The 57,671-nt window shown below is 39.8% G+C and carries 49 protein-coding genes (2 of these 49 cut by a window edge); 45 read left to right on the top strand and 4 right to left on the bottom strand.

The window, feature by feature from the left end; genetic code table 11:
- Nucleotides 1–748, top strand: partial view of a methionine--tRNA ligase gene (gene metG / locus LG375_RS04830; protein WP_225745414.1) — the 3' portion only. The gene continues 1,256 nt to the left of window position 1, outside the view; only the last 748 of its 2,004 coding nucleotides appear in the window; the start codon falls outside the window, past its left edge; it ends in the stop codon at nucleotides 746–748.
- Nucleotides 749–983: 235 nt separating this feature from the next.
- Here metG and LG375_RS04825 read toward each other — a convergent pair whose 3' ends face one another.
- The 3 genes from LG375_RS04825 to LG375_RS04815 form a co-directional block, all read right to left on the bottom strand.
- Nucleotides 984–1,829: an aldo/keto reductase gene (locus LG375_RS04825; protein WP_225745413.1), complete on the bottom strand. Its 846-nt coding sequence runs from the start codon at nucleotides 1,827–1,829 to the stop codon at nucleotides 984–986.
- A gap of 10 nt (nucleotides 1,830–1,839) precedes the next feature.
- A complete protein-coding gene (locus LG375_RS04820) occupies nucleotides 1,840–2,736 on the bottom strand; it encodes a LysR family transcriptional regulator (protein ID WP_002885507.1) in 897 nt (298 codons plus the stop codon).
- 237 nt (nucleotides 2,737–2,973) lie between these two features.
- On the bottom strand, nucleotides 2,974–3,714 hold the full coding sequence (locus tag LG375_RS04815; protein WP_064520601.1) for a CPBP family intramembrane glutamic endopeptidase: 741 nt from the start codon (nucleotides 3,712–3,714) through the stop codon (nucleotides 2,974–2,976).
- Nucleotides 3,715–4,124: 410 nt separating this feature from the next.
- On the opposite strand from LG375_RS04815, the gene LG375_RS04810 reads away from it, so the two are divergent.
- The 26 genes from LG375_RS04810 to LG375_RS04685 all read left to right on the top strand — a co-directional run bounded on the left by LG375_RS04810 (nucleotide 4,125) and on the right by LG375_RS04685 (nucleotide 39,498).
- Entirely contained in the window at nucleotides 4,125–6,062 is a 1,938-nt protein-coding gene (locus LG375_RS04810; RefSeq protein ID WP_064520602.1) for a GbpC/Spa domain-containing protein, read from the top strand.
- A gap of 1,302 nt (nucleotides 6,063–7,364) precedes the next feature.
- On the top strand, nucleotides 7,365–8,324 hold the full coding sequence (locus LG375_RS04805) for a competence protein CoiA (protein ID WP_061652405.1): 960 nt from the start codon (nucleotides 7,365–7,367) through the stop codon (nucleotides 8,322–8,324).
- Between the two features lie 10 nt (nucleotides 8,325–8,334).
- Nucleotides 8,335–10,140, top strand: coding sequence for an oligoendopeptidase F (pepF, locus tag LG375_RS04800; protein WP_014633984.1), 1,806 nt, complete (start codon nucleotides 8,335–8,337; stop codon nucleotides 10,138–10,140).
- Nucleotides 10,141–10,351: 211 nt separating this feature from the next.
- Complete coding sequence (locus LG375_RS04795) at nucleotides 10,352–11,572, top strand: OFA family MFS transporter (protein ID WP_225745412.1); 1,221 nt, start codon at nucleotides 10,352–10,354, stop codon at nucleotides 11,570–11,572.
- A gap of 71 nt (nucleotides 11,573–11,643) precedes the next feature.
- Nucleotides 11,644–12,351, top strand: a complete 708-nt coding sequence (locus LG375_RS04790; RefSeq protein WP_225745411.1) for an O-methyltransferase — start codon at nucleotides 11,644–11,646, stop codon at nucleotides 12,349–12,351.
- Between the two features lie 61 nt (nucleotides 12,352–12,412).
- Nucleotides 12,413–13,555 carry a peptidyl-prolyl cis-trans isomerase gene (locus tag LG375_RS04785; protein ID WP_225745410.1) on the top strand — a complete coding sequence of 381 codons (1,143 nt, stop codon included), beginning with the start codon at nucleotides 12,413–12,415 and terminating at the stop codon, nucleotides 13,553–13,555.
- 337 nt (nucleotides 13,556–13,892) lie between these two features.
- On the top strand, nucleotides 13,893–14,378 hold the full coding sequence (locus LG375_RS04780; protein WP_002885497.1) for an LURP-one-related/scramblase family protein: 486 nt from the start codon (nucleotides 13,893–13,895) through the stop codon (nucleotides 14,376–14,378).
- Between the two features lie 24 nt (nucleotides 14,379–14,402).
- A complete protein-coding gene (alaS, locus tag LG375_RS04775; protein ID WP_225745409.1) occupies nucleotides 14,403–17,021 on the top strand; it encodes an alanine--tRNA ligase in 2,619 nt (872 codons plus the stop codon).
- 82 nt (nucleotides 17,022–17,103) lie between these two features.
- Nucleotides 17,104–17,502, top strand: a complete 399-nt coding sequence (locus LG375_RS04770; protein WP_225745408.1) for a hypothetical protein — start codon at nucleotides 17,104–17,106, stop codon at nucleotides 17,500–17,502.
- Between the two features lie 399 nt (nucleotides 17,503–17,901).
- A complete protein-coding gene (locus tag LG375_RS04765) occupies nucleotides 17,902–18,798 on the top strand; it encodes a hypothetical protein (protein ID WP_225745407.1) in 897 nt (298 codons plus the stop codon).
- Nucleotides 18,799–19,740, top strand: a complete 942-nt coding sequence (locus LG375_RS04760; protein ID WP_225745406.1) for a hypothetical protein — start codon at nucleotides 18,799–18,801, stop codon at nucleotides 19,738–19,740.
- 142 nt (nucleotides 19,741–19,882) lie between these two features.
- The gene (gene tnpA, locus LG375_RS04755) at nucleotides 19,883–20,356 is read left to right on the top strand and encodes an IS200/IS605 family transposase (RefSeq protein WP_201061769.1); all 474 of its coding nucleotides are present in this window, start codon (nucleotides 19,883–19,885) and stop codon (nucleotides 20,354–20,356) included.
- A gap of 259 nt (nucleotides 20,357–20,615) precedes the next feature.
- On the top strand, nucleotides 20,616–21,539 hold the full coding sequence (locus LG375_RS04750; RefSeq protein ID WP_225745405.1) for a helix-turn-helix domain-containing protein: 924 nt from the start codon (nucleotides 20,616–20,618) through the stop codon (nucleotides 21,537–21,539).
- Nucleotides 21,540–21,677: 138 nt separating this feature from the next.
- Nucleotides 21,678–22,370, top strand: a complete 693-nt coding sequence (locus LG375_RS04745) for a DUF6287 domain-containing protein (RefSeq protein WP_225745404.1) — start codon at nucleotides 21,678–21,680, stop codon at nucleotides 22,368–22,370.
- A 65-nt stretch (nucleotides 22,371–22,435) separates the two neighbouring features.
- Nucleotides 22,436–22,735, top strand: a complete 300-nt coding sequence (locus tag LG375_RS04740; protein WP_225745403.1) for a hypothetical protein — start codon at nucleotides 22,436–22,438, stop codon at nucleotides 22,733–22,735.
- Between the two features lie 276 nt (nucleotides 22,736–23,011).
- The gene (locus LG375_RS04735; RefSeq protein ID WP_225745402.1) at nucleotides 23,012–25,567 is read left to right on the top strand and encodes an SH3 domain-containing protein; all 2,556 of its coding nucleotides are present in this window, start codon (nucleotides 23,012–23,014) and stop codon (nucleotides 25,565–25,567) included.
- Nucleotides 25,568–25,777: 210 nt separating this feature from the next.
- Nucleotides 25,778–26,512 carry a response regulator transcription factor gene (locus LG375_RS04730; protein ID WP_048676267.1) on the top strand — a complete coding sequence of 245 codons (735 nt, stop codon included), beginning with the start codon at nucleotides 25,778–25,780 and terminating at the stop codon, nucleotides 26,510–26,512.
- The gene (locus LG375_RS04725) at nucleotides 26,509–27,828 is read left to right on the top strand and encodes a sensor histidine kinase (protein ID WP_225745401.1); all 1,320 of its coding nucleotides are present in this window, start codon (nucleotides 26,509–26,511) and stop codon (nucleotides 27,826–27,828) included. Before LG375_RS04730 ends, LG375_RS04725 begins: the two co-directional genes overlap by 4 nt.
- Before the next feature lie 97 nt (nucleotides 27,829–27,925).
- On the top strand, nucleotides 27,926–28,483 hold the full coding sequence (locus LG375_RS04720; protein ID WP_070576508.1) for a transcriptional regulator: 558 nt from the start codon (nucleotides 27,926–27,928) through the stop codon (nucleotides 28,481–28,483).
- A gap of 284 nt (nucleotides 28,484–28,767) precedes the next feature.
- Entirely contained in the window at nucleotides 28,768–33,123 is a 4,356-nt protein-coding gene (gene ldcB, locus LG375_RS04715; protein WP_225745400.1) for an LD-carboxypeptidase LdcB/DacB, read from the top strand.
- Between the two features lie 131 nt (nucleotides 33,124–33,254).
- Nucleotides 33,255–34,037 carry a carbon-nitrogen family hydrolase gene (locus LG375_RS04710; RefSeq protein ID WP_225745399.1) on the top strand — a complete coding sequence of 261 codons (783 nt, stop codon included), beginning with the start codon at nucleotides 33,255–33,257 and terminating at the stop codon, nucleotides 34,035–34,037.
- Between the two features lie 9 nt (nucleotides 34,038–34,046).
- The gene (locus tag LG375_RS04705; protein ID WP_225745398.1) at nucleotides 34,047–35,228 is read left to right on the top strand and encodes a pyridoxal phosphate-dependent aminotransferase; all 1,182 of its coding nucleotides are present in this window, start codon (nucleotides 34,047–34,049) and stop codon (nucleotides 35,226–35,228) included.
- A 127-nt stretch (nucleotides 35,229–35,355) separates the two neighbouring features.
- Nucleotides 35,356–36,378: an N-acetyl-gamma-glutamyl-phosphate reductase gene (argC, locus tag LG375_RS04700; RefSeq protein ID WP_225745397.1), complete on the top strand. Its 1,023-nt coding sequence runs from the start codon at nucleotides 35,356–35,358 to the stop codon at nucleotides 36,376–36,378.
- Nucleotides 36,379–36,406: 28 nt separating this feature from the next.
- Nucleotides 36,407–37,600: a bifunctional glutamate N-acetyltransferase/amino-acid acetyltransferase ArgJ gene (gene argJ / locus LG375_RS04695; RefSeq protein ID WP_225745396.1), complete on the top strand. Its 1,194-nt coding sequence runs from the start codon at nucleotides 36,407–36,409 to the stop codon at nucleotides 37,598–37,600.
- A gap of 26 nt (nucleotides 37,601–37,626) precedes the next feature.
- A complete protein-coding gene (gene argB, locus LG375_RS04690) occupies nucleotides 37,627–38,364 on the top strand; it encodes an acetylglutamate kinase (protein ID WP_225745395.1) in 738 nt (245 codons plus the stop codon).
- A gap of 3 nt (nucleotides 38,365–38,367) precedes the next feature.
- Nucleotides 38,368–39,498 carry an acetylornithine transaminase gene (locus LG375_RS04685; RefSeq protein ID WP_225745394.1) on the top strand — a complete coding sequence of 377 codons (1,131 nt, stop codon included), beginning with the start codon at nucleotides 38,368–38,370 and terminating at the stop codon, nucleotides 39,496–39,498.
- Between the two features lie 40 nt (nucleotides 39,499–39,538).
- Here LG375_RS04685 and LG375_RS04680 read toward each other — a convergent pair whose 3' ends face one another.
- Nucleotides 39,539–40,417, bottom strand: a complete 879-nt coding sequence (locus tag LG375_RS04680; protein ID WP_225745393.1) for a polysaccharide deacetylase family protein — start codon at nucleotides 40,415–40,417, stop codon at nucleotides 39,539–39,541.
- Between the two features lie 172 nt (nucleotides 40,418–40,589).
- Between LG375_RS04680 and LG375_RS04675 the strand changes: the two genes are divergently transcribed.
- From LG375_RS04675 to atpD, 18 genes are all read left to right on the top strand, one after another.
- Nucleotides 40,590–41,876, top strand: coding sequence for a homoserine dehydrogenase (locus tag LG375_RS04675; protein WP_002890168.1), 1,287 nt, complete (start codon nucleotides 40,590–40,592; stop codon nucleotides 41,874–41,876).
- A gap of 83 nt (nucleotides 41,877–41,959) precedes the next feature.
- A complete protein-coding gene (thrB, locus tag LG375_RS04670) occupies nucleotides 41,960–42,820 on the top strand; it encodes a homoserine kinase (RefSeq protein WP_225745392.1) in 861 nt (286 codons plus the stop codon).
- Nucleotides 42,813–43,697, top strand: a complete 885-nt coding sequence (gene rarD, locus LG375_RS04665; RefSeq protein ID WP_225745391.1) for an EamA family transporter RarD — start codon at nucleotides 42,813–42,815, stop codon at nucleotides 43,695–43,697. The genes thrB and rarD overlap by 8 nt, the downstream gene beginning before the upstream one ends.
- A 112-nt stretch (nucleotides 43,698–43,809) precedes the next feature.
- Nucleotides 43,810–44,427: a PepSY domain-containing protein gene (locus LG375_RS04660; protein ID WP_155198051.1), complete on the top strand. Its 618-nt coding sequence runs from the start codon at nucleotides 43,810–43,812 to the stop codon at nucleotides 44,425–44,427.
- 132 nt (nucleotides 44,428–44,559) lie between these two features.
- Nucleotides 44,560–44,763 carry a hypothetical protein gene (locus LG375_RS04655; RefSeq protein WP_002886082.1) on the top strand — a complete coding sequence of 68 codons (204 nt, stop codon included), beginning with the start codon at nucleotides 44,560–44,562 and terminating at the stop codon, nucleotides 44,761–44,763.
- Nucleotides 44,764–45,217: 454 nt separating this feature from the next.
- Nucleotides 45,218–45,496 carry a hypothetical protein gene (locus LG375_RS04650; protein WP_142390731.1) on the top strand — a complete coding sequence of 93 codons (279 nt, stop codon included), beginning with the start codon at nucleotides 45,218–45,220 and terminating at the stop codon, nucleotides 45,494–45,496.
- A gap of 396 nt (nucleotides 45,497–45,892) precedes the next feature.
- Nucleotides 45,893–46,471, top strand: coding sequence for a flavin reductase family protein (locus tag LG375_RS04645; RefSeq protein WP_155198052.1), 579 nt, complete (start codon nucleotides 45,893–45,895; stop codon nucleotides 46,469–46,471).
- Nucleotides 46,458–47,015, top strand: coding sequence for a GNAT family N-acetyltransferase (locus LG375_RS04640; RefSeq protein ID WP_155198053.1), 558 nt, complete (start codon nucleotides 46,458–46,460; stop codon nucleotides 47,013–47,015). The genes LG375_RS04645 and LG375_RS04640 overlap by 14 nt, the downstream gene beginning before the upstream one ends.
- Nucleotides 47,016–47,021: 6 nt before the next feature.
- Nucleotides 47,022–47,723: a hypothetical protein gene (locus tag LG375_RS04635; RefSeq protein ID WP_064523840.1), complete on the top strand. Its 702-nt coding sequence runs from the start codon at nucleotides 47,022–47,024 to the stop codon at nucleotides 47,721–47,723.
- Nucleotides 47,724–47,736: 13 nt separating this feature from the next.
- Nucleotides 47,737–50,385 carry a valine--tRNA ligase gene (locus LG375_RS04630; protein WP_225745390.1) on the top strand — a complete coding sequence of 883 codons (2,649 nt, stop codon included), beginning with the start codon at nucleotides 47,737–47,739 and terminating at the stop codon, nucleotides 50,383–50,385.
- A gap of 133 nt (nucleotides 50,386–50,518) precedes the next feature.
- Nucleotides 50,519–52,255, top strand: a complete 1,737-nt coding sequence (locus tag LG375_RS04625) for an ATP-dependent nuclease (protein ID WP_080610307.1) — start codon at nucleotides 50,519–50,521, stop codon at nucleotides 52,253–52,255.
- 759 nt (nucleotides 52,256–53,014) lie between these two features.
- Complete coding sequence (locus LG375_RS04620) at nucleotides 53,015–53,212, top strand: F0F1 ATP synthase subunit C (protein ID WP_002890193.1); 198 nt, start codon at nucleotides 53,015–53,017, stop codon at nucleotides 53,210–53,212.
- 32 nt (nucleotides 53,213–53,244) lie between these two features.
- Nucleotides 53,245–53,952: a F0F1 ATP synthase subunit A gene (gene atpB, locus LG375_RS04615; protein WP_002885921.1), complete on the top strand. Its 708-nt coding sequence runs from the start codon at nucleotides 53,245–53,247 to the stop codon at nucleotides 53,950–53,952.
- Nucleotides 53,953–53,972: 20 nt separating this feature from the next.
- Complete coding sequence (gene atpF / locus LG375_RS04610; RefSeq protein WP_225745389.1) at nucleotides 53,973–54,470, top strand: F0F1 ATP synthase subunit B; 498 nt, start codon at nucleotides 53,973–53,975, stop codon at nucleotides 54,468–54,470.
- Nucleotides 54,470–55,006 (top strand): F0F1 ATP synthase subunit delta, encoded by a 537-nt coding sequence (locus LG375_RS04605; RefSeq protein WP_002885901.1) that lies wholly within the window; start codon nucleotides 54,470–54,472, stop codon nucleotides 55,004–55,006. The genes atpF and LG375_RS04605 overlap by 1 nt, the downstream gene beginning before the upstream one ends.
- A 15-nt stretch (nucleotides 55,007–55,021) precedes the next feature.
- Nucleotides 55,022–56,527 (top strand): F0F1 ATP synthase subunit alpha, encoded by a 1,506-nt coding sequence (gene atpA / locus LG375_RS04600; protein ID WP_155198056.1) that lies wholly within the window; start codon nucleotides 55,022–55,024, stop codon nucleotides 56,525–56,527.
- A gap of 18 nt (nucleotides 56,528–56,545) precedes the next feature.
- Nucleotides 56,546–57,424 carry a F0F1 ATP synthase subunit gamma gene (locus tag LG375_RS04595; RefSeq protein WP_002890208.1) on the top strand — a complete coding sequence of 293 codons (879 nt, stop codon included), beginning with the start codon at nucleotides 56,546–56,548 and terminating at the stop codon, nucleotides 57,422–57,424.
- Nucleotides 57,425–57,500: 76 nt separating this feature from the next.
- Nucleotides 57,501–57,671, top strand: partial view of a F0F1 ATP synthase subunit beta gene (atpD, locus tag LG375_RS04590; RefSeq protein ID WP_002890209.1) — the 5' portion only. Its footprint extends 1,236 nt past the window's final position; only the first 171 of its 1,407 coding nucleotides appear in the window; its start codon is at nucleotides 57,501–57,503; its stop codon lies off the right edge, out of view.

Genomic DNA, 57,671 nt, shown 5'->3' with positions numbered 1-57,671 from the left:
AGATTTCCCACGTGCCTTGGACGCCGTTTGGAACATCATTTCACGTACCAATAAGTATATTGATGAAACAGCTCCTTGGGTACTTGCCAAAGAGGATGGTGACAAGGAACAATTGGCAGCGGTTATGGCTCACTTGGCGGCTAGCCTTCGTGTGGTAGCCCACCTCATCCAACCATTCATGATGACAACTTCAAATGCCATTATGGAACAACTTGGATTGCCAGTAGTATTTGACCTTGAAAATCTTGAACTTTCTGGCTTCCCAGAAAATGTGACAGTCGTTTCAAAAGGAACTCCAATCTTCCCACGTCTTGACATGGACGAAGAAATTGCTTACATCCAATCTCAAATGAACGCAGGCAAACCTCAAGAGAAAGAATGGAACCCAGAAGAGGTCGAACTTAAGTCTGAAAAAGACCAAATCAAATTTGACGACTTTGACAAGGTTGAAATCCGTGTCGCTGAAGTTAAAGAAGTGGAAAAAGTCGAAGGTTCAGATAAATTGCTTCGCTTCCGTCTTGACGCTGGCGACAGAGAAGACCGCCAAATCCTCTCAGGTATTGCTAAATTCTATCCAAATGAACAAGAATTGGTCGGCAAAAAACTCCAAATCGTGGCTAACCTTAAACCACGTAAGATGATGAAGAAATATGTCAGCCAAGGTATGATTCTTTCCGCAGAACATGATGGCAAACTCACTGTCTTGACAGTAGATCCATCTGTTCCAAATGGAAGTGTGATTGGGTAAAATATCATATAAAAACAGTTTTCCAATTCGTAGAATTGCTAAACTGTTTTTTTACTAATCTTCGGTTGTGAGTAAAGCGCTTGAAACACATCTAAGTCTAGCACTTAGGAGTTCTGATTCCTTAAAACTGAAAATTATTTACTGGAGAATGTCACCTAAGCTCCGTCACTACTTAAGGAAAGCCACAAGAGGAGCTAGTGTATAAGAAAAACGAGTTCAGTCGAACTCGTTTTTCTTATACACTATATTTCAATAAATGCTTAATGCGTTCCACGCTTTCATCGGGTCCATAGGCGTCTGGGTATCGGTCCAGTCTACTAATAGCATCAAGATCTGCTTGGTCTAGGTGGAAGTCAAAACTATTAAAGTTTTCCTTCATCCGTTCGATATGAGTACTTTTAGGAATGGTCAGAATGCCTTGTTGGGTTTGCCATCTGAGGATGACCTGGGCAACTGTCTTGCCATGTTTTTCAGCAATAGCAGTTAGAGTTGGGTCCTGAAAAATACCATCCTCTCCTCTATGAAAAGGAGCCCAGGCTTGCGTTAGGGTGCCAAATTCCTTATCAGCTTTCTGGATCAGTTTGTGTTGTTTATAGGGATGCAACTCGATTTGATTGACCGCTGGAATTACAGGTGTCTGTAAGGCAAAATCCGCCAAACGCCCTGTTGAGAAGTTAGAAACACCAATGGCTCTAATAAGTTCTTCATGCTTAAGCTCAATCATAGCACGCCAGGCACCATGTAAGTCGCCAAAAGGTTGATGAATCAAATATAAATCAAGATAGTCAGTATCTAGTTTGCGAAGTGTTTCTTTTAGGGCTAATTTGGTATCTTCGTAGCCAAGCTGGCTAATCCAGGCCTTACTAGTCAGGAAAATCTCCTCGCGAGGGATACCAGTTGCCTTAATGGCACGTCCCACGGCTTCCTCATTTCGATAAAGGCTAGCAGTATCAATTAATCGATAGCCTACAGAAAGAGCATCTTCAACGGCTTTTTGACATTCTTTTTGATCGAAAATTTGCCAGACACCAAAACCAAGCACGGGTATTTTGATGCCATTATTAAGTGTTTGAAATTCCATTTTCTTCTCCTTAGTGGTGGGGTAGTAAGCTATCCTGAATTTCCTCGATAAATGCTTGAATAATTGCGGATTGTTTCTGTTTATTATTGGTCACAAAACCCAAGGTGTGCTTTGGACTGTTCTTTAGTGGAAGTAAAACAATTTGGTCCTTAATGAAACTATTAACAATACCGAGACCAGAAGCGTAACTATCTGAGGCACAGAGCAAATTCATGACACTGCCTCGGTCATTACTGTAAATCACTTGTTGGTCAGGTAGAACCTCGAGAGGATCTTCGTCAAAATGGATACCAGAGCTTTCTTGACGAAAGCGGACCTGTGGGTATCCCTCTAAATCTTTGAGGTTGAGGGATTTTTTGTGAGCTAGGGGGTGTTGGCGACCTAAGAAAATCTTGGTTTCAAACTCTCCAAGTGGGGTGAAAGTCAGATCCATGTGTTGGAAACTGCGTTCAAGGATATGGTCATTGTCTTCATCTAGATAAATAATCCCCAGGTCACTTTCGAAGCTCTCAACGCTTTTGAGAATCTTCCTAGTCGTTGTTTCAATCAGTTGAAATTCTTGATAATCACTACGAAAACGTTGGGCAATGTGAGCCATTGGAAGTGATAAGAAATCGTAGTGGTGACTGGCAACAGTGAATGATTTCTTGAATGATTTACGGTAACGTCCTTCTAGGAGATCTAACTCTCCAAGAATACGTTTGGCGTATTTGAGAAAATCATGACCGTCATCAGTTAGTTTAGCTCCTGTATTGGAACGCTCAAAGAGTTGGACACCAAGTTCTTCCTCTAAGTCACGGATGGATGCTGAGAGATTAGGCTGAGTCAAAAAGAGTTTTTTAGCGGCCTTACTAAAAGACCCTGTTTCAGCGATAGTCTGAACATAGCGACATTGTTGAAAATTCATAAGCATCCCCTTTAAAAAATATGATTGTAGGTCATATTATAACAAAATGAGAAGTCTAAAATCAGCAAAATTCTGATAGGAATAGATGAAGACATGATATGAAATTTCTATGATTAAGTCGTTTTAGAAATAATAATGGAAAGTGATCTAAGTCCTAAGAAAACAGTTCTGATAAATGAAAACTGCATCCACAGGTTAGACACCAAAAATCTAACTTGGAGGATACAGTTTTAAATATTAGTCATTAAGATATCTAATGGCTTTCAATTTTTTAGGACGAATGAGGAAGAGCCCTATAGCAATCAGTGGTAACCAAAAAATGAAATTCCAGACACTTGTAGCTGGAGCAGCCTGTGTTGATTGTGAGAGAAGTACACTAGCAAAATCAATCAAACAGTGCAGGACAATAGTCCACCACAGGCTACCAGTACGTAAGTAAATAGCCGCATAGAATATACCTATAGCTGTCGCATAATAAACCTGAAACAGAGTAGCATTCAAGGGTTGATGAGTGAGATTTACAAGATGAGCCAACCCAAAGGATAAGGCAGATAGGAGAACGACACCTAAAACCTGTTTTGAAGATTTAACACCATCTTGGAAGGCGATTTTAAGGAAGAGTCCGCGAGAAACATATTCCTCGAAAAAACCAGCCCCTAAGGCAATAGTCAAGGCAGTTCCTATCATGTGAGGTGCCTTAATGATACCAAAAGCACCCGCAGAAAGATAGAAGAAATCTGCTAAAAGAACCAACCAACATACACTTAAGGTTTCAGACCAACTGATCTTTTTAGTTGATTTTATTTTTAATCCTAGTCGCTTATGGACTAGGAAATAGTAGCCACACCCTAGGCCTAGTGTCTTAATGAGAAAGGCTATCTCCTCTGGCAGTGGCTTAAGAAGCAAACGAAGTACAAGGTTCGCAAAAATAATACTAACCCCAAAAAGGATCAGTGTCCTAGTTTCTTTTTTTGTCATTGAAAAGTCCCCCAACTTTCTTAACATTTTTTTCAAGCATACGACGAAAAACGACTAAAGTCAAGGACTTGAAGGTGTTTTTTATGTATTTTTAGTTATGAAGAGGCCGGTTCTTGATGACTTACTTCTAATAGAAAGCCTATTCTATCGTTGAAACAGTTTATTATGAGAAATAAATGAACAGATATAAGAAAGTATTAAGTAAAAACTCTGTAAAATCCTTACGAATTACCCTTCATTGTAAAGAAATGATTAAAATATAACAAAAGTGTGTCAAATTTTAAAAACATGTAGCAAATATATAATATTTTTTTCAGAAAACTATTGCCAAATTTTGAAAATCACGGTAGTATATTAAACGGTGAAGAAAATAGGTTAATAAAATGTTAACCAAGAAGGAGAAAGTGTAAATGAAAGTCAATCCATTTAAAACAACATTGTATTCAAGCGTATTGCTTGCAGGACTCGCGGCTACAAGCGTAGCAGCTGCGGATGAAGCTAAAGATGTAACAACAACTACTGATACTGATGCAACCGTATCAAATACAGCTACAGAATCAAGTGCTAATCTTGTTAAAACAACAGGTGATGCAGCAGTTGTCACTACAGTACCTGGAACAGAAGAAAAAACTACTACTGAAACAGATACTACTGTAAAAACAACAACTAAAGCTATTGCTGAAGTTTCAAATCCTGACTTCGATAACGCTGTTGAAGCTGCAACAACGACTGCAGCATCATCAAAAGATTCTGCTGATGTTAAAGCTGTTCAAGATCAAGCAGCTAAAGATGCTCAAGAAGCTTCAAATACAGTTGTTTCTGAAAATAAATTGACTCGTGAAGAAGCTGACGCCGCTCTTACATCTGCTAAAGCAAATGTTGTAGCTACAGGTGGATTCACGGCTACAGAAGAAGCAGGTGTTAAACACACTAGTGTAGAAGCTGCTAACAATGACAACAAAGTTCAAACAACAGCTTTGACAACTGCGGTTTCAGACTACAAACAAAAACTTGCAGACTACAAGACACAATTGGATAAATACTACCAAGACGTTCTTGCTTATGCTGCTTGGGAAAAAGCTTATAAAGAATACACTGGTGGAACAACTGCTCGTCTTTTGACAAAAGGATTGGCTGAAAATGCTACTGGTTTAATCTATAAAACAGAATCTGATGCTACAATGACTGTTGAAAATTCAGCAGGTTCTGTTGACTACTTGGATAAAACAATCCAATCAGGTCACTCAGTAGATGACATTCTTGAACAATTCAATACATCACGTTACATTCCAAGTGACTTCAGTGCCGCTAATGGTTCACAATACACTATCAATGCTGACGGTGAATACACTGAAGATGTATGGTTGAAGATGGCTACAGGTCAAACATTGACTGTAACATACAACAACCTTAACGGAACTTCATACAATGGTACTCCAGTTAAGAAAATCGTTGCAACTTACACTTTGGTAGAAACACCAAGTGCAGATGGTTCAGCCATTGTTAAGTTGTACCACGATCCAACTAAGACACTTTTCATTGGTTCACAAACTGACGACACTAACAAAAAACTTCACGTTAAGATGAACTTGAACTTCTTTGATTCTGAGTCATCAGTGACACCACTTGATTTGTCTAAGAACGGATCAGTTTTGAGTATCTCATCACTTAACCACTGGAACACTGAACTTGGAAACCACATTGAAAAAGTTGGTTTGAATGGTAATGAATACGTTCAAATTCCTGGTTCATCTATCACTTTGCATGAAGATGGTTATGCTTATGCAACAAACGATAACGAATTTGTGGCTAACGGTTCACGCTTTAACAGTGACCCAACAGTGGATCCAACAACTGGTGAAGTTACAGATGAAGGTTGGGATGCGATTAACCCAGACGGAACACCTCGTACGAAGAATGCCTACTATGGCGCTGCTGCAACAATCTTCAAGGGTGAACCAATGGACTTCATCGTAAGCGGAAATAACCTTAACGTTCCAACTGCTTACTGGTTCGCAACTAACTCAACAGTAGTTGTTCCTGAATTGCCAGAAGAACCAAACAAACCAGTTCTTCCAAACACTGTTTCAGCAAAAGTTACTTACCACAAAAACTTTGTATCTGTTGAAGAAACAACTGAGAAACCAAAACCTCAAGTACCAACAACTCCAACAGAACCTACACCAGGTAAACCTGTAACACCAACATCAGTACCTGTAAAAGAAGAAGCTCCAGCTCTTCCATCTACTGGTGAAAAATCAACAGCAGCTTCTGCAGCAGCAGGTGCAGCTATGGTGACATCAGCTTTGGCCTTGTTCGGTATTTCAACTTACAAACGTAAACACTAAGATAATACATAAAAAATCTAGGAAAATTTCCTAGTTTTTTTAGTTTGGAAAAATCAAGTTAACCAGAAATAATAAAGATGAAATTTTCTGACATTTCCTGGAATTGCTTGATTTAGACTGAAAAAAGAAAAATAGACATACATTTTCTAATTTTTTCAAAATCGCAACTAAAGCCTATATTATAAGCTTTTTTCTATAGTTAACTATGTATAAAACAAGGGTGTAAATATTATTTTCAAAAAATATGAAATAAATTAATTGACAAAAAATTATAATACAGTATAATAGATTGTGTTAGGAAGAGTTTGTTTTTTTGGCAGGGTGACTCCCTAGTCAAAAAGGACTAGCTTAGAATCTGGAATTCTAAGTTATCAAATTCCAATGTTTCATTGTGATGATTTAAAAAAGAGAAGATTTAAACAGCAAAAAAATTAGATTAATCGATTTAAAACATCAGCATCATCGTAGCGGGAGCTAGCGGTATTTTTAATCCGTGTAGAGCAAACGACAGATTCAAAAACAGCAGAATCGGTAGAGACTAATCGTCAAAAGCGAAGAGGGAAAGAAAATAAAGCAGTAACTGCTAATATACCTATCAGAAGGTGGACTAAACCTAATGACTGATAGGTGGTATGTTTTGAGAGTGGCATTTTTAGCCAATACTCTTCTAGAAAATAGTATCTTGTAAGCAGTGCGAAGTTCTGCGTAAAGAAGCTAGAGGGAAAGTTCTTCAGATTGACTGACTATCAATCACAAGATACTCTTAACTAGAAACCATTTTGGACCAACACGGTTTTGCGTTTGTTGGTATTGAACTGCACCTAGGGAAATGGTGGTTCAATGTTAGTAAATAAAGACTTTAACTTGTAAAAGTCTGAAAATTGTTTTATCTCATTATCAACTCAAGGATTAAGTTTTTAGTGGGATTGCGGAACAAAAGGGTGATAAGCATATTGGGATGATGCTTCAGTGACGGAATTTGACCAGATGTTTGTGAGAGCATCTGTCTATGCTACAATAGCTATTTTTAATGCTTATGTGGGATAGAAACTGTTTTCAAAATCTTGATTCCTAGGAAAATTGGGGGATTTTCCTTGAGGAATTGAGATTGTTGAAAAGAGATCAAATGGACTGAGCGGCACTTGTATCCCAAGGTAAGCAATACACCTATAAACCTAAGTTTACATACAGCAGGGAGCAAGTTTCAGTTTGAATGGGGGACGCATCTAGAGTAATCTAGATGTTTTTTTATTTTGTGAATTCTTTTACGAATAAGTAAGAGAGTGCACGAAGGAGAGAGTCATGTTAATTGCAAAAAATCAGGAGGGAAAGCTCGTTTCAGCTCTAGAAACCAGTTTGCAACGTAAGGAATCCTATAGCTGTCCTGGTTGCCAGGGAGTTGTCCTTCTGAGACATGGTCAGGTAATGTGTCCACATTTTGCTCATAAGTCTTTGCAAGATTGTCAGTTCTTCTCGGAGAATGAATCGGCCCAACATTTATCCCTTAAGGCAGCTTTGTATAAATCTTTGGTTAATCATGGTGAAAAAGTAAGTATTGAAAAGGTTTTGTCTGAGATGGGGCAAATTGCAGATTTATTTGTTGGAGATTCCCTGGCTCTAGAAGTTCAGTGTTCTCGGTTATCCCAGCAACGTTTGAGAGAGAGGACACGTGCCTATCACCAAGCAGGTTACGAAGTGCGTTGGCTTTTGGGTGAGGAACTCTGGTTGAATGGACGTTTAACAGACTTACAGCGGGACTTTCTCTATTTTACGGCTAAGATAGGATTTCACCTATGGGAGCTTGATTTGAAGCGTGAGGAAATTAGACTTAAGTATCTCATCTATGAGGATATTTTTGGGAAAGTCTATTATTTAACTAAGGCCTGGTCGTTAACCGAAAATCTCATGACAGTTTTACGTTTTCCTTATCAAGCAGAGCAGGTTGAGACTTATCAAGTAACTCAGCGAAAGAAGGTCTCACATGTGATTCAACGAGAATTAATAGGGAAAAATCCAAGGTGGATGAGAAGGCAGGAAGAAGCCTATCTTAAGGGAATGAATTTGTTATGCCTGTCTGATCAGGATTTTTTTCCACAAGTAAGATTTCCTGAATCTAAGCAGGGGTTTGTACAAATTAGACAGTCACTTGAAGGTTTTGAAAAGCTTTTTATGCAATATTATCGAAAAAGGCATTTTTCTTATCGACAAACTCTCTACCCTCCCACCTTTTATGCTAAAATAGTAAAGAATAGATACAATTAAGGAGAATATTATGTCAGACAATCGTGCTCATTTAGAAGAGAAATACACATGGGATTTGACGACCATTTTTGCGACAGATGCAGATTGGGAGACTGAATATGAAAGTACTGTTCAGGATTTGAAGAAGGCTAGTGCTTATGCAGGTCATCTCTTAGATTCTGCTAAGAACTTGCTTGAGGCAACGGAACTTTATATGAGCCTTATGCGTCGCTTGGAGAAAATCTATGTCTATGCGTCAATGAAAAATGACCAAGACACAACAGTAGGGCTTTACCAAGAGTATCAAGCTAAGGCCTCAAACCTTTACTCACAGTTGAGTGAAGCCTTTGCTTACTTTGAGCCTGAATTTATGGCCTTGGATGATAAGAAGTTAGCTGAATTTAAAGAACAAGAGCCAGGTCTTGGACTTTATGACCACTATTTCGAACGCCTTTTGGCGAACAAGGATCACGTTCTTTCTCAAGAAGCTGAGGAGCTCTTGGCAGCAGCAGGTGATATCTTCAACGGTCCAACGGATACCTTCAATGTCTTGGATAATGCTGATATCCTCTTCCCATGGGTATCAGATGGCCAAGGGGATGTGGTTGAGTTGACGCATGGTAACTTTATCACTCTCATGGAATCTAAGGACCGTGACATTCGTAAGGGAGCTTATGAAGCGATGTATGGGACTTACGAGCAGTTTCAACATACTTATGCACAAACACTACAAGGCGTTGTCAAGGTTCACAATTACCAAGCCAAAGTTCGTCACTATAATTCAGCACGTCATGCAGCACTTGCGGCTAACTTTATTCCAGAGAGTGTTTATGACTCACTCTTGGAATCAGTGAACAAGCATTTGCCACTTTTGCACCGTTACCTTGATTTGCGTAAGAAGGTCTTGGGGCTTGATGAGCTTAAGATGTATGACGTCTATACACCACTTTCTGAGACTGAAACTGCTCTTACTTATGAAGAATCCCTCAAGAAAGCAGAAGAAGTCTTGGCAATCTTTGGTGAAGAGTATAGTAAAGGGGTTCATGCAGCCTTTACGGAACGTTGGATTGACGTTCACCCTAACAAAGGAAAACGTTCAGGTGCCTACTCAGGTGGTGCCTATGATACCAATGCTTTCATGCTTTTGAACTGGCAAGATACTTTGGACAATCTCTTTACCTTGGTTCACGAGACTGGTCATAGTTTGCATTCAACTTTCACACGTCAGACTCAACCATATGTTTACGGAGATTACCCAATCTTCTTGGCGGAAATTGCGTCTACAACCAATGAAAATATCTTGACAGAAACGCTTCTTAAAGAGGTCAAAGATGACAAGACACGTTTTGCTATTCTTAACCACTATTTGGATGGATTCAAAGGAACTGTCTTCCGTCAAACACAATTTGCTGAGTTTGAGCATGCTATCCATGAGGCAGATGCATCTGGTCAAATCTTGACAGCGGACTTCATGAATAAGCTTTACGCAGACCTCAATGAGAAATACTATAACCTCAAAGCTGAAGATAACTACGAAATTCAGTTTGAGTGGGAACGTATTCCGCATTTCTACATGAATTACTATGTCTACCAATATGCTACAGGGTTTGCGGCAGCAAGCTACTTGGCTGAAAAAATTGTTCATGGTACTGAAGAAGATAAGGAAGCTTACCTTACTTACCTTAAGGCGGGAAGCTCAGACTATCCTTTGGAAGTCATCAAGAAAGCTGGTGTTGATATGACCAATACCGACTACTTGGATGCTGCCTTCAAAGTTTTTGAAGACCGTCTCGTTGAATTGGAAGACTTGGTTGAAAAAGGTGTTCACCTTTCTTAAAAAGAAGTCACTATAAGAGAGAATCATTCTGAATCAGGATGATTCTTTTTATGTTTAAAAACGAACATTTACTAGAATATAAGTTCTAATTGATATGGAAATATATGGATGAGCATATTTATAGCCCCTAGTTTATATTCATGATAGACTAAAAACCTAACGTTTTATAGTTGATAAGTGAACAATGTTCAGAAATAGAAAGTAGGTTTTTGTGAAAACAACCAATCGTTATCTTGTAGCAACATGTGGTGTCTTACTCCATCTCATGTTGGGGTCTACCTATGCTTGGAGTATCTATCGTAATCCTATTATGGCCCAGACTGGCTGGGATCAATCTTCAGTTTCTTTTGCCTTTTCGTTGGCCATCTTTTGTCTAGGACTCTCTGCAGCTTTCATGGGGCGTCTGGTTGAAAAATTTGGTCCTAGGGTGACTGGAAGTATGTCGGCTGTTCTCTATGCTGGGGGAAATATTCTGACAGGAGTTGCCATTGCTCATGGAGAGCTGTGGATGCTTTATCTTGGTTATGGTATTCTTGGTGGTCTAGGACTGGGTGTGGGTTATATTACACCTGTTTCAACTATTATTAAGTGGTTTCCTGATAAGCGTGGACTTGCGACTGGCCTTGCCATTATGGGCTTTGGCTTTGCCTCGCTGCTAACTAGTCCCATTGCTCAATATCTGATTCAGGCACGTGGTGTTGAGCAGACCTTTTATATTTTGGGAGTCGTTTATTTTGTTGTTATGCTATTTGTCTCACAATTCATTAAACGACCAAGTGTAGAGGAAGCACAACTGTTGGCTGACAAGAGTCCAAACCGTCAGGCTGCTGATTTGAGCAAGGGAGTTACGGCTAATGAGGCTCTGAAATCATCAACTTTCTACTGGTTATGGCTTATTCTGTTTATCAATATTTCTTGTGGCTTAGCCCTTGTCTCTGCTATTTCTCCAATGGCTCAAGATATGGTTGGGATGTCAGCGGAATCAGCAGCAGTTGTTGTCGGTGTTATGGGAATCTTTAATGGTTTTGGTCGCCTTCTGTGGGCAGGCTTGTCGGATTATATTGGGCGTCCGAAGACCTTTATCCTCCTCTTTGTGGTTAATATCGTTATGGCTATCCTCCTAATTGTCCTGCAAGTTCCACTTGTCTTTGTGGTTGCGATGGCTGTTCTGATGACTTGCTACGGGGCAGGATTCTCCTTGATTCCTCCCTACCTTAGCGATATCTTTGGGGCAAAGGAATTGGCTACCCTTCATGGTTATATTCTGACTGCCTGGGCTATGGCAGCCTTGGTGGGACCAATGCTCCTGTCGGTAACCTATGAATTGACAAAATCTTATCAGATGACCTTGCTTGTTTTCATTGCTCTTTACGTGGTAGCTTTAGTTATTGCTTACATCTTGAAAAAGAAGGTTATTCGTCAAGTAGTCTAATGATGAGGATTTGAGTTATAGATAAGAAAAATCTCTAGCACTCGCTAGGGATTTTTTATATAATAAAACACATGGTTAAATCATATAGTAAAAACGCAAATCACAACATGCGTCGCCCAGTAGTAAACAAGGATATCGTGGATTACATGCGAACGCATCTTCAGGAAAATAAAGGGCATTTGGCTGAGCTGGAGGCCTTTGCTCGTAAGGAAAATATTCCAATTATCCAGCACGAAGTTGTTGCTTATTTCCGATTTTTGTTACAGACCTTGCAGCCTAAGAAAATCCTTGAGGTAGGAACGGCTATTGGTTTTTCAGCTCTTCTTATGGCTGAGTATGCCCCTGATGCTCAGATTACGACGGTTGATCGTAATGAAGAAATGATTGGCTTTGCCAAGGAAAATCTAGCCAAGTATGACAGTCGCAAACAAATTACCTTAGTTGAAGGTGATGCAGCAGAAGTTTTGCAAGATTTGGACACTGATTATGATTTTGTCTTTATGGACTCAGCCAAGTCCAAATATATCGTCTTTCTGCCTGAAATCCTAAAACGTCTCAAGCTAGGTGGTGTCATTGTCTTTGATGATATCTTCCAAGGGGGGGATATTGCCAAAGACATCATGGAGGTTCGTCGTGGTCAGCGTACGATTTACCGTGGTTTGCATCGTCTTTTTGATGCGACCTTAGATAACCCTGGTTTGACTGCTAGTTTGGTACCTATGAGTGACGGACTTCTTATGCTTCGGAAAAATTCTGAAAATATTATCTTGCCAGATTAAGCATTATTTAAGTAAGTGTGGTATAATAACAAAGATATTGACAATTTAAGGAGTAGATAGAATGGCTAAAGAAAATGAAAACCTTGAGTCGACAGAAGAAACTGTTGAAGAGGTTGTAGCAGACAAAGACGCAGAACAAGAGCATCTTGATCGCCAAAAAGAAGAAGAGGAAAGCATCGCCCTCGCTAGTGAAAAAGCGAAAGAAAAAGCTAAACGTGCTAAAACGAAAAAGACACGTGATGCTGGTAAACCAAGCTCAGGTGGCCGCTTCCTCGGAGGTCTTGCCCTTGTAGCTGTTTCAGCTCTCGTTGGTGCAGGTGCTATGTATGTTTCTCTAGGTAACAAAACGACTGAAGAAACAACTTTGGTATCTATGAAAGGTGATACTGTTACTGTCGGTGATGTCTTTGATTCACTTAAAGGTAGCAGCCAAACACAACAAAGTGTTTTGAGTGCAACTTTGCAAAAGGCTCTTGAAAAAGAATATGGTAGCAAAGTCAGCAAAGAAGACGTTGACAAAGCTTATAAGCAAGCTTCAGAACAATACGGAGATCAATTCTCACAAGTACTTGCAGCCTATGGTCAAACAGAAGAGTCATACCGTACTCAAATCCGTACACAAAAATTGGTTGAGTATGCTGTTAACCAAGCCGCACAAAAAGATTTGACTGAAGCAAATTACAAGGCCGCCTATGATAACTACACACCAAATACAGAGGTACAAGTAGTTTCAACTACTGATAAAGCAGTGGCAGATAAGCTAGACTCTGAAGCTAAAGCAGAAGGAGCAGACTTCTCACAAGTTGCTAAAGATAACAGCTTGGAAGTGGCTTCTAAGACAGTTAACTCAGCTTCTCAAGACTTCCCAGCAGATGTTTTGACAGCAGCCTTCAAACAAGATGCTAATGCCGTTTCTGACGTAGTGACTGTTTCAAACAGCTCAACTGGTGCTGCAACTTACTACATCGTTAAAACTGTTTCAAAATCTGAGAAAAATGCAGATTGGAAAAACTATAAGGATGATTTGACTAAGGTTATCATCAATGGTAAGAAAGCTGATACTAACTTCACTAACTCAGTGATTGCTAAGGTCCTTAAGAAATACAATGTTAAAGTTGTAGACAAGGCCTTCAGCGCAATTCTTGACCAGTATGTGACTGGTTCTGGGGCTTCATCAAGTTCATCATCTAGCTCTAGCAAATAAATCACAAGATAGAGTTGATAATGCTATTATCAGCTTGACCTAAGACCTAAAACACGTTAAAATGAAGAGTGGCTAAAAGTTCTAACATTATGAAATTTTTGGCCATCCCTTTGAGATTGGTAATCATCGCTTCTGATACAGAAAAATGGCGGTCGCTGCGAGCCATGGACGAATTTGGTTACTTGCTACTCAAAGTTCACAATTAAAGACAAATAAGAATGACAAGTTCATTGAATGAAGGTGGTACCGCGGTTCACGTCGCCCTTCGTTTAGTGGCCTTGTCTTTTATTCTTTTAGTATTTTTTGAATGAATGTATGACATTATTGGAGGTAGCTTATGAAAACCTATTTTGTCAAACAGAAGTTTCGATTGGGTGGTGAACGCTTTGATATCAAGGATGATCAAGGTAGAGTTGCCTATCAGGTTGAAGGATCCTTTTTTAAGATTCCAAAGACCTTTACGATTTTTGGCGAGGATGGTCGTGAGATCAGTCATATCACCAAGGAGCCTATTAGTCTCTTACCCAAATTTACGGTGGATTTACAGGATGGTTCGAGTTTTTACATTCGTAAAAAATTAACCTTTCTTCGTGATAAGTATGATGTCGATAATCTTGGCTTGCGAATAGAGGGGAATATTTGGGACCTGGATTTTCAACTGCTTAATAGTCAAGATCAGGTAGTTGCTAGGATTCAAAAGGAGCTCTTTCATCTAACATCGACCTATACTGTTACCGTTTATGAAAATACTTATGCCGATTTAGCCATTTCCCTATGTGTCGCTATTGACTATGTGGAAATGCTCGAGAATAGCTCAAAATAAAGAACAATTGATTAAGGAGAAACAATGAAACAACTTACTTCAGCACAAATTCGTCAAATGTGGCTTGATTTCTGGAAATCAAAAGGTCACGCTGTTGAACCATCAGCTAACTTGGTTCCAGTTAACGATCCAACCCTTCTTTGGATTAACTCAGGGGTTGCCACTTTGAAAAAATACTTTGATGGCTCAGTAATTCCTGAAAATCCACGTATCACTAACTCACAAAAAGCTATCCGTACCAACGATATCGAAAACGTTGGTAAGACAGCTCGTCACCACACTATGTTTGAAATGCTTGGTAACTTCTCAGTTGGTGATTACTTCCGTGATGAAGCTATCGAATGGGGTTATGAGCTTTTGACAAGCCCAGAGTGGTTTGATTTTCCAAAAGACAAGCTTTACATGACTTACTATCCAGATGATAAAGATTCATACAACCGTTGGATTGCCTGCGGTGTTGAACCAAGTCATTTGATTCCAATTGAAGATAACTTCTGGGAAATCGGTGCTGGACCTTCAGGACCAGATACTGAAATCTTCTTTGACCGTGGCGAAGACTTTGACCCTGATAATATTGGTATCCGTTTGCTTGAAGAAGATATTGAAAACGATCGTTACATTGAAATTTGGAACATCGTTTTGTCACAATTCAACGCAGACCCAGCAGTTCCCCGTTCAGAATACAAGGAACTTCCTAATAAAAACATTGATACGGGCGCGGGTCTTGAACGTCTTGTAGCCGTAATGCAAGGGGCTAAAACAAACTTTGAAACAGACCTCTTCATGCCTATCATTCGTGAAATCGAAAAAATGTCTGGTAAAACTTACAATCCAGATGGTGACACAATGAGCTTCAAGGTTATTGCTGACCACATTCGTTCATTGGCATTTGCCATCGGTGATGGTGCTCTTCCAGGTAATGAAGGTCGTGGTTATGTCCTTCGTCGTCTTCTCCGTCGTGCAGTAATGCATGGTCGTCGTCTCGGCATTTCTGATGCTTTCTTGTACAAACTTGTTCCAACTGTTGGTCAAATTATGGAAAGCTATTACCCAGAAGTTCTTGAGAAGAAAGATTTTATCGAGAAGATTGTTAAACGTGAAGAAGAAACCTTTGCACGTACTATCGATGCAGGTTCAAGCATGCTTGACGAGCTTCTTGCTAACCTTAAGAAATCTGGTAAAGATACGCTTGAAGGTAAAGACATCTTTAAACTTTACGATACTTACGGATTCCCAGTGGAATTGACAGAAGAGTTGGCTGAAGATGAAGGCTTCAAGATTGACCATGAAGGTTTCAAAGCTGCCATGAAAGAACAACAAGACCGTGCGCGTGCTAGCGTGGTTAAAGGTGGTTCTATGGGGATGCAAAATGAAACCCTCGCTAACATCACTGAACCATCTGAGTTCTTGTATGAAGCGGAAACTGCTGAAAGCCGTTTGAGCGTAATCGTTGCTGATGATGCTCGTCATGATAGTGTTAACTCTGGTCAAGCCCTCCTTGTCTTTGAACAAACACCATTCTACGCTGAAATGGGTGGACAAGTAGCAGACCACGGTACAATCTCAGATGCAGCTGGTACAGTCGTTGCGCGTGTTGTTGATGTTCAACGTGCACCAAATGGACAAGCCCTTCACACTGTTGAAGTTGAAGGTGAACTTGTTGTAGGAGCTAACTACAAACTTGAAATTGACCACACACGTCGTCACCGTGTCATGAAGAACCATACAGCGACTCACCTCTTGCACGCTGCCCTTCATAACATCGTCGGTGATCATGCTGTTCAAGCCGGTTCTCTTAACGAACAAGAATTCTTGCGTTTCGACTTCACTCACTTTGAGGCTGTAACTCCAGAAGAATTGCGTGCTATCGAAGAACAAGTCAACGAAGAAATTTGGAAAGCTACTCCAGTAACAACTATTGAAACAGATATTGACACTGCTAAATCAATGGGAGCTATGGCCCTCTTTGGTGAAAAATATGGTAAGAATGTTCGTGTCGTTTCAATCGGTGATTACTCTGTTGAGCTTTGTGGTGGTACGCACGTTGCCAACACTGCTGAAATCGGTATGTTCAAGATTGTCAAAGAAGAAGGTATCGGTTCAGGAACACGTCGTATCTTGGCAGTGACATCACGTGAAGCTTACCTTGCTTATCGTGAAGAAGAAGATGCCCTTAAAGCAATCGCAGCAACACTTAAGGCACCACAATTGAAAGAAGTGCCTAACAAGGTTGCTAGCCTTCAAGAGCAATTGCATGCCCTTCAAAAAGAAAATGCTACGCTTAAAGAAAAGGCAGCTGCAGCTGCAGCTGGTGACGTCTTCAAAGATGTTAAAGAAGCTAACGGTGTTCGTTACATTGCTAGCCAAGTAGAAGTTTCTGATGCAGGTGCCCTTCGTACCTTTGCGGACCAATGGAAACAAGCAGACTACTCTGATGTCCTTGTCCTTGCAGCTCACATTGGCGAAAAAGTTAATGTTCTTGTAGCAAGCAAGTCTAAAGATGTTCACGCAGGTAATGTTATCAAGGTTCTCGCACCAATCGTATCAGGTCGTGGTGGTGGTAAACCAGATATGGCCATGGCCGGTGGTAGCGATGCCAATGGTATCCAAGATCTTCTTTCAGCAGTAGCAGAACAGCTTTAAGATGTGATACAATAAAAGTAACTTGAAAAGGTAGGATGAAAAATCCTATCTTTTTTACTAGATTCACATTCTTGGGGGGATTATGGAAGATAAAAATGTTAGGGATTTTAACGATGTGCTTATATTCATAATTACAGTCTTTTTCTCGTTTTGTTTTTCACTCATGTATATTGAGTGGCAAAATTATCATAATCAACAAACTGACCGGTATTTAAATGGTTATGCTTATGTGACAGGTTTCAGTTCGGTTGATGCCTATGTGAAATTAACAGATCCTGATGTTCTAGCTGTCCAATCAACTGGCAATATCCAATATTCCGATAACTATATGATGTCTCAAAACTATCGTTATCATGATTCTTTTAAAAACACAGAGAAAACATCTCAAAAGGATAATCAATATTATCGACTATCTATATATGATGTTAATGATACTAGTAATCAACCGATTGAGGTAGACCTTTTTAAGTTTGTACCATAGTTAAAGAAAGGTAAGGGGATTAGCAATCTTAAAGCAAAGCTTTATGAAGAGAATCAGAAAGCCTATGTTCTTGTTACTTTTGAAGGCACAAAGGTCGGGAAAAATCGTGAGCCTGCTTATACTTTTGAGGTTTCAAAAGATGATAAAACATTAAAGTTAATAAGCAATTTCTCAAACGCTAGCCTTTATGATATCGATACTATCCCAAAAGATAGTATCCCAAAACAGGAACAAAGTGTAAAAGGCTATTTACCTCAGACTATTGGGATTATCCATAATCTTGGTAGTAATCTTTTATCTAATGTTCATGCTTTAGATTCGGGACGTGTTGCTATTAGTGTTGGGGCTTTTGATGGTACATCGAGGACGATTTATGACCAAAATCCTAAACTTCTAGAGATGGCTAAAAATGATAGTTATCAATTGGTGGTTACAGATAGTTTTTGTAATGATCAGGCAAAGACCCAAAGTCTTTTGGATTTATACAAGGAAGATGGTAAGACTAGTTTTGTAGATGGTTTGGTAGCTAAAGCAGATACAACAATTGATGGACAAGAACACCTCTTGTCAAATTTTCAGGATTTTGACAGATGGATATATCGAAACGTCAGCTTGACAAGAAAAGAGTTTAAATCCCGAGAGGATGTTCAAGCTATTTTATATGATCCGAATTCAACCTTGCTTCCGATTGGTGTTAACGCCCTAGATAATAGTCTCGTAACTTACGATTTAGCTTCAGGGCCTTTATATAGTTTTTATACTTATAGTATAGGTTCTGAAACAAGTAAACTAAAGAAAAGTATCGAACTGATTCAAAATTGGAGAGCTGGTTTTAAGTACAATGAGGTCGTTAAGGAATTGTATTATGAGCAATACTATAGGAGTGACTACAGTCCCTATATAGAACGTATTGATACTGCGAATGCGAACCAAGAACCTAAACAAATCTTATTGATGCAAGAGAGTATTTTTGAATTGCTTCAATCAAATCCGTTTGAAAATGCGATGAAAGAGGGTAAAGATGCTTTCAACCGTATTATTAATGAAGGAGCACCTGTTGGTTTGTATTCCATTCTTGATGCACCTAGGGATGCTATTGATAATGGATCGTTTAACATTAGTCCAGATATGGTACAAAGGGGTTATCTTTTAGGTACAACTCCAAGTAATCAAGCGAAGGAAAAATATGGCATTAGCGAATTTGAAGGTCCGAGAACACAGGCAGTGTCTAATAGTATGTCTTTTGTTCAAAATGGTAAGGCCATAACAGTGATAATCCCAAGGGAGGAAGAGTAGATGGCTTTAATTAAAGAGCTTTTCAAAGATAAAGTGAGAATCGTGATTATTCTTCTAGGAGCATTACTTGGCTTCTATCTTGCTTATAGGCACAAACCCATAGAGTCTTATTCACATAAAATTGAAACCATTAAGAGATCCACTCCTCTTCGAGATATTCGAACGGTTCAGGACAATGTGCTGTATCTTCCTGAAAATCAAAATTATGTCGCCTTGACTAAAGATTATCTGATACTATTTGATGAATACTACCATAGGGGTGAAGATATTAGGGATAACTATGATATCACTGATGAGGATTACTACAAGGTGATGATTTATAACCCTTTTAACACCAAGAAGATTTACAAAAAATGGGATGTCTTGAAAATCTTACGAAAGGATTTTCCTGAAGAATATGTTAGTGATGTGGATCTTGACAAGGATATCAGCGGGAAAAGTTATCTTATCGTAACTACTTTGATTACTAATTCTGGTGGAGAACGTGATAGAATTGGTCGACGAAGGGTCTTTGATTTTGAGACTGGCAAGTTCGTGACGGGAGTTGCTATTCAAGGTGGAGTAGATAAAGATGATAAACATACGATGACTTACGAACGATACTATTTTAGTAAATCGCTAAATGAAAGATTAGATTATTATGGACTTCGTATTCGGAAAAGGTCTAATGCAGTATTTCTAGAGTTGTCTGATCCAAATTCTTCTAGAATTAAGGAATTAAACATCAATTCCAATAAAGCGCTTATGACAATTTTGAACACGGAAGTTTCTGGAGAATTGGTTTTCTTTGGAGATGATGCTCTAGAGCAAGTTTCTCATTTGCTAGCTAAACCAGATCAGACGGATATGTTTAGTGGAATAAAACTTTCCGCTTCTGAGTCAAAGGATGGACAAGAGCATGATATCGGTTCGCTTCAGGACTATAATACCTGGGCAGAGTAAAAACATTATTGAAGAGCTGAACTTTCAGCTCTTTTTTTGTCTCTCGAAAAGCTTTTAGCGATGTATCAAAAAAGTCCCCCTAAAGTGTTATATTAGATAAGGTTTCCCGACCACTAACTAATATACAAAAGGAGGACCCCTGATGAGACAGGATAATAATAGTTTAGCACATACTACATGGAATTGTAAGTATCATATTGTGTTCGCACCCAAATATCGACGTCAGATAATTTATGGGAAATACAAAGCAAGTATTGGTAAAATCTTACGATTATTATGCGAAAGAAAAGGTGTTGAAATTCATGAAGCAGAAGCTTGCCCAGATCATATTCACATGTTGGTGAGTATACCACCGAAACTAAGTATTTCTTCATTTATGGGATATTTAAAGGGCAAAAGTAGCTTAATGATATTTGATCGACACGCTAATTTAAAGTATAAATATGGGAATCGCAAATTTTGGTGTCGAGGGTTTTATGTTGATACGGTTGGACGAAATCAGAAGCGAATTGAAGAATATATTCGTAATCAATTACAAGAAGACGTGATAGCAGATCAGCTAAGTCTATTTGAGGAGTATGATCCGTTTACAGGTGAGAAGAATAAGAGAAAGTAATCTTAAAGAGACCCGCTAGACGGGTCAGCTAGCAAAGGTGGTGCTGAAGGGAAACCATTCGGTAGGCCTTTAGGCCTCGGCCGGTAGCAGAGGCTTTCAGCCGAAGAGCAAGCCACCCGTTCTCACGGGTGGTTTTGACTTGTAAGTGGTATTGAAAGTAATGATTATTTTCGTTTCATAATTGAAATAGTGAATACTGGGTGGTATACTATTACAAATCATAAAAATTATAATAGTTTCAAGTAAAAGGGAGCTAGCGATGTTTGGACAAGACTTTGGTCATCGGTTAAGAGAGTTGAGATTAGCACAAGGACTAACTAAAGAAAAATTTTGTGAAGGGGATGAGGTTTTATCAGTACGACAATTGACACGTATAGAAACAGGGAAGTCTCAACCTAAATTAGAAACCTTAGAGCACTTGGCAAGACGTCTGAATATATCTTTATCGGAATTGCTTGGAGAGAGGACTGTAGTCTCAAAGATGCCGGTAGAATACCTCAATCTCAAATATCAATTGATGCATGCGACTAGTCTAGATAAGCCAAATAATCTAATGAAACTAGACGAAAAGCTGGGTAAAATTATTGATAGCTATTATGATGATTTGCCAGTTGATGAACAGAGGGTTGTTGATATCTTACAGTCAAAACTTTACTCATATACTTCAAAGACACACCAAAAATTTGGTATGAGCATATTGGAGAAGAGTTTACCATCATTATGTGAGAAAAGGGTATACACTATCAATGATCTACTACTTATAGAACTATATCAAATCTCGTTAGGAGATGGTGATAGTATGAGGTCAGATGGGTTTAGTGAAGGGACTTTTTATACTATTTGTAGAAATCTAATAAATAGTTATGATAATATTCCCACGGAGTATTTATTTTTACTTAGGGATGCCTTATTAATGGTTCCAATAGTTGAATATGAACGAAAAAAGTTTCATTTATCGGAAGTAGCATTCAATCAACTGCATCGCATTATGGAGGAAACTCATGATTATCAGAAAAAACCAATTTTGAGAATGCTAGAGGGACAGTATCTATATGTTGTAAAGAATGATATTTTTGAGGCAAAAAAGGCCTACCAAGAAGGGATAATCTTGGCTAGATTATTAGGAGATACCTCTTTAGCAGACATCATATCAGAGAAAATGAGAGATGCCATGAAAGAATAGAGCAGGACATACGTGTCCTGTTCTTTTTTTCTAATATGCAGTATATTATATCCATAAGAAGAACTAAAGAATATAACGTATTTCATCGAGATTTTTGAAAATGACACAGTCTAAAATAGAGTATTAAGGAGAATTATTATGAAACCTGCTACAAAACGTTTCACAACTTTAACTGCACTTGCTTTGACTTCCGTTCTATTACTTGGTGCATGTGGTAATAACAAGAAGGAAGCTACATTAACATCGAGCTCTAGTAAGGTTAGTCAGAAAGTGAAATCGACAAAACCATCTTCAAAAGAAAAAATGAAAAAGTCTGAGCAAAAGACAAAATCCTCTAGTTCAGAAGAGGTCTCAAAAGCAACCTCTGGAGAAACGGCTTCACAACCATCAGCCGGAAATGTTGCTGGATCTACTCAACAAGGAGTTGCCCCAACAAATCCTAGTGAAGAAACAGCTGAAGTAAATCAAGGAACTACGACAGAACAACCAGCTGCTTCAGCGGAACAAACACCAGCTACCACAGTAGTTGATGCTACGGCAATGGCTAATGGTGATTTCTCTAGTGTTGCTGGTACTTATCAAAATGACTTAGGGGACACAATTACAGTATCTCCATCCGGTAGTGTAACCCGTGTTGGTGCTGAAAGTGGTTATAGTGATACAAGTAGTCAGCTCTTTAATGGTTTTGCTCAAGATGGCGGTTATGTAGCAGGTTTTGCTCATAATGATGGGCCAACCAGTGACCCAATTTTCTTTGATAGTAACGGACAGATTCGTTTCGGTTCTGATGCGATATATGGTCGGATGCATGTTTACAATAAATTAGATTAATGGTATTGTACCCTCAGTACTTAAGAAAAGGAAATCACAAATAGTAGAAGGAGCACACTTTAAAAATGTCTCAAAAAGAACATGGTGAAGTAAGAAGTACTAGTGGTACCTTAAAGGGTATCTATCACTATTTGAATTCTCCCAGTCCTCATTTGTTTCCGTTTGTCTTTATTAGTAACGTAACAGATAGCCTTCAGATGTTTCGCGTGTGTAAGAATGGTAAGCCAATTGCCTTTCCTGTACTTCTACCAAATCAGTATAAAATTGTTTACATTAAGGACTTTCAAAATGTTAGCTCCTGCGATGAGATTACAGTGACTGAACATTTAGAAGAATACATCTATGATGAATCAGAGTTAGACTAGATTGAAACCTATAGTCAAATCAACTCAGAATGAATTAATTAATCTATTCAGATTTGCTTAGTGTGTCAAGGAATTAGATGTAGCAAAAGCCCTCAGGTAGTTCTTGGGGTTTTTCTTAATTGTAGTTATTTGAAAGAATTATATATCAATTTTCTACAAAATAAACTTTAGTAATAATATTGAAATAATTGTAAAAAATATTTCAAAGGGGTATAATAGAAATGTGAAAACGGTTCCAATGTTTATCAAACAGCCTAGAAAGTGAGAGTGATCAAAATGAGAAAGGCATATGTTGTTAAGGAACGTCAACGTTACTCAATTCGTAAATATTCTTTTGGAGCTGCATCAGTCTTGATTGGTGCGAGCTTGATGCTTGGTGGACATGCTTTGGCTCAGGAACAAGCCAACAGCACAAGTACCAGCAAGGATTATGAAGTTTTTGTAAATAATTCTGAACCACTTCAAATCGACCAGGCAACTTCAGAAGCTGTTACCGATGTCCTCAATCAACCAGCTTCAAGATCTGAAGCGCCAAGACCTAAGCTTGCTAGCAGTGAGGTTGCCTCTTCCGAAGCTAATAGTGTAGTGGCTAGCGAGGCTGCTTCTTTGGAAGTACCGGCAGAGGTTGCTCATTCTGCATCTACTGTTGCTACTGTTTCTAGATCAGAAGTGGCTAGTCCACGTTCTGAAGTGTCATCAGTAGCTAGCTCTGAAGTAGTAAGTGAGACTAACCGTTCAGCAACTTCAGAAGTAGCAGAAGCTAGAGTTACTGACCGTGAAGCTGTGAATACTCCTCAACCTGGTGTGGATGGTCCAGTGACTGCTGATGGTTCTCTTGATATCCCATCAAACGGCACCTATTATTTCCGTCGCACAACTGAAATTCGTACAGCTCCAGTCATGGATATCAAACCTACCTTCGTCTTTAGTGCAGGTGACCATGTTATCTATGATAAGGTCTTGAAGAGAGACAATCATCAATGGATTTCTTACATTGGTTACGACTATGAACGCTACTACGCTGATATCGCAGCTTTAAAGGCTGAAAATACTAGTAGCAACACTGAAGCGACTAGAGATGAAACCATCCCTGAACGTGGTACTTATTACTTCACTAAACCTGCAGATGTGAAGAACCAACCTAGCTTGACTGCCAAGACTGAGTTCAATTTTGATCCAGGTATGTCAGTCAACTACGATAGATCTTTGCTTTCTGACAACCACCGTTGGATTTCTTATGTGTCATACAATGGTACTCGTCGTTACGTCGATCTAGGTGCTGCAGCAGAGGCTGTAGCTAAACCAAGAGGCGATATTGCTATTGAAAGCCATGATAATGGTGACTTTAGTGTGGTTATTAGTAATGTATCAGATCAAAACGGTATCCTTGGGGTATCTGTTCCAATCTGGTCTGAAAAGAATGGTCAAGATGATATCATCTGGTACAATGCGACTCGTCTTAACAATGGTAACTACAAGGTTAACGTCAGTCTAACTGACCACAAGAATGAACGTGGTCTCTACAATGTTCATCTTTACTATGTTGAAACTAATGGTAAATTAGTTGGTGTGGGCGGCACAACTTACACAGTTCCTGCTAAGGTTGAAGAAACTCATACAACTACTAGCTATAGCCTTCCTGATGCAGGAACTTACACCTTCAAAGAACGCTCTAGCATCAAGGCAGAACCTCGTGTGGCAAGTCCAGAGTTGGCCTACTACGATGCTGGCATGTCAGTCAACTACGACAAGATTGTCAGTGGTGATGGTTACCAATGGCTTTCTTACCTCAGCTACAATGGCAACCGCCGTTATGTAGCCGTGTCTAAACTTGCTCAACAAGAAAGCAAACCAAGCGGTACTATCAATATTGAAAATCTCTCTAACCTCGGTTTCGATGTTCATATCACTAATGTTTCTGGTGGTGATAAGGCTATCCAAGGTGTGAGTGTTCCAGTATGGACAGCTAAGGACGGCCAAGATGATCTTGTATGGCACCAAGCCGACAGACAAAGTGATGGTAGCTACAAGGTTCGTATCAATGTTAGTGACCATAAGGCTGAAGCAGGCGAATACATTATTCATCTCTACTATGTCCAAGATGGTAAGATGGTAGGTATCGGAGGCACTAGCACAACTGTTCCAGTTCAAAATGCAACCCGTCACAACCTTCCAGCTTCAGGTTCATACACCTTTACCGCTCGTTCTGGCATTAAGACTCAACCTTTGGTAGCCAACCCAGATGTTAGCTACTACGATGCTGGTATGTCAGTTAACTATGACAAGGTTGTCAATAATGACGGCTATACATGGCTTTCTTACCTTAGCTATTCAGGACATCGTTTCTATGTGGCTATCGCACCAACAAGTGTGACTAAACCTGTAGAACAGCCAGTTCAACCAGGTACACCTTCATCTGGAACCTATACTTTCAAGGAACGCTCTAGCATTAAAGCAGAACCAAGTGTCGCAAGTCCAGAGTTGGCCTACTATGATGCTGGTATGTCTGTTAACTATGACAGATTGGTGACTGCAGATGGTCATACCTGGCTCTCTTATGTCAGCCATGGAGGCAACCGCCGATACGTTGCTATTGATGGTAAGGCAACAGCAGTTGCTCAACCAGCAAGTCCAAGCCTAGCTGCAACTGGTACTTATACCTTTACCAAACCTAGCTCTATCAAGGCTCAACCAAGTGTTGCTAATCCAGAGTTAGCCTACTATGATAAAGGCATGTCCGTTCGCTATGACAAGGTCCTAACAGCTGATGGTCATACATGGTTGTCTTATGTAACCTATAGCGGTGCAAGGCGCTATGTAGATATTTCTTAAGAGTTGTAACATCACTCTCTTTTGAGGGTGGTGTTTTTTTTGGTGAATGAAGCAAAAAAATGTTACAAACTATTGTTTTTTTGTAATAAAAATGTAAAATAAGTAAAGAGAACAATAAATCTCATTTTGAATAAATAAGAGAGGTTCATTTATTAAAGAAATGCTCTAACTTAGAATTTCTCTTAAGATTATGCTAAAGGAAGTTATGCCATGCTTAACATCTATGTTTTAGAGGATCATTTTATCCAACAAAATCGTATTGAAGAGGTTATTCATACGATTCTTAAGAAAAATAACATTAAAGTAGGCGACTTTGAGGTTTTCGACAAACCCAATCAACTGTTAGAGTCTATTACCGAGAGAGGGTCTCATCAGCTCTTTTTCCTGGACATTCAGATTAAAGACGATACTAAAAAAGGCTTGGAAGTGGCTAAGCAGATTCGCAAGAATGATCCCTATGCCAATATTGTTTTCTTCACGACCCATTCAGAGTATCTTCCCTTAACTTTTCAATACCAACTGGCAGCTCTAGACTTTATTGATAAGTCTTTGGAGGGTGAGGACTTTCAAAAGCGTGTGGAAAGTATTATCTTATTAACCTGCAAAAAGATACAGAGTCAGAATCCAGAAGACGCTTTTCGGATTGAGAATGCTAAGACCGTTATTCAGGTTCCCTTTCATGATATCTTGTACTTTGAGACGTCAGATATTGTTCATAAGGTTATCCTTTATACTAAAGAGGAGCAGATTGAGTTTTATGGCAGTCTCTCACAAATCGAAAAGAGTGACCCTAGACTGTTTAAATGCCACAAATCTTTCCTTATCAATCCAGAAAATATCATCAAATTAGATAAAAGTACGGGGACAGTCTATTTTGAAAATGGTGGCGTTTGCTATGTTTCAAAGTTGAAACTAAAGAAATTGCTTGAGAGAATCAGCCTATGACAGCAATCAATTTTTTGTTGGATAATCTAGACTTTTTAGCGGAGATTATCCTCTTTATTCTCATTTATCAATACATTACCTCCGAGAAGATAAAGCTAAGATGGTATATTATCATCCCCTTGATTATCCGATTTTTATTTGTGCTTTCTCCAGCCCTGTCCTATGTTTTAGGGCATGCCCTCTTGGTTGTTTATTCCCTCTACAGAAATCGTTATGGCAATAGGTTATTAGATATTTTCTATGGCTTGTTTCCAATCATCATAGAAAGTCTTGTTCACAATCTTATTATTTATGGGATTGCCTTGGTCATTAATCGTCATTATCTGATTGTACTTAACCATTTTCATTTAAACCTTGTCATTGAGTTGCTAGTCTTTCCTGTGTTTTGGTTAATCATTAAGACCTTAAAAGTGGATTTCAAAGCATTGAACTATGGTTTTCGAAAGTCATTTTCAAAGTACTTTTTATTACTCATAGATATATCAATGTTATCTTATGCCCTCCTTCTCCAATATATTACCTTTTTTGTGCAACAGAGCCCTGGAGGAAGAGATTGGCATGTTTATCTCGTGGTGACCTATGCTTTACTCTTTCTTGCGACCCTTGTTTATATCAATGCGACCTTCAGTGAGAGACTAAAAGAAGAAGTCCTACTCCAAAAAGATAGGCAAATGAGTGATTTGGCTCATTATAGTCAACAAATCGAGCAACTCTATACGGATCTTCGTCGCTTCAGGCACGATTACCTAAATGTCTTGTCTAGTATCAAATATGGCATTGACTCCAAGGATATGGCTATTATTTCCGATATCTACGATAACATTCTTGAAAAAACAAAGACTCGGATTGAGGGGAAACAGTACGAAATTGCCAACTTGATTAATATTAAAGATGAAGCCGTTAAAGGTGTCCTGGCTAGTAAAATTTTGGAAGCACAGAGACAGTCTATTACCATTCACCTTGAGGTCAGCGACGTCTTTGAAGTATCAAGGATGGAATTGTTGGATTTCATAACGGTGCTGTCCATTTTTTTGGATAATGCTATTGAAGCTAGTCTGGATAGCGGTACTAAAGAAGTGAACATTGCTCTTATCAGTGGAGAGACAAAGGTGGTGATAGTGGAGAATACCATTGCTCAAGAATCTATCAATACAGTCGGTATCTTTAAACTTGGTCGATCAAGTAAAGGAGAAGGACGTGGTATAGGTTTGTCTACTGTTCGAGAGATTTTAGGGAAGTACCCTAATTGTTCTTTGTCAACACAATCTAAAGACTATCGATTTAAACAGACACTAAAAATAGAAGATGTGGTTTGATTATGACGAAAAAACGACCGTTTATGACTTCAATGAAAAATTTAGCTGTCTATATATTATAATAACCTAGTAAATTATCAGAAAAGGAACATCACTCATGAAAAATACAAGTAAACTCATTGGTATCGTGGCAGCTCTTATCGTAGTTATCCTCGCTGTCTTCTTAGTGACTAAGTTTAATAGTCATGAGTCGGCGCGTGTTAGCACAAGTAGTAGTCCAGTCAAGACGGTTAAGAAATCATCTTCAAGCTCAAGTAAGGCTGTTAAGAAGGGTAAAAAATCAACTCAATCATCATCTTCATCAGTTTCAAATGAAGAAAATGACAATCAGACCTCAGCAGTAGCACCTAAAGCTTCTTCTCAAGAACAAGCTCAAGCAGGCGCTACAGATGGTGGTCAAGTGGCTGAAGCAACAACACCAGCTTCTCAAGTTGAAGGTGGTCGAGGTGCTTGGACAGCTACTTCTGGAACATTGACACTTGATGAGGAAACGCCTGTTTATGCTACGCCAGATAAAGACAGTGGAGCTGTTTCTAAACTTCCTGCAGGGGATGTTGATTGGGACAAATATGAAATTTTACCTGATGGAAACTGGTATAGTTTTGTTAAGGATGGTCAACGATACTACATTTCATATTCAGATGTAGGACATTGATAAAAGGTTCAAAAATGAAACATGATGGCATTTAAAGCTGTCGTGTTTTTACTTTATTTTCCATTTTTTTGGAAAAACAACGAATATATAAGTATAATCAGTCATTTTCCGATTATGACAAAAATTGGACAGTTTATGATTTAGGTGTGAACAAGTCAAATAAATTTGGTATACTAATGGACAAGTGAGAAATATTCAGTAACATTATGTAAAATACTTGTAATATTTGTCACTGAGTGTTACAATCAAACAGTAACATCAATTCGATAGAGAGAATAATTGATATGAAACGAGAAAAATTTTTACACGAACAACAACGTTTTTCCATTCGTAAATATTCATTTGGGGCAGCATCAGTTCTTTTAGGAGCTAGTTTGGTCTTTGCAGGTCAAGCTTTGGCTGATGAGCATCATGAAGTTTCAACACCTTCAGATGCCACTTTGCGTGCTACCTCAGATAGTGATGCTGTGACAGCAGCTGATATTTTCAGTGGGGTAGCAACAGATGGGGCAGCATCAAGTGAGAAGGCTAGCCAAGTCTCAACAACTAGCCAAACCGCTAGTGAAACTGCTACTAGCGAGGCTAGAAGTGAAGTGAGTGCTAGTACCTCACAAGCAGCAGATAAAATTTCTGAATCAACAACTGCTAGCTCAGAAGCGACAAGGAAAACAAATGCTTCATCTGAAACAGCCACTAACCTTGATGTATCTGCCTTAACGAGAGCAGCTGTCAATACTAGTTTGGTGAGCCAACCAGCTACAACTACAGACAGCGACCTTCCAAGTCAAGGAACTTATGTCTACAAGGAACGTACAGAGATTAAGAATCAACCTAAGGTGTCTGCCAAGGCTGAATTTTATGTAAATCCAGGAGACAGCGTTCTTTACGATCAAGTCGTGACAGCTGACGGCTACCAATGGATTAGCTACAAATCATACTCTGGCGTGCGTCGTTATGCGCCAGTGAAACCAGTGGCAGCTGGTAGTGGTAACGGTAATAGTGGTAATGGGGATGGTAAGCCTTCTAATGGCACTCAAGCCACAACAGGTGCTTTGAACATCCCAGCGACAGGAACTTTCTACTTTACACGTGACACAGATATTAAGAAAGAACCAAAAGCAGACCTCAAACCTACTTTTGTTTTCAGTAAGGGTGACCATGTTATCTATGACAAAGTTTTGACTGCGGATAATCACCAATGGATTTCTTACCTTGGGTATGACTATGTTCGCTATTATGCCGATATTGCGACTTTGACACCTGCTAAAGCTGAAACACCAACTGTTAAACCAACAGAGACTAATCAAGCAAAACCAGAAGTTACTGGTGCTGAAAAGCTTCCAGCAAGTGGTACTTATAATGTGACACGTAGCTTGAATGTTAAAAATGAACCTAAGGCTTCTGCAGAAACACTTTATACCTTGGAAAAAGGCTACAAAGTGAACTATGACAAGGTCTTGACTGCGGATAACCACCAATGGATTTCTTATATTAGCTACAGTGGTACACGTCGTTATGTGGATATTGCGACCTTGAAAGCTACTGAGTCTAAACCACAAGAAAACCGTGTTTCTGGTAACCTTACCATCAACAACCAAACCTCTAATGGCTTTGATGTTGTCGTAACCAATGTTTCAGGTGGTGGCAAGACAGTTCAGGAAGTCCGTGTCCCAATCTGGTCAGATAAGAATGGCCAAGACGATCTCACTTGGTATCATGCTGATAAACAGTCAGATGGTAGCTACAAGGTTCATGTAGATAAAGCCAGCCACAAGGGCGATGCTGGTACATATTCTGTCCATCTTTACTACATGTTGGATGGTAAGCGAACTTATATTACCGAAACTACAGCTACAGTCCCTGAATCTCAAGTAACAGGAAAATTGACGATTACCAATCAAACCTCTAATGGCTTTGATGTTGTCGTAACTAATGTTTCAGGTGGTGGCAAGGCAGTCCAAGAAGTTCGTGTTCCAATTTGGTCAGATAAAGATGGTCAAGATGACCTCACTTGGTATCATGCTGATAAACAATCAGACGGTAGCTACAAGGTTCATGTAGATAAAGCCAGTCACAAGGGCGATGTTGGTACCTATTCTGTCCATCTTTACTATATGTTGGATGGTAAACGAACTTATATTACCGAAACTACAGCCAAAGTCCCTGAAACTCAAGTAACAGGAAAATTGACGATTACCAACCAAACGTCTAATGGCTTTGATGTTGTCGTAACTAATGTTTCAGGTGGTGGCAAAGAAGTTAAAGAAGTCCGTGTTCCAATCTGGTCAGATAAGAATGGTCAAGATGATCTTACTTGGTATCATGCCGATAAACAATCAGATGGAAGCTACAAGGTTCATGTAGATAAAGCAAGCCATAAGGGTGATGCTGGTACCTATTCTGTCCATCTTTACTATATGTTAGATGGTAAACGAACTTATATTACCGAAACTACAGCCACAGTTCCTGAATCTCAAGTAACAGGGAAATTGACAATCAACAACCAAATGTCTAATGGCTTTGATGTTGTCGTTACCAATGTTTCAGGTGGTGGCAAAGAAGTTAAAGAAGTCCGTGTCCCAATCTGGTCAGATAAGAATGGCCAAGACGATCTCACTTGGTATCATGCTGATAAACAATCAGACGGTAGCTATAAGGTTCATGTAGATACAGCCAGCCATAAGGGTGATGCGGGTACTTATTCTGTGCATCTTTACTACATGTTGGATGGTAAACGAACTTATATTACCGAAACTACAGCCACAGTGCCTCAATCTAATGAATCCCATGTAACAGGGAAATTGACCAATAACGGTTCTTACTACAGTGTTCGTGGTAAATACGATGATATTATCATTGTCAATAAGAAGCATGGTCTTTCTAAGGACTATAATCCAGGTGAAAATCCTACAGCTAAGGCAGCCTTTGTTCGCCTTCGTGATGATATGATTAACCAAGGTTTGAATGTCGGACGTTCATACAGTGGTTTCCGTTCTTACGATTATCAAAAGACTCTTTACGACAACTACGTAAGCCGTGATGGTCAAGCAGCTGCGGACCGTTACTCAGCTCGTCCTGGGTTCAGCGAACACCAAACTGGTTTGGTCTTTGATTTGACTGATAAATCTGGTAACTTGCTTGAAGATTCACGAGCTAGTCAATGGCTTAAAGACAATGCACATAACTATGGCTTTATCGTGCGTTTCCAAGCAGGTAAAGAAGCTTCAACCGGCTACATGCCAGAAGCATGGCATATCCGCTATGTGGGTAAAGAAGCTAAAGGCATTCACGATTCAGGATTGAGCTTGGAAGAGTACTTTGGTATCGAAGGTGGCGATTATGCTACTAGCAGCAAACCTGCTGAAAGCAAACCAGCCACTACAGGTGCCATCAACCTTCCAGCGACAGGCACTTATACCTTCACAGGTCGTGCGTCAATCAAGGCAGAAGCTAAGGTTTCAAGCCCAGAGTTGGCCTACTATGATAAGGGTATGAGCGTTAACTATGATAAAGTTTTGACAGCTGATGGTCATCAATGGCTTTCATACATGACAGCAAGCGGTGCCCGTCGTTACGTTGATATTGCAACAGTTAAAGCTACAGAAACTAAACCAGAAGTTAAACCGGTTGCTAAACCAGCGGACCAACCAAGTCTTCCAGAATCAGGCACTTATACCTTCACAGGTCGTGTGTCAATCAAGGCGGAAGCTAAGGTTTCAAGCCCAGAGTTGGCCTACTATGACAAGGGCATGAGTGTTAACTATGACAAAGTTTTGTCAGCCGATGGTCATCAATGGCTTTCATACATGACAGCAAGCGGTGCCCGTCGTTACGTTGATATTGCAACAGTTAAAGCTACAGAAACTAAACCAGAAGTTAAACCGGTTGCTAAACCAGCGGATAAACCAAGTCTTCCAGAATCAGGCACTTATACCTTCACAGGTCGTGCGTCAATTAAGGCAGAAGCTAAAGTTTCAAGCCCAGAATTAGCTTATTATGACAAGGGTATGAGTGTTAACTACGATAAGGTTTTGACAGCTGATGGCCGTCAATGGCTTTCATACATGACAACAAGTGGTGCTCGTCGTTACGTTGACATTGCAGCAGCCAAGGCAGAGTCTAAGCCAGCAAGTCAACCAGAAGTTAAACCGGTTGCTAAACCAGCGGATAAACCAAGTCTTCCAGAATCAGGCACTTATACCTTCACAGGTCGTGCGTCAATTAAGGCAGAAGCTAAGGTTTCAAGCCCAGAGTTGGCCTACTATGATAAGGGTATGAGCGTTAACTACGACAAGGTTTTGACAGCCGATGGTCGTCAATGGCTTTCATACGTGACAACAAGTGGTGCTCGTCGTTATGTTGATATTGCAGCAGCCAAGGCAGAGTCTAAGCCAGCAAGTCAACCAGAAGTTAAACCGGTTGCTAAACCAGCGGATAAACCAAGTCTTCCAGAATCAGGCACTTATACCTTCACAGGTCGTGCGTCAATTAAGGCGGAAGCTAAGGTTTCAAGCCCAGAGTTGGCCTACTATGACAAGGGCATGAGTGTTAACTATGACAAAGTTTTGTCAGCCGATGGTCATCAATGGCTTTCATACATGACAGCAAGCGGTGCCCGTCGTTACGTTGATATTGCTTAGTGTAATAACGATTAGGTTGGACATTATGTCCAGCCTTTTTTGATAGCCTTTCTTTATCATGAGATTGAATTTTTCAATTTTTGTGACGTCTTTTGGAGTGCTATAATGGTTAATATAGAATAGAGGTTATTATGAAAATTGCGTTGGTACAGATGGATGTCGTTCACGGACAGCCTGTGGAAAATAAAAAACACGTGAAAGAGATGTTGGAGAGGGCGCTTGATGACAATCCTGATGTTATTGTGCTTCCTGAAATGTGGAATACAGGCTATGCTTTAAATGAACTTGATGGGCTTGCGGATAAGGCTGGATTGGACTCTCAAGAACTCTTGTCTCATTTTGCTAGGAAACATGCTGTAGCTATTATTGGAGGGTCCGTTGCTATTGAGAAAGATGGCAAATTCTACAATACAACCTATGTCTACAATAAGTCTGGGGACTTAATCAATACCTATAGCAAGGTCCATCTCTTTGGCCTTATGGCAGAGGACCAGTACATGTCTGGTGGGTCGAATGAGTCTGTTTTTGAGCTTGATGGTGTGATAGCTGCCAGTGTCATTTGTTATGATATCCGTTTTCCTGAATGGGTGCGAACACATATGGCACAAGGGGCCAAGGTGCTTTTTGTGGTAGCGCAGTGGCCGGAACCTCGAGTGCAGCAATGGGAGATTTTGTTAAAGGCGCGTGCAGTTGAAAATCAAGCTTTTGTAGTTGCTGTCAATCGTGTTGGAGCAGGACCAGACGATGTCTTTTCAGGACATTCTATGGTTATCGATCCACTTGGAAATGTGGTCTTACAAACCAAGGAGCATGAGGAGGGCATTTTTACGGCCGATATTAATCTTGAAGAGGTAGATAAGGTTCGAGGTCAGATTCCTGTTTTTGAGGATCGTCGCACGGACTTGTATCATTAAGGAGTGTTTATGTTATTTGAAGAATCTGACTTATTGAAGGCATTGCCAGAACAGTTTTTTGCTGGTTTGGTTGCTAAGGTTAATGCCAAGGTGGCGGAAGGTGCAGATGTTATCAATCTTGGTCAGGGGAATCCAGACCAACCAACCTATGACCATATTGTTGAGGCGCTTTGTACCTCAGCGAAAGATCCTGCTAGCCATAAGTATTCACAGTTTCGAGGCAATCGTCCTTTTAAGGAGGCTGCTGCTAGTTTTTACAAGAAACATTATGGGGTCGATTTGGATGCGGAGCGTGAGATTTGTGTCATGGGTGGGGCTAAAATTGGGCTTGTGGAATTGCCCCTAGCTTTGATGAATCCAGGTGACCTCCTGCTCCTACCTGACCCAGGATATCCTGATTATTTATCAGGAGTGAGTCTAGGACGTGTAGCCTATGAGACCTTTCCTTTGACGGCTGAAAATGATTTCTTGCCAGATTTGGATGCCATTCCTGAAGAGACAGCTCGGCGTGCTAAGTTTATCTATATCAATTATCCAAATAATCCTACGGGTGCTGTGGCGACTAAGGCCTTTTATGAAAAGTTGGTTGTCTGGGCTAAGACTTACGAAGTTGGCGTGGTGAGTGATTTAGCTTACGGAGCTTTGGGCTATCGAGGCTATGAGAATCCTAGCTTCTTATCAACACCTGGTGCTAAAGATGTGGGCATTGAGTTCTATACTTTCTCGAAAACCTTCAATATGGCTGGTTGGCGTTTGGCCTTTGCTGCTGGGAATGACCAGATGATTGAAGCCTTAAATCTGATTCAAGACCATCTTTTTGTGGGAATCTTTCCTGCCTTGCAGGAGGCTGGGATTGCAGCCCTCTTAGATCCTAAATCTGAGGAGGCTGTTGCTCAACTGAATGCGACTTATGATAGCCGTCGAGATGCTTTTGTCCAGGCAGCTGCTAAGATTGGCTGGAAGGCCTTTCCATCCAAAGGTTCTTTCTATGCTTGGATGCCTATACCAGAGGGTTACACTAGTGAGAGTTTTGCGGATCTTTTGCTTGAGAAGGCCCATGTTGCTGTGGCACCAGGTAAAGGATTTGGTCCTGCAGGAGATGCTTATGTTCGTATTGGGCTTTTGGTAGAGCCAGAACGTCTGGTCGAAGCAGTCGATCGTATTGCCAACTTGCAATTATTTAATAACTAGATAACAATCATGAAACAAGTAGTTGGAAAAGACTGCTTGTTTTTTTCATGTTAATTTCAATTCTTCCTTGACAAATGAATAAAAATACAATAAACTAGTTACATATTTATTCAAAAAGAGTGCATAAATGGAAGTTTCAATCGTTGGTATCACTGGTTATAGTGGTTTAGAGTTAGTTAAAATTTTGAATAATCATAAAAAAGTGGAACTTGTTTCTATTCACGCAACCAAGGAAGTGGGCCGACGGTTGTCTGATGTGTATCCCTATCTGACAGGTGTTTGTGACTTAGAAATTGAAGCTTACGATGCGGAAAAGATTATGCAAAAGGCGGATTTGGTTTTCTTTGCCACACCTTCAGGAGTCGCTAGCTCGCTAGCAGAGGAATTTGTTCTGGCTGATTTTCCTATTATTGATTTGTCTGGCGATCATCGCTTGCCAGCAGATGTTTATCAAGAATGGTATAAAAAATCACCTGCTAAGCAGAGTGTTTTGAATAAATTTACATATGCATTATCAGAATATGCAGATGTGAAGGATAAGAAATTTATTGCCAATCCTGGATGCTATGCAACAGCGACAGAGTTGGCCTTGCTTCCTTTGGTTGCTACTGGTCTGATTGAGACGGATAGTGTCATTGTGGATGCCAAGTCTGGTTTAACTGGTGCGGGTAAGGCTTTGAGTGAGTCTAGTCATTTTGTCAATGTTCATGATAATTACGTGACTTATAAACTCAATCATCATCAGCATATTCCTGAGATTGTTCAAACCTTGCAGGTCTTTAATCCGGAAATGCCTGAGATTCAGTTTTCAACGTCGCTTTTACCCGTTAATCGTGGAATCATGGCTACGGTTTATTGTAAGTTGAAGAAGGACGTGACTGTAGCTGATGTAGCTTCAGCGTTCACAAAGGCTTATAGCGATAAACCCTTTGTACGTGTGCAAGACAGTTTGCCAGAACTACACAACGTTATTGGATCGAATTTTACAGATATTGGCTTTGCCTATAATGAGAAAACCAATGTTCTGACAGTTATTTCGGTCATTGATAATTTGATTAAGGGTGCTGCTGGTCAAGCGGTTCAAAATCTCAACCTCATGCAGGGGTGGGATGAGACGGAAGGTTTGCTTCTGACACCGTCATACTTGTAGATGTAAGCATAGAGTTAGGAGAAAAAATATGAAAGTCATTGAAGGAACAATTGCCAGCCCGTTGGGATTCTCAGCAGATGGGCTACATGCAGGATTTAAAAAGAGAAAAATGGATTTTGGTTGGATTGTCTCTGAAAAACCAGCCAGTGTGGCAGGAGTTTATACGACCAATAAGGTGATTGCAGCTCCTCTGATTGTGACCAAGACCTCAGTTAAAAAGGCTGGGAAAATGAAGGCCATCGTTGTTAACTCAGGTGTAGCCAATTCTTGTACAGGGACTCAAGGATTGGAGGATGCTTACACCATGCAGGAGTGGACCGCTGAAAAGTTAGGCGTTGAACCAGATTTGGTTGGTGTGGCTTCTACAGGGGTTATTGGTGAGTTGCTACCAATGGATACCTTGAAAAATGGCCTTTCCAAGTTGGTGGTTAATGGGAATGCTGATGATTTTGCTAAGGCGATTTTGACGACAGATACAGCAACTAAGACTATTGCTGTGACGGAGACTTTTGGTCGTGATGTTGTCACTATGGCTGGTGTCGCTAAGGGTTCAGGCATGATTCACCCGAATATGGCAACCATGCTTGGGTTTATTACTTGTGATGCCAATATTTCTAGTGACACCCTTCAATTGGCCTTGAGTCAAAATGTGGAAAAAACCTTTAATCAGATTACAGTTGATGGGGATACATCAACTAATGATATGGTTCTTGTCATGTCAAATGGTTGCACGCTCAATGAAGAGATTCTGCCAGGTACACCAGAGTTCGAAAAATTTTCGAAAATGCTTAATTTCGTGATGCAAGAACTGGCTAAGAAAATTGCCAAGGACGGTGAAGGTGCCAATAAGCTCATCCAAGTTGATGTGGTTAATGCCCCTAATGCCCTTGATGCCCGTATGATGGCAAAATCTGTTGTCGGTTCAAGCCTGGTCAAAACAGCCATTTTTGGTGAAGATCCTAACTGGGGGCGTATTCTAGCTGCTGTTGGCTATGCCGGTGTGGACGTTCCTGTGGACAATGTTGATATTATGCTTGGCGGTCTGCCAGTCATGCTAGCATCTAGTCCTGTGACCTTTGATGATGAGGAAATGAAAGACATCATGCATGAGGATGAAGTGACCATTACGGTAGATCTTCATGCTGGACATGAAAAGGGAACCGCATGGGGGTGTGATCTTTCTTACGATTACGTTAAGATTAATGCCCTCTATCACACTTAGACTATCTAAGGAAAAGGAGTTAACTGATGACTGCTGAATATATTGTAATTAAGATTGGTGGAGTAGCCAGTAAGCAGCTAACTCCTGAGATACTGACCAAACTGTCAGAATGGCAGCAGGCTGGTCAGAAAGTTGTTATCGTCCATGGGGGTGGTTTTGCTATTAATCAGCTGATGGAGGAGAATCATATTCCAATTCACAAGGTAAATGGTCTTCGTGTGACGAGTCAGTCAGATATGGCCTTGATTAAAGAAGCCTTGGTTGACATAGTTGGGAAAAACTTGGCAGGTCAGTTAACACAGGCGGTTTTGCCAGCTTATCAGCTTGTTGATGAATTGCCAGACCTTGTCCATGCTGATTTCTTAGATCAAGAGACCTATGGCTTTGTGGGTGAGGTCAAAAACATCACCAATCAGACCTTAGTAGCACTCCTTTCTCAAGGCAAGATTCCCTTGATTCCTAGCTTGGGCTATAGTGAGCAGGGAGATTTGCTCAATATCAATGCGGATTACCTTGCTAGAGCTGTGGCAATTAGTCTAGGTGCCAAAAAACTTATCCTCATGACAGATGTCAAAGGAGTTTTAGAGAATGGACAGGTTTTAGATCATCTGAATCTTGTGGACGTTCAGAAAAAAATAGATTCAGGTGTGATTACTGGGGGCATGATTCCTAAAATTCAAAGTGCTGTTCAGACAGTTCAAGCCGGTGTTGAGCAGGTCATTATTGGTAATAACCTGACAGATGGTACCATAATCAAGGAGTAAGAGATGACAAAACTATTTTCAAACTATAAGCGGGCAGCGATTGATTTCGCTTCGGCACAGGGCAATTATTTGACTGATACAACTGGCAATACCTACTTGGATTTTTCATCAGGTATCGGGGTAACTAACCTGGGCTATCATCCCCATGTCAATCAGGCTTTGACAGAGCAGGTGGGTAAGATTTTGCACCAGCCTAATCTTTATCACAATCAGTTGCAAGAAGATGTTGCTGACCTTCTAATTGGTGACAGGGATTATCTGGCCTTTTTCTGTAACAGTGGTGCAGAGGCCAATGAAGCAGCTATAAAAATCGCTCGTAAGGCATCAGGCAAACAAGAAATCATTACCTTCCAAAATTCCTTCCATGGTCGAACGTTTGGATCCATGTCTGCCACTGGTCAGGATAAAATCAAACAAGGCTTTGGTGAGGGTGTGCCCCACTTTAGCTATGCTATTTTCAATGACATAGATAGTGTCAAGGCACTAGCTAGTGACGAAACAGCGGCTATTATGTTGGAGTTGGTTCAAGGGGAATCAGGTGTTCAACCTGCTGATAAGGACTTTGTTAAGGCTTTGTCTGACTTTTGTAAGGAGACAGGTATTTATCTTATTGTAGATGAGGTTCAGACAGGACTTGGTCGTACTGGTAAGCTTTATGCTTATGAGCACTACGATATTGAACCAGATATCTTTACTCTGGCAAAAGGTTTGGCAAATGGGGTGCCAGTTGGTGCCATGCTTGCTAAGTCATCTCTTGGAGAAGCCTTCTCTTACGGAAGTCACGGCTCTACCTTTGGAGGAAATAAACTGGCTATGGCTGCGGCCAAAGCTACGCTTGAAGTTATGTTGGTCCCAGGTTTTCTAGATACTGCCCTTGAAAATGGAAACCAGCTACAAGCAAAATTGCAGGCAGCTTTATCTGATAAAGAGACGGTCACCACTGTACGTGGCTTGGGCTATATGATTGGGATTGAGACTACTGGTAATTTAGGAGAATTGGTCCAGTCGGCTCGAGATAAGGGGTTAATTGTTTTAACTGCAGGGACAAACGTGATTCGTCTTTTGCCACCAATCACCCTAAGTGATGCTGAAATTGAAAAGGGTGTGGCTCTCCTATCAGAAATATTTGACTAGAACATAAAAATCACTTGATTCTTGAATCAAGTGATTTCTTTTACTCATTGTCAGTATCAATCTCGCTGAGAAGTCCTTTAGCTGTTGTTGTTGGCAGAATACGGACACGATTAAGTGAGAGAAGACCATCCTTGGCACTGGCTAGCCCTTCGTTGGTTGTTAGTCCTAACTTGTAAGTTTTCTTAGCTAGGTCAAGTGTCGTTTGATTGTAGCGACCTGATGGGTAGGCAATGGTATTGACCTTGGTATTGAGTTTATTTTCAAGGAAGTCAATAGAATCCGTTAATTCAACCTTTTGTGTCGCCTTATCAGTGGTTGACAAATCGGGGTGGTTAACCGTATGAGACTGGAAGCTCATGCCGTGTGCCATCATTTCTTTCATCTGCTTGACGGTAAGATTTCCAGCATTTCCTTTCTTAACAAAGCCAGTGATAATATTATTGGTTGCCTTAGCCTTGTATTTTTTGAGAATAGGGTAGGCGATAGTATAGAAATCTTCGTTACCATCATCAAAGGTCAGCCAGACAACCTTCTTAGCAGGTAGGGCGTTTTCAGTGAAGGCTTTGTAGGCTTCTTCAGGCGTTAGGAAGTAGTAACCTGCCTTCGCCAAGGCCTTGATTTGTGCCTCGAAGAGGTCTGGGTCAACGATAAGGTTGGCGTTGGAGGCTTCAGATGGATCCATGACGTGTACCGCATGATACATTAGGATAGGGATTTGGACAGGATCGTCATAGGTTTTCCATTTAGCTGTCGTCCTAGACTGACTGGTTTGAGCCTGTTGTTGCTTGCTTTTCGACTGATTTGGTCGGTTAAGCATAAAGACTGCCAGTAAGCCAAGAAGGACAATATTTAGGAAAAGCAGAAGAAGGTTCAGTTTCTTTCTGTTAGCTTGAGTTGTTTTTTTCTTTTGAGAAGTCATTGTATCCCCTTTCAAATAGGTCTAGTTATTATTCTAACAAAAATGGGATGGAAATGCACAGAATTTTCAGTAAAAAGAATACTTGCCTCCTTAAATGGCAACAATATTCTGTCAATTCCGATAGAAATGTGGTACAATTAAAAAAATGTATGTTTTTAAGGAGAAATCGTAAATGTCTATTAAAATTGGATTGCTTGGCTTTGGTACAGTAGCTAGCGGTATTCCTTTCCTCTTGAAGGAAAATGGTGAAAAGGTTCTTGCAGCCTCACGTGACCAACTCGAAATTGCCAAAGTTTTGGTTAAAGATGACGAGGAAAAAAATCGTCTTATCGCTGCCGGAAACGACTACAATTTTGTCACAAATGTTGACGAAATCCTTAATGATGAAGAGATTCAAATCGTTGTTGAATTGATGGGTCGTATCGAGCCAGCTCGTACCTTCATCACAAAAGCACTTGAAGCAGGTAAAAACGTTGTTTCTGCTAACAAAGACTTGATTGCTACTCATGGAAAAGAGTTGATTTCTCTTGCCCAAGATAAGGGAGTGGCTTTCTACTATGAAGCTGCTGTTGCTGGTGGTATTCCAATTTTGCGTACTTTGGCTAACTCTTTGACGTCTGATAAGGTGACACGTATCCTTGGTGTGCTTAACGGAACATCTAACTTTATGATGACTAAGATGGTTGACGAAGGTTGGTCATATGAGGACGCTCTTAAGACTGCCCAAGAACTTGGTTATGCTGAAAGTGATCCAACTAACGACGTTGAAGGTATTGACGCTGCTTATAAAGCTGTTATCCTTAGCCAATTTGGATTTGGTGCCACAATTGATTTCGACGATGTGACTCACAAGGGGATTACAAACATCTCTACTGATGATGTAGCTGTTGCTCAAGAATTGGGTTATGTCATCAAATTGGTTGGTGATGTGCGTGAAGTAGAATCAGGTATCTCAGCAGAAGTGTCCCCAACATTCTTGCCAAAAAATCACCCACTTGCTAGCGTCAACGATGTCATGAATGCAGTCTTTGTTGAATCTATCGGTATTGGCGAATCAATGTACTACGGTCCAGGTGCTGGTCAAAAACCAACAGCAACATCTGTTTTGGCAGATATTATCCGTATTGCTCGTCGTCTTTCAGATGGCAATGTAGGTAAACCATTTAATGAGTTCCGTCGTGACTTGCCATTGGCTAATCCAGCAGATGTTAAGAGCAACTACTACTTTGCCCTTGATACGCCAGACGAAAAAGGTAAAATCCTTCACTTGTCTGAAATCTTCAACTCAGAAGATATTTCATTTGAACAAGTCTTGCAACAAAAAGCAAATGGCACAACAGCTCGTATCGTTGTGATTACACATGCTATGTCTAAGACACAACTCAAAGCTGTTACTGAAAAACTTGAAGCAGCAGAAGACTTCACTGTTGTCAACACATTGAAAGTTTTGTCTAACTAATTGATAAGCCCATACTGGTGCGTATAAGAAAGGTATTCAAGGAGAAAAGTCGCTGATGGCTTTCCTCCTTTTGGTGTATTATTATGAAAATTACTGTTCCAGCAACATCAGCCAATATTGGTCCAGGTTTTGACTCTGTGGGTGTTGCCGTTTCTAAATATTTGACAATCGAGGTGCTTGAACCAGCGGATGCATGGCATATTGAGCATGATTTGGGCGATATTCCTTCAGATGAAAATAACCTCCTCATTTCAACTGCCTTGCAAGTTAAGTCTGGTTTGCAGCCCCATAAATTGGTGATGGCATCAGATATTCCCTTGGCGCGTGGGCTAGGTTCTTCAAGTTCTGTTATTGTCGCAGGAATCGAGTTGGCCAATCAATTGGCAAACTTGCAGCTCTCAGACGATGATAAACTTGATATTGCAACCAAGATTGAAGGTCATCCGGACAATGTTGCCCCAGCTATTTTTGGGAATCTCGTTGTAGCCTCTTATGTGGATGAACATGTTAATAGCATCGTGACAGATTTTCCAGAGTGTGCCTTTGTAGCCTTCATTCCGAGCTATGAACTTAAGACGTCTGATTCACGTGGGGTACTTCCAAGTGACCTGTCTTACAAAGAAGCTGTAGCTGCATCATCTATTGCAAACGTTGCCATTGCTGCCCTCTTTGCAGGCGATTTGGTTAAGGCGGGACATGCTATTCAAGGGGATATGTTCCACGAACGCTACCGTCAAAAATTGGTTAAAGAATTTGCGACTATTAAGGAATTGTCAGGTCAATACGGTGCTTATGCGACCTATCTCTCAGGCGCTGGCCCAACAGTTATGACCTTGACACCAAATGATCAAGCTGAGGCTCTTAAAACGGCTATCGATGGTCTTGGTTTAGATGGTGAAACCTTCATCCTGTCTGTGGATAAAGCAGGTGTTGTCGTTGACTAGAAAAAATCAAGGGCTACTCTTTGGTCTAGCCACCTATATTCAATGGGGATTTTTATCCCTTTTTTGGAAGCTTTTAGCAGGTGTTTCGGCTTACAACACCTTCTCGTGGCGGATTATTTTTACTGTAGTGACTATGTTGACTTACGCCCTAGTCGCTAAGCAAAATACACGTTTCAAAGGGGAGCTTGTGGAACTTTGGAAGGATAAGAAAGCCTTGCTTCGTATGCTACTTGCTAGTTTTCTCATAGCAGCTAACTGGTTGATTTATATCTATGCTGTGGGTCATGGTCAAGCGACGCAGGCTAGCCTGGGCTATTACATTATGCCTATTGTTTCTATCCTGTTTGCCCTCATTTTTCTTCGTGAATCATTGAGTAGGACCATGTGGGCAGCAGTAGTATTGGCCTTTATAGGAGTACTGGTTCTTGTTGCCAATACAGGAAAACTTCCCATGGTATCATTGGGGTTAGCTCTGAGCTTTGGTTTCTATGGTCTAATCAAAAAAGGGGTTAGGCTCTCCAGTGACGTAGCCATGCTAGTAGAAAGTGGCTTGCTACTACCTTTTGTAGCTATCTATCTCGTTTTCTTTTCTCCAGAATCATTTTCTTCCTATTCGAGCATGGGAATGTTTCTCCTAGCCATATCCGGTGTGGTGACGGCAGTTCCATTGCTTTGCTTCTCAGAAGCAGTCAAAAGGGCACCGCTTAACCTTATTGGTTTCATCCAGTATCTTAATCCTACGATTCAACTTCTCGTAGCCATCCTCATTTTTGGTGAGACGGTCAGCTTTGGAGAGTTGAAAGGCTTCTTCTTTATCTGGATGGCCATACTAGTCTTTGTAACTGGCCAAATAGTAACATTTCGTAGAAGTTCCTGATAGCTATCGGGAACTTTTTATGATGTTGTCCTAAAAATGAGCCAAGTTTATCTGACAATTTTAGAACTTTAAGATATAATGGTAGTATTAGATTAAAATAGCGGAGAATTTTATGCGAAAAATGAAAAAGCTAGCGGGCTATCTGATTCTGCTCGCTATCCCAGTTGCCATCGCTGCAGGCCTGTTTATCTTTAACGGTTCAGGTTATCGCTTGTCAGAACAAGATGCGGCAGACATTGCTTACAAAAATGCAGGTGTCAAAACTTCTGAGATTTCTCAATCAACAGTTTCGAAAGCACGTTCTGGGCTTCACGGAAGTTATGAGATTAGTTTCACAACGTCAGACAACCATTTTGAGTATACAATTGATGGTCAGTCAGGATCTATTTTGAAACATAAGAGTGACCATCCAACGTCTAAGGATGAGGATGATACTCAAAAAAGTGAAGAGCCTAAAGACGAGACTCAACCTAGCGAAAGCAAGGAAGAGACAGCAGTATCAAAAGAGACTGCGCAAACAACAGCTCTTAACCATGCTGGCCTAGCTGAAGGTTCTGTGACAAACTTGAAAACGGAATTGAAGACTGAAGGAGACGGGAAGGTCTACAATATCAGCTTTGACTATGCTGCTAGCGGTCTACGTTATAAATATGCGGTAAATGCTGATTCGGGAGCTATCGTAGCCTATACGACCGAGTATCTCACAGGGGCTGCGACTCCTGCTCAGTAGGTCGCAGATAGAGTGAAAGCTCTCCTTATTATTAAGGAAAATCCTTGCAATTTCTCTGAAATGGTGTAAACTTAAAGTGAAAACGGTAACAGTAGCTGTAGATCTTGCCGTAGAATCAAGGAGGCTTTGACCATGAAAGAATTCCAAGCATTTAAAGACACGCTTAGCAATAAGGCTCTCAAAGCCATTTACGAAGAAAGTAAATTGGAAGTCCAAGACGAAACAACTGAAGGTACAGAAGCCTTCTCACTAGCCTTGGCAACCCAAATGGCTATCAATCTACTCGAAAGCTATGAAAAATGGCTAAAAGAAGAAAGAGCTAAGGAAGAAAAATAAGATGAAATCCTTGTCGAAAGACAGGGATTTTTCTAATAGAAAATAAAGTTATCTAGAATGTAGATTATCTGTCTTGAAATATCTATAATACCATCATTCATGTACTTAAAATAAAATAAATGCTTTTACTTATGATAAGTGAGCCATTTCTTGTGAAAACGGTCTCGATTTTAGCCGATGTTTTGTTACAATGGTTTCAGCAAGTTCCTTAAGAGAGGAGTAGAGAGATGATTTTCTTGGTGGTTAGGATAATTACTATGATGTTAAGGGTTATAGTTACTTACCTGCTATTGTGTTATTTTATTAGTCATACACAGTCCGAACATGTTTTAATTAGAGCACATCAAAGACGAGTTGCAGCTGGGAAAAAGCTCAAAGATGTTTGTGGGCTTGAATTAAAAGTTCATAAAGAACATTTTCAGAAGGATTTTGAAGGAAAGTGATGGTGAACTTCATGGAGTTAATTAAATCATTTCTTGTGGCGCCCTATTTTCTTGGGATGATTCTTGGTGGTGTATTTTTAGGGATTTATGTGTTGATAGATAAGATTATTAAGAATCCGATAAAAGATATCGATTATTACAAACAGTTTGTAGAATCTTACAAAGAAGAAGCAGTTTTTTATAAAATGTCCTCCGAAGAGTATAAAACGATGGCAATAACTTACCGTAAGAGATATTTGGAAAGCCAAGCAAAGTTAGAACTTGTCATGAAAGGTAATAGTAGCCATTGAAAATTGTGAGGAAAAGTAGGACAGAGGACATACTTTCAAATTCAAAAATCAATAAGATTTCCATCACAATTTCATTTGTCTTGATCTTAAAATTGTGATAAAATAAGACCATTCAGAGGTGCTTTGAAGCCCATTTGTCACAGGAAGCGGTGGTACTGAGAAATCCGCACAAATGTCAAAGCTGGTTGCTGATGGTCAAATTGAATCAAGAAAGCTGTGAGTGGTTGCCACTCAAAATTGGGTGGTACCGCGGATACACATTCGTCCCTGTCATAGTTATGGCAGGGATTTTCTATAGCTTTTAAAGAACCAAGACCGAAGGTCACAGGTGAATTTAGAGATATCGATGCAGACGGAGCGCAAGCGAGGTCTACGTTCCTATTAAAGGAGGGTGACATGAAGCAATCTTTTGAGACCAGTAAATTGTATTATGGTTTTCCCATTTTTATCTTGGGTTACCAGGACCAGACCTATGGCTATAATGTGACGACTTGTAGTTCTTCTTATAGTCTAGGAGATTGGCTCGTTATAGGGGTTGGTAGCGAGGAAAATGCGGCAGACCAGATTAAGCATTATCAGAAGTTCACAGTGAATATCCCTGATGAAAACCTCATGCTTGAGATGGAACAGGCCGGTTTTATTAGTCGTCGTGAAAAGATTGCTAAACTTGGCCTAGATTTCCAACCTTCTAAACTGACACAAGCACCTATCTTAGATGCTTGCCCAGTCGTTCTGGATTGTAAGGTAGATAGAATTATTGAGGAAGATGGTATCTGTCATATCTTTGCCAAGATTGTAGACCGCCTTGCTGATTTTGGTTTGCTAGATGACAAGGGACATTTCCGTAATGATTCTTTTGCACCGACTTACTTTATGGGTGATGGTCATAAGCGTGTCTATCGCTATCTAGATGACCGAGTCGACCCCATGGGAAGCTTTATCAAGAAAGCGAGGAAGAAGGATGACAAGAGCTGAATTGCCAGAACGAATCGAAACGGAGCGTCTTCTTTTACGAGTTCGAACAGTTGCGGATGCAGAAGCTATCCATGCTTATGCTAGTCTTCCAGAAGTTTCTTACCCAGCAGGCTTTCCGCCCGTCAAGACCTTGGAAGATGAAATCTATTATCTAGAACATATCCTTCCCGATCGTAATGAAAAGGAAAATCTTCCAGCTGGTTATGGCATTGTGGTCAAAGGGACTGATAAAGTGATTGGTTCTGTTGATTTCAACCATCGACACGAGGATGATGTGCTTGAGATTGGCTATACCTTGCACCCAGACTATTGGGGTCGAGGCTATGTGCCTGAAGCGGCGCGTGCCTTAATTGACCTAGGTTTTAAAAATTTGGGTCTTCACAAGATTGAACTGGTCTGCTTTGGCTACAATGTCCAAAGTCAACGTGTCGCTGAGAAACTTGGCTTTACTCTTGAAGCTCGCATCCGAGACCGCAAAGATGCCCAAGGCAATCGCTGTGATGAGTTGAGATATGGCTTGCTGAAGAGTGAGTGGGGGAGGTAAAGGAATATGATAGAAAAGATAATTAATTTTGTGATCAATTCTAAACCAAGTGATAAAATAGCTTTGTTAGCCTTGCTTATCAGTATTATTCTTCCTATACTTATACAAGTTTGGAATAATCGGAGGGAAGATAAAAAAGAAAGTCAACAAGAACTATTCCAAAGGGAAACTCAAGATAAGTTAGATGAATTTCAGGATTTTCAAAAAGAATTTTCAATATATAAACAATCTACTGATGAGTTGCAATTTAACTTACAGAACCGGTCTGATTTAATTCCTTATTTTCATTTAAATCGCACTAAATCTCGTATTTTTAGTGTTAATCACCAGCTGATTGTTGAAATCTATTTGACTAATGTTGGTCGAGGTACAGCAACCAATATAATGACTTGTCCTGTTTATAATGATTTATCTGGGAATCCTATTTATTTTGATCAGTCGCCATCTTCTGGAAAAGCTACTCATGCTTTTTATAATTATTTTAGTGAGAATTTTGCTATCCCCAATGAATCAATCTCATTTAGCTTGAGTGAGATTAACCAACAAGCAAAACAGTTGTATTTCTTGATTTTTAAAATTAAATTCACTGATGCTCTTGGTCGGGAATATGAACAAAAATTTAAATTTGGATATGATAATTATTTAGTTAAAGGAATAAATCAGAATTCCAAATCATATCCTCCAAAATTGATTAAAGATATTAACTAGAAAGGACACACACATGTCTAAAGAACTTTCACCTAAATACAATCCAGCCGAGGTTGAGGCTGGTCGTTACCAAAAATGGCTTGACGAAGATGTTTTCAAGCCTTCTGGAGATCAAAAGGCTAAGCCTTACTCAATCGTTATTCCACCACCAAACGTAACTGGTAAACTTCACCTTGGTCACGCTTGGGATACGACTCTTCAAGATATCATCATCCGTCAAAAACGCATGCAAGGTTTTGATACGCTTTGGCTTCCTGGTATGGACCATGCAGGTATTGCTACTCAAGCTAAGGTCGAAGCCCGTTTGGCTGAAAGTGGCATTTCTCGTTATGACCTGGGTCGTGAAAAATTCCTTGATAAAGTCTGGGAATGGAAAGATGAGTATGCTTCAACCATCAAGCAACAATGGGGCAAGATGGGGATTTCGGTGGATTACTCTCGTGAGCGCTTCACCCTTGATGAAGGTCTTTCAAAAGCCGTTCGTAAAGTCTTTGTAGAACTTTACAAAAAAGGCTGGATTTACCGTGGTGAATTTATCATCAACTGGGATCCAAAAGCTCGTACAGCCCTTTCTGATATCGAGGTTATTCACAAGGATGTGGAAGGTGCCTTCTACCACATGAACTACATGTTGGAAGATGGTTCACGTGCTCTTGAAGTGGCGACTACTCGTCCTGAAACTATGTTTGGAGACACTGCTGTAGCAGTTAACCCAAATGATGACCGTTATAAAGACTTGATTGGTAAAAATGTTATCTTGCCAATCTTAAATAAACCAATCCCAATCGTTGGCGATGAACACGCTGACCCTGAATTTGGTACTGGTGTGGTTAAAATCACTCCTGCTCATGACCCTAACGACTTCTTGGTTGGTCAACGTCATAATCTTCCGCAAGTCAACGTTATGAACGATGATGGTACCATGAATGAATTGGCTGGCGAATTCAACGGTATGGACCGCTTTGAAGCACGTAAGGCCGTTGTTAAGAAATTGGAAGAAATCGGTGCTCTTGTTGAAATCGAGAAAATGACTCACTCAGTTGGTCACTCAGAGCGTACAGGTGTGCCTGTTGAACCACGATTGTCTACACAATGGTTCGTTAAGATGGATCAATTGGCGAAGAATGCCATCGCTAACCAAGACACAGACGACAAGGTTGATTTCTACCCACCTCGTTTCAACGACACCTTCCTTCAATGGATGGAAAATGTCCACGACTGGGTGATTTCTCGTCAGCTCTGGTGGGGTCACCAAATCCCTGCTTGGTACAATGCTGAGGGTGAAATGTACGTCGGTGAAGAAGCACCAGAAGGCGACGGATGGAAACAGGATGAAGACGTCTTGGACACTTGGTTCAGTTCTGCCCTCTGGCCATTCTCAACTATGGGCTGGCCTGATGTGGAAGCAGAAGACTTCAAACGTTACTTCCCAACTTCAACCTTGGTTACAGGTTACGACATCATCTTCTTCTGGGTGTCTCGTATGATCTTCCAATCATTGGAATTCACAGGACGCCAACCATTTAAGAACGTCTTGATCCACGGTTTGATTCGTGACGAGCAAGGACGTAAGATGTCTAAGTCACTCGGTAACGGGATTGACCCAATGGATGTTATCGAGAAATATGGTGCTGATGCTCTCCGTTGGTTCCTTTCAAACGGTTCTGCACCAGGTCAAGACGTGCGTTTCTCTTACGAAAAAATGGATGCTTCTTGGAACTTCATTAACAAGATCTGGAACATCTCTCGTTACATTCTCATGAACAATGAAGGTTTGACCTTGGATGTAGCACGTGAAAATGTAGCTAAAGTGGCTGCTGGTCAAGCAGGTAATGTCACAGACCGTTGGATTCTCCACAACCTCAATGAAACCATTGGAAAAGTTACTGAGAACTTTGACAAGTTCGAATTCGGTGTGGCTGGTCACATCCTCTACAACTTCATCTGGGATGAGTTTGCGGACTGGTATGTTGAGTTGACTAAGGAAGTGCTTTACAGCGACAATGAGGACGAAAAAGTCATCACTCGTTCGGTTCTTCTTTACACCTTGGATCAAATCTTGCGTCTCCTTCACCCAATCATGCCATTCGTGACTGAAGAAATCTATGGCCAAATCTCTGAAGGAACAATCGTGACTGCTGAATACCCAGTGGTTCGTCCAGAGTTTGAAAACGAAGCAGCAGCAGCTGGTGTAGAAGCTCTTAAAGACGTGATTCGCTCCGTTCGTAACTCACGTGCTGAAGTGAATGTAGCACCAAGCAAGCCAATCACCATCTTGATCAAGACTAGTGATAGCAAGCTCGATGCCTTCTTCAATGACAATGTCAACTACATCAAACGCTTCACAAACCCAGAACACTTGGAAATTGCAGCAGATGTCGAAGTACCTGACTTGGTTATGTCAAGCATCATCACAGGCGCAGAAATCTACTTGCCACTCGCTGACCTTCTTAATGTCGAAGAAGAATTGGCCCGTCTTGAAAAAGAATTGGCTAAATGGCAAAAAGAACTGGCTATGGTTGGTAAGAAACTCTCTAACGAGCGCTTCGTAGCCAATGCCAAACCAGAAGTCGTCCAAAAAGAACGCGACAAACAAGAAGATTACCAAGCTAAATACGATGCGACAGTCGTACGTATTGAAGAAATGAAGAAATTGGTGTAATATTTTAATGATATAAAGTGACCATTTAGTCTAATCGCTTGTGAGTTTGACTTGCAATGTATACTAAATGGTTTTTTTAGTTAAATTTTATATAATCAGATGTTAATTAAGCCATCTTTAGGAGTGAGTTTTAATGTTAGAAAAAATTCAATTTATAAATTATAAATGTTTTGAAGATGCAACAATTCCTTTAAGAGAAATTACAATTGCTGTGGGGAAAAATAATGCTGGTAAATCTACTATGATAGAGGGGTTGAGATTGATTGCATTAGCAATAAAAAGTGGTAAAAAACATAATTATAAAGATTTACCTCCTATTTTTCAGCAGAGAAACAAGAAGTCGAAGAAACTTAATTTAGATTCTTTAAAAATTGATCTACGTACAGTGTCTCATTTTTACAAAGAAGATATTATTTCAAAAATAATAGGATATTTTAATGATAAAAATAAGATTGAAATTTATATTTCAGATGATGTTGCTTATGCTTGTTATTATGATAAATCGGGAAGAAATATAAAAAGCGCAAATAAATTTCTAGTAAGTAGCTTTTCAAGAGTTGAGATATTACCTCAAATTGGATTAATTAAAGAAGAAGAAAGACAGTTAGCTGGAAGTACAATTGTTAATGGTCGAGATACTTATTTGTCTAGTAGGCATTTTAGAAATGAGATATTAGATGAGAAAACAAAGGATATAACAGTTTACGAAGAATTTTGTCAGTTAGCAGAGCAAACTTGGCAAGGGTTGAAAGTAAAAGAATTGATTGCACCGTCGAGAGGATTTATAGGGGATAGCACTCCTCCAATCCAATTAATGATAGAAGCAGATAGATTTACTTCGGAGATAGGCTATATGGGGAGTGGTCTTCAAATGTGGCTTCAGATTATTTGGTTTATTTGCAAATCTGCAGAGTCAGAGACTGTGATACTAGATGAACCTGATGTTTATATGCATCCAGACCTACAGAGGAGTTTAGTAAAAATTGTAAAGAATAGATTTAAGCAGGTAATTATTGCTTCACATTCAGTAGAAATTTTATCAGAGGTTAATCCCGAAAATGTACTAATGATTGATAAATCTAAACAAACCATGAAATTCTCTTCAGACATCATTTCTGTACAAAATACATTGGAGGACTTAGGCAGTTCGCAAAACATTACATTGTTAAGGATTGCGAATTCTAAAAAATGCATTTTTGTCGAGAATTCAAGTGATTTAAAAATCTTAAATAAAATTTATGAAAAATGTTACCCAGAAAATAACGATTCACTACTAACACTTCCATTCGTGGAATTAAAAGGAGCAAGTAATCTACCACAAGCTTTTGGGTTATCAAAACTATTTGCGGGTGAAACTAAAGGTAGTATACAAGTAAAATGTATTTTAGATAGAGATTATTTCCCGCAAACTTGGTTAGATAAAAAGATATTTGAAGCAAAAGATGCTGACTTAAATTTAAAATTCTGGAATAAGAAAGAAATTGAAAATTACTTTCTTATTCCAAAAGTTTTATTTGCCATCTCAGGGATGGAAAATGAAATAATTTTTTATCAATATTTGGATAAAAAAATTGATGAAAACTTCAAAGATGAAGTGGCAGATTCATTGTCAACAAAACTAAAAGAATTAAATAGTAAGTGGGACATTGTTAAGGCTAATTCTGAAGCAAGAAAAATACGTGATAAATCATGGAATACTTTAGAAGAAAAGTTATCTATTATTGGTGGAAAGAAAGCCTTAACAATGATAAGAGCTTGGTTCCAGAGTGAGTTTAAAAGGTCCTGCTCGATTGATGATATAATAAAAAACGCTCAAAAAGAAGATTTTGATAAAGAAATTATTGAAATGATTGAATGGCTTAGAGAATAGATTATGGTTTTCACAATTGAATTTATTATAATTAACAATTGAACTCTGGTACTCCTTAGTTTTCAAGTATAGTGGAAGAAGTTTATTACTATTAAAAAACTAACTTACTCATCTTTTTATTAATTTCTATTTTCAAATTACTATTTAATCGTATTGGAAGAAATAGATATTTCAGTAAGCATAGTACCGGATGATAGATTCTATAAATTTATGTCAATTTGAGGAGGATAAAAGTATTGCTTGTTTCTCAGGTGTCTAGAATAGTTAGTTGGCTTTATAAGGCTATGATTTTGAGATATTTTAGGTTTTTAGTGTCACGATTATCATAAAGTTTTTGAAGATTGTAGAAAAAATTCCCTTTAGATACTTTGTATGAATGTAGAGCGCAATCCTCGTTTGATTTTCGTTGAAAATATAAAATCCCCTTCAGTTTTCTTTAAGCAACCAAAGCTATACTATAGTCATCCTAATAAGTATTACTGAACGTCGTTCGGTAGCGCTCACATGTTCTGGTTTTAAGTCAGACAGTGTATCTTTCTTTTTTCATAAATCTCCCAAACAAGTCTAATCTCACAAGGTTAGGCTTGTTTTTATGAAATAAGCAGAAAGTTTTTCATTAAAAGTAAACGCCTGTGTAAGTAAAATGAAAACGTTAGGCAAAGTCAGTGAAAACGTCTAAAAAACCGTCAATTCATTGACTTTCGTGGAAAATAGGACTAAAATAGCAGGGTAAAAATAATTAAAAAGGAGAATTCTACTATGAATCTAACTATCTTAGCCCTCGGTTTGGCCGTTATGGGTGTATCTGTTGGTGAGGGTATCCTCGTTGCCAATATCGCTAAAGCTGCAGCTCGCCAACCTGAGATGTTTAGCAAACTTCAAACATTGATGTTTACTGGTGTTGCCTTTATCGAAGGTACCTTCTTCGTATTGTTTGCCCTTAGCTACATTGTCTAATAGACAAATAAAAGATGAAGGAGGGATGAGCAGTGGAAACTACAAGTAATCCAACCGTCTCATTATTTGGGATTGATTTTGACTTGACTGTCCTTGCCATGTCTCTCTTGACAGTAATTATCGTTTTTGGAGTGGTTTTTTGGTCAAGTCGTAAGATGACCATTAAACCAAAGGGAAAACAAAATGTGCTTGAGTTCATCTATGAGTTTGTGAACAGTACCATTTCTCAAAGTCTTGGGAAATTCACGAAGAATTATAGTTTGCTCTTGTTTGTAATTTTCACCTTTGTTTTTACAGCAAACAACTTAGGTTTGCTTGTATCTGTAAAAAGTGAGCATTACAATTTTTGGACTTCTCCAACATCGAACTTCGGTGTTACTATCACTCTTTCTTTGATTATTACCCTCATTAGTCATATTGAGGGGATCCGTAAAAAAGGGTTTAAAGGCTATCTAAAGGGCTACCTTTCACCATACCCAGCTATGCTCCCAATGAACATTTTGGAACAATTAACCAACCTTGCTTCATTGGCCTTGCGTTTGTTTGGTAACATTTATTCTGGTGAGGTACTTACTGGCTTGATTCTTCAATTAGTGACCTGGTCTGCTTTTGCAGCACCTGTATCCTTTGCTTTGAACCTTGTCTGGGTTGCCTTTTCAGCCTTTATCGGCTTTATCCAAGCCTATGTCTTTATTATCCTAAGTTCAAACTATATTGGTGATAAAGTCAACGAAGAATAATTAAGAAAGGGAGAAATGAAATGTCATTACTGATTAATAGTACGACACTTGGTAATATCATTATCACACTCGGCTCAGTTTTTCTCTTGTATTACCTCATCCGTAAATTCGCATGGGATCAAATTACAGGAATCTTTGCTGCTCGTGAAAAGAAAATTGCCACAGATATTGATAGTGCTGAAAATGCTCGTCAAGAAGCAGAACGCTTGGTACAAAAACGTCAAGATGAGTTGGCAGGTGCTCGCACTGAGGCAGCTCAAATTATTGATGGGGCCAAGGAAACTGGTAAAACTCAAGAATCAAAAATCATTGCAGAAGCACATGATGAAGCTAAACGCTTGAAAGAGAAAGCAAATCAAGACATCGCCCAAAGCCGTGTGGAAGCACTTGCTGGCGTTAAAGGTGAAGTTGCAGACTTGACTGTCCTCTTGGCGGAAAAAGTTATGAAACAAAACCTTGATGCTAAAGCGCAATCTGACTTGATTGATAGCTATCTTGATCAATTAGGAGATGCTTAATGGATAAGAAAACACAAGCTCTTGTTGAGCAGTATGCCAGAAGTCTGGTAGAAGTCGCTTTTGAACAAGACGCCGTGTCAACAATCCAAGAAGAAGTAAGGCAAATCCTAACAGTTTTTGCTGAAACAAATCTAAAAACCTTCTTGTCGCAGGAAAATGTGACAAGTGAAGCTAAAAAAGAAAGTTTGAGCTTGTTTCAAGAGTCTTGTTCAGTGTATATGAACAATTTTCTTGAGGTAATCTTACTCAATGACCGTGCCAACATTCTCTATGATGTGTTGAAATTGGTCCTTGAGCTCTTTGATCAAGAAGACAATACTTACGATGTTACAGTGACATCAGCAAGTCCCTTGTCTGAGGAACAAAAAGCCCGACTTTTGGCGATTGTTTCACAAAAATTTGAGATTAAGACACGTCGTTTAGTAGAAAAAATTGATGAGGACCTCATCGGAGGATTCGTCATCAAAGCAAAAAATAAGGTTGTTGACACGTCAATTCGCAGTCAATTGCAAACCTTTAAAACGAATTTGAAATAGAAAGTGGTGTGACTTTTGGCAATTAACGCACAAGAAATTAGCGCTTTAATTAAAAAGCAAATTGAAAACTTCCAGCCAAACTTTGACGTCACTGAAACTGGTGTCGTTACCTATATCGGTGACGGTATCGCACGTGCTCGTGGTCTTGATAATGCCATGAGTGGTGAGTTGCTCGAATTTGAAAATGGTGCCTATGGTATGGCCCAAAACCTTGAATCTAATGATGTCGGTATCATTATCTTGGGGGATTTCGTAGCAATTCGTGAAGGCGATATTGTTAAACGTACTGGAAAAATCATGGAAGTTCCAGTTGGTGAAGCCCTTATTGGTCGTGTAGTAAACCCACTTGGGCAACCAGTTGATGGTCTTGGTGACATCGAAACAACAGGTTTCCGTCCAGTTGAAACACCTGCTCCAGGTGTTATGCAACGTAAATCAGTTTCTGAGCCATTGCAAACTGGTCTTAAGGCGATTGATGCCTTGGTTCCAATTGGACGTGGTCAACGTGAGTTGGTCATCGGAGACCGCCAAACTGGTAAAACTTCAGTAGCCATTGATGCGATCTTGAACCAAAAAGGTCAAGATATGATCTGTATCTATGTGGCTATTGGTCAAAAAGAATCAACAGTTCGTACACAAGTAGAAACTCTCCGTAAACATGGTGCTCTTGATTACACAATCGTTGTGACTGCCTCAGCATCACAACCATCACCATTGCTTTACATCGCGCCTTACGCTGGTGTTGCAATGGCTGAAGAGTTCATGTATAACGGAAAACACGTCTTGATTGTTTATGATGATTTGTCTAAACAAGCCGTGGCCTATCGTGAACTTTCATTGCTTCTCCGTCGTCCACCAGGTCGTGAAGCCTACCCAGGGGATGTCTTCTATCTCCACTCACGTCTTTTGGAACGTTCAGCTAAAGTTTCAGATGATCTTGGTGGTGGTTCAATTACTGCCTTGCCAATCATCCAAACGCAAGCCGGAGATATCTCAGCTTATATCGCAACAAACGTTATCTCAATCACAGATGGACAAATCTTCTTGCAAGAAAACTTGTTTAACTCAGGTATTCGTCCAGCCATTGATGCGGGTTCTTCCGTATCACGTGTAGGTGGATCAGCGCAAATTAAAGCGATGAAGAAGGTTGCTGGTACACTTCGTCTTGACTTGGCTTCATATCGTGAACTTGAAGCCTTTACGCAATTTGGTTCAGATTTGGATGCTGCGACTCAAGCGAAATTGAACCGTGGTCGTCGTACAATTGAAGTTTTGAAACAACCGCTTCATAAACCACTTCCAGTTGAGAAACAAGTTGTTATCCTTTACGCTTTGACACACGGTTTCTTGGATAGTGTTCCGGTTGATCAAATCTTGGATTTTGAAGAAGCACTCTATGACTACTTTGATAGTCACCATGAGGATATCTTTGAAACTATTCGTACAACTAAGGATCTTCCTGAGGAATCTGTACTTAATGAAGCTATCCAAGTTTTCAAAGATCAGTCAGAATACAAATAGAAATAGGGAGGACAGCATATGGCAGGCTCTCTAAGAGAAATCCAAGCAAAAATTGCTTCAACTAAGAAAACGAGTCAAATCACAGGAGCCATGCAAATGGTTTCTGCCTCAAAATTGACACGTTCTGAGCAAGCTGCTAAAGATTTCCAAATCTATGCCTCAAAAATTAGACAGATCACAACAGATCTTCTACATTCAGAATTGATTAATGGTTCGTCAAATCCAATGTTGGATGCACGCCCAGTTCGTAAGACAGGTTACATTGTCATTACTTCAGATAAAGGACTCGTTGGAGGTTATAACTCAACAATTCTTAAAGCTGTGTTGGACATGATTAAACGTGACCATGATTCTGAAGATGAATATGCTATCATTTCTATTGGTGGAACAGGTTCAGATTTCTTCAAGGCTCGTAACATGAATGTTGCTTTTGAACTTCGTGGCCTTGAAGATCAACCTAGTTTTGATCAAGTCGGAAAAATCATTTCTAAAGCTGTAGGAATGTATCAAAATGAACTTTTTGATGAACTCTATGTGTGCTATAACCACCATGTTAACAGTTTGTCTAGCGAAGTTCGTGTGGAACAAATGCTTCCTATCGCTGATTTGGATCCCAATGAATCAGAAGGTCATGTGTTGACCAAGTTTGAATTGGAACCAGATCGTGACACTATTTTGGATCAACTCTTACCACAATATGCGGAGAGTCTTATCTACGGTGCTATCGTAGATGCCAAAACAGCTGAGCACGCAGCGGGTATGACTGCAATGCAGACAGCCACTGATAATGCTAAGAATGTGATTAACGATTTGACAATCCAATATAACCGTGCGCGTCAAGCTGCCATCACTCAGGAAATTACTGAAATTGTTGGTGGTGCAAGTGCACTTGAATAGCTAGAGATTTGTCTTAATTAGACACACATGAAAAAGGGATGATTGTCATCCAAAAAACTATCATAAGGAGAAAACAATGAGCTCAGGCAAAATTGCTCAGGTTGTTGGTCCTGTTGTAGACGTAGCGTTTGCAGCTGGTGATAAACTCCCTGAGATTAACAATGCATTGGTCGTTTATACTGACGAACAAAAGTCTAAACGTATCGTGCTCGAAGTAGCTCTTGAACTTGGAGAAGGTGTGGTTCGT

Source organism: Streptococcus sp. Marseille-Q3604 (assembly GCF_916619785.1).
Classification (GTDB): Bacteria; Bacillota; Bacilli; order Lactobacillales; family Streptococcaceae; genus Streptococcus.
This window is presented reverse-complemented; position numbering and strand designations above follow the sequence as displayed.

Bases quoted from the DNA above. Each gene is read 5' to 3' on its own strand.
- LG375_RS04735 (WP_225745402.1), top strand. From the start codon at position 23,012: ATGAGAAAGGCATATGTTGTTAAGGAACGTCAACGTTACTCAATTCGT.
- LG375_RS04770 (WP_225745408.1), top strand. From the start codon at position 17,104: ATGGAAGATAAAAATGTTAGGGATTTTAACGATGTGCTTATATTCATA.
- LG375_RS04825 (WP_225745413.1), bottom strand. From the start codon at position 1,829: ATGGAATTTCAAACACTTAATAATGGCATCAAAATACCCGTGCTTGGT.
- LG375_RS04820 (WP_002885507.1), bottom strand. From the start codon at position 2,736: ATGAATTTTCAACAATGTCGCTATGTTCAGACTATCGCTGAAACAGGG.
- LG375_RS04655 (WP_002886082.1), top strand. From the start codon at position 44,560: ATGAAAGAATTCCAAGCATTTAAAGACACGCTTAGCAATAAGGCTCTC.
- LG375_RS04745 (WP_225745404.1), top strand. From the start codon at position 21,678: ATGAAACCTGCTACAAAACGTTTCACAACTTTAACTGCACTTGCTTTG.
- LG375_RS04730 (WP_048676267.1), top strand. From the start codon at position 25,778: ATGCTTAACATCTATGTTTTAGAGGATCATTTTATCCAACAAAATCGT.
- alaS (WP_225745409.1), top strand. From the start codon at position 14,403: ATGAAACAACTTACTTCAGCACAAATTCGTCAAATGTGGCTTGATTTC.
- pepF (WP_014633984.1), top strand. From the start codon at position 8,335: ATGTCAGACAATCGTGCTCATTTAGAAGAGAAATACACATGGGATTTG.
- LG375_RS04645 (WP_155198052.1), top strand. From the start codon at position 45,893: ATGAAGCAATCTTTTGAGACCAGTAAATTGTATTATGGTTTTCCCATT.
- thrB (WP_225745392.1), top strand. From the start codon at position 41,960: ATGAAAATTACTGTTCCAGCAACATCAGCCAATATTGGTCCAGGTTTT.
- LG375_RS04595 (WP_002890208.1), top strand. From the start codon at position 56,546: ATGGCAGGCTCTCTAAGAGAAATCCAAGCAAAAATTGCTTCAACTAAG.
- argB (WP_225745395.1), top strand. From the start codon at position 37,627: ATGACTGCTGAATATATTGTAATTAAGATTGGTGGAGTAGCCAGTAAG.
- ldcB (WP_225745400.1), top strand. From the start codon at position 28,768: ATGAAACGAGAAAAATTTTTACACGAACAACAACGTTTTTCCATTCGT.
- LG375_RS04660 (WP_155198051.1), top strand. From the start codon at position 43,810: ATGCGAAAAATGAAAAAGCTAGCGGGCTATCTGATTCTGCTCGCTATC.
- LG375_RS04725 (WP_225745401.1), top strand. From the start codon at position 26,509: ATGACAGCAATCAATTTTTTGTTGGATAATCTAGACTTTTTAGCGGAG.
- LG375_RS04675 (WP_002890168.1), top strand. From the start codon at position 40,590: ATGTCTATTAAAATTGGATTGCTTGGCTTTGGTACAGTAGCTAGCGGT.
- LG375_RS04635 (WP_064523840.1), top strand. From the start codon at position 47,022: ATGATAGAAAAGATAATTAATTTTGTGATCAATTCTAAACCAAGTGAT.
- LG375_RS04620 (WP_002890193.1), top strand. From the start codon at position 53,015: ATGAATCTAACTATCTTAGCCCTCGGTTTGGCCGTTATGGGTGTATCT.
- LG375_RS04740 (WP_225745403.1), top strand. From the start codon at position 22,436: ATGTCTCAAAAAGAACATGGTGAAGTAAGAAGTACTAGTGGTACCTTA.
- LG375_RS04710 (WP_225745399.1), top strand. From the start codon at position 33,255: ATGAAAATTGCGTTGGTACAGATGGATGTCGTTCACGGACAGCCTGTG.
- LG375_RS04605 (WP_002885901.1), top strand. From the start codon at position 54,470: ATGGATAAGAAAACACAAGCTCTTGTTGAGCAGTATGCCAGAAGTCTG.
- LG375_RS04750 (WP_225745405.1), top strand. From the start codon at position 20,616: ATGTTTGGACAAGACTTTGGTCATCGGTTAAGAGAGTTGAGATTAGCA.
- LG375_RS04650 (WP_142390731.1), top strand. From the start codon at position 45,218: ATGGAGTTAATTAAATCATTTCTTGTGGCGCCCTATTTTCTTGGGATG.
- LG375_RS04765 (WP_225745407.1), top strand. From the start codon at position 17,902: ATGGCTAAAAATGATAGTTATCAATTGGTGGTTACAGATAGTTTTTGT.
- argC (WP_225745397.1), top strand. From the start codon at position 35,356: ATGGAAGTTTCAATCGTTGGTATCACTGGTTATAGTGGTTTAGAGTTA.
- LG375_RS04790 (WP_225745411.1), top strand. From the start codon at position 11,644: ATGGTTAAATCATATAGTAAAAACGCAAATCACAACATGCGTCGCCCA.
- LG375_RS04785 (WP_225745410.1), top strand. From the start codon at position 12,413: ATGGCTAAAGAAAATGAAAACCTTGAGTCGACAGAAGAAACTGTTGAA.
- LG375_RS04680 (WP_225745393.1), bottom strand. From the start codon at position 40,417: ATGACTTCTCAAAAGAAAAAAACAACTCAAGCTAACAGAAAGAAACTG.
- LG375_RS04815 (WP_064520601.1), bottom strand. From the start codon at position 3,714: ATGACAAAAAAAGAAACTAGGACACTGATCCTTTTTGGGGTTAGTATT.
- argJ (WP_225745396.1), top strand. From the start codon at position 36,407: ATGAAAGTCATTGAAGGAACAATTGCCAGCCCGTTGGGATTCTCAGCA.
- LG375_RS04625 (WP_080610307.1), top strand. From the start codon at position 50,519: ATGTTAGAAAAAATTCAATTTATAAATTATAAATGTTTTGAAGATGCA.
- LG375_RS04810 (WP_064520602.1), top strand. From the start codon at position 4,125: ATGAAAGTCAATCCATTTAAAACAACATTGTATTCAAGCGTATTGCTT.
- LG375_RS04760 (WP_225745406.1), top strand. From the start codon at position 18,799: ATGGCTTTAATTAAAGAGCTTTTCAAAGATAAAGTGAGAATCGTGATT.
- tnpA (WP_201061769.1), top strand. From the start codon at position 19,883: ATGAGACAGGATAATAATAGTTTAGCACATACTACATGGAATTGTAAG.
- LG375_RS04705 (WP_225745398.1), top strand. From the start codon at position 34,047: ATGTTATTTGAAGAATCTGACTTATTGAAGGCATTGCCAGAACAGTTT.
- LG375_RS04780 (WP_002885497.1), top strand. From the start codon at position 13,893: ATGAAAACCTATTTTGTCAAACAGAAGTTTCGATTGGGTGGTGAACGC.
- LG375_RS04720 (WP_070576508.1), top strand. From the start codon at position 27,926: ATGAAAAATACAAGTAAACTCATTGGTATCGTGGCAGCTCTTATCGTA.
- atpF (WP_225745389.1), top strand. From the start codon at position 53,973: ATGTCATTACTGATTAATAGTACGACACTTGGTAATATCATTATCACA.
- LG375_RS04640 (WP_155198053.1), top strand. From the start codon at position 46,458: ATGACAAGAGCTGAATTGCCAGAACGAATCGAAACGGAGCGTCTTCTT.
- LG375_RS04805 (WP_061652405.1), top strand. From the start codon at position 7,365: ATGTTAATTGCAAAAAATCAGGAGGGAAAGCTCGTTTCAGCTCTAGAA.
- LG375_RS04630 (WP_225745390.1), top strand. From the start codon at position 47,737: ATGTCTAAAGAACTTTCACCTAAATACAATCCAGCCGAGGTTGAGGCT.
- LG375_RS04685 (WP_225745394.1), top strand. From the start codon at position 38,368: ATGACAAAACTATTTTCAAACTATAAGCGGGCAGCGATTGATTTCGCT.